The sequence below is a fragment of the Acinetobacter sp. GSS19 genome, assembly GCF_028621895.1.
Classification (GTDB): Bacteria; Pseudomonadota; Gammaproteobacteria; order Pseudomonadales; family Moraxellaceae; genus Acinetobacter.
The window spans coordinates 2,536,604-2,586,360 of the sequence record NZ_CP117520.1; the positions used below are offsets into that span (position 1 = coordinate 2,536,604).

A 49,757-nucleotide genomic window follows, 5' to 3' on the forward strand; every position below is an offset into this window, starting at 1 on the left:
AAAGGTCGCAGTAAATGCCTTTGGTGCTCATTATGAGTTTGTCATCAAAGACTATCTGGCTCGCCACGGCCTCACGCCAGCTGAAATTCGCGAAGTTGAACTGATCGTATTACCTCCGGTCAGTACGGAACAGGCACTACGCAATGGTCAGATTGATATTGCCGTGTTTTCAGGCATTTTGGAAAAACGTGCACTGAAGACTGGAGGGGTACGCCCGATCTTCAAGGATATTGAGCTGTATGGACCGTTTACCGCTGGAAGCTATGCGATGCGTCGTGACTTTATTGAGCAGAATCCAGAGTTAGCCAGAATTTTTGTCAGTGGTATTGCTCGTGCTCAGGACTGGCTACACCACACTCCCAAAGAACAAGTCATCGCTCGGATGGAAAGCATCATTGATAAACGCCAGCGTAATGAAACGAAAGTGCTGATCCCTTTCTATACTGGAACCGGTGTTGCTGAGTTGGGTGGGGTGCAAAAAGATGCAGACTTTCAACCTTGGGTGGATGCTTTGGTCAATGAGCAGAAATTAAAACCAGGGCAAATTCAGGTGAGCACACTATATAGCAATCAATTTAACCCATATGCAAATTTAAAAAATTAAGAATATAAGGATTATTAGCATGACAAGTGCTTTAAATTTAGATCATGTGCGCAAGGTATTTCCCGCACAAAATCATCCCAACAGTAAACATTATAAACCTGAATTTGTCGCTGTTGAAAATATCACTTTGGACATCCAGCAAGGTGAGTTTGTTTCTATTGTCGGACCGAGTGGTTGTGGTAAATCAACTTTACTGGACCTGATTGCAGGTCTGACCAAACCCTCCTCCGGACAGATTTTGCTAAGTGGCAAACAAATCACCCAGCCAGGCCTCGATCGAGGCATCGTGTTCCAACAATACGCCCTTTACCCTTGGTTGACAGCACTGGAAAATATTGAATTTGGGTTGGAAGCCAAAGGAGTCGACAAACAAACTCGACGTGCCAAGGCAGAATATTATTTAAAACTGGTCGGTCTAGCTGGCTTTGAGAAACATTATCCAAATGAACTCTCCGGCGGGATGAAACAGCGCGTGGCAATTGCTCGCAGTCTGGCCTATGAACCTGAAATTTTATTGATGGATGAACCTTTTGCCGCACTGGATGCCCAGACGCGTGAAACCTTACAGGAAGAGCTGATTAAAATCTGGCAATCTTCCAAAAAGACTATTGTGTTTATTACTCACAGTATTGATGAAGCTATTTTCTTGAGTCAGCGTGTCGCGATTATGACCTCTCGCCCGGGGCGAATTAAAGAGGTCATTACAATTCCTGAAAGTCTGAAAAGCAATGCCGAAGATATTCGCTCAACCCCAGCATACGGTCAGTTACGTCATCAAATCTGGTCACTGCTGAGTGAGGAGGTCATTAAGGCGCAGGCACTCGAAAAAGACAAACAGCTTGTGCATTCATAAGCAAATCGAGGGATCAAAAATGAGTATAACGAAACAAACTTTGACCTATGACGAAACTTATAGCGGTATCAAGCCTAGTTTACGGTTTACACTACTGAATATCGTATTTAAACGCAGTATCGCTATATTACTATTCCTGGCGCTCTGGGAGAGTCTGCCACGCTTTGGGGTGGTCAGTTCTGCATTTTTACCGCCATTATCAACTGTTCTAGATAGTGCATGGCAGCTCTATCAAAGTGGACAACTCGGCACGCATTTTCTGGCTAGTATTCGCCGCTCCATCATCGGTTTTGCATTGGCCCTAGTGATCGCCATCCCTTTGGGGTTGGTCATTGGCTGGTATAAGTTGGTGGCTGAAACATTAAATCCCTTGCTGGAATTGTTCCGTAATACTACGGCCTTGGCTTTAATGCCTTTATTTATACTGTTTCTGGGGATAGGTGAAGCCTCTAAAATCAGTTTGCTAGTCTATGCCTGCACTTGGCCGATTCTGCTGAATACCATTACGGGTGTACAGACTGTAGACCCTTTGTTGATCAAATCCGCGCGAACCATGGGTTTAAAACCTCATCAACTGTTTAGAAAAGTGATCTTGCCCGCTTCAGTCCCTACAATTTTTGTCGGCATCCGTCTGGCCGGGGCTATTTCGATCTTGGCCCTTGTTGCCGTGGAGATGTTTGGAGCTAAAGCTGGTCTTGGCTATCTGATTATGTATTCCCAGTTCAGTTTTGAAATTCCACAAATGTTTGTTGGAATATTAGTGATTACTCTAGTTGGATTAAGCTTCAATTATATTTTAATTGGCTTCGAAAAATATTTCACAAAATGGAAGAAAAACCCAGTTGAATAATTTAATAAAAACCCGTTTTAAATAAAACGGGTTTTTAATATTTATTTAAATTTTAAAATAAATCATCTGACGCTATCCAGCATACTTAAATCAGGCCATGTTTTAATAAACGGGTTCGCACAACATTACGTGTTACACCGAGCAACTTGGCTGTATGCACCTGATTATATTGACAGTATGCATATGCACTACGGATAAACTGTTTTTCTATAAGTTCATTAATGTTAAGATCGGTTAAGTGTGTTGATGACTCAAATAACTGTCTAAACGTGTTTTGCAATAATTGTTCAGCATCTTGCAGATGATGAATTGCTGAATTTGAATCTGCAGCAATAGAAGAGCTGTGTGGTAAAAATCCGGAAGATTGACCATTCCCGATGACTAGGTTCGAAAATTGATATCTTCTGGCTCAATTACCCCATTTTGACTGACCAGAATCGCATGCTGAATGGTATTTTCTAGCTCACGGATATTGCCTGGCCAACGATGTTGAATGAGCTTTTCGCAGCTAAAGAGGAAATGCGCAACGGGGTCTGGTGTGGATTGGTCTGATAGCGTTCTACAAAGAATTTGGCCAGCGGCAGGATATCTGCGCGACGGTCTGCCAAGCGTGGAATGCGTAGTAAGGCCACATATAAACGATAGAATAAATCCTCACGGAACTTTCCTTCGATGACCGCTTTTTCTAGATCCACATTGGTCGCAGCAATGATGCGGACATTAATCGGGATCGGCTTTAAAGACCCCACCCGAATAATTTCCCTTTCTTGTAAAATCCTTAATAATTTCACCTGCATCGGTAACGACAGATCGCCAATTTCATCCAGAAATAAGGTGCCATTATGTGCTGCCTCAAACCAGCCGATACGCTGATGGATCGCTCCGGTAAAAGCGCCTTTTCATGTCCGAACAGCTCGCTTTCTGCGAGAGACTCAGTCAAAGCGCCACAATTGACCGCAATAAACGGCCCCTTGGCACGATAACTCAGATCATGAATTTGACGTGCTACCAGTTCTTTACCTGTGCCAGTCTCGCCAATAATCAATGCATTTGCGTCACTCGGGGCAATCTGTTTGATCCTGTCCAGTAAGGCTTTGGACCGAGGATCCTCAAAAACAGTAGCCGTAGCGCGTTCATTTCTCCGTGTCTGGCTTATAATCGGATGAGTAAAAATAGACATATGCTTTCAATTAATTATTAAATATTATCAATCATGGAACATTTAATTTACTTTCATAAATAATAAATCAGTATTTTATTATCCAAATACCCAATAAGTTTTTTTATAAAAAACTAAGCATAAAAAAATATAAAATCAGTATAAATAATCTAATATTAAATCAAGATAAATACTTTATATAAAATATTTTATAGTAGGCTCATCATAAACAAAAGAGTTAAATATAATGGCAATTACCTCAGTCAATGTTCGTAACCAGTTCAAAGGCGTTATTCAAGAAATTGTAACAGGCAGCGTAGTTTCAGAAATTAATGTAGAAACTAAAGCCGGTATCTTTACTTCTATTATCAGCACACGCTCCGTTCAGGATTTAGACTTGAAAATTGGTTCAGAAGTGGTCGTCTTAATTAAATCTACCGAAGTCTCATTGGCCAAGCTTTAGATCCAAGTCTGATTTAGATCAATACAAGGAGTAAACGATGTCGCAGCAAGATCTTGGTTCTTTATCGATTCAACAGTTAAGTAAAAGGTATCCTTCGCAAAATAGTGAAGACCTGGTAGTGCTAGACGGAATTAACCTGGAGATCAAGCCTGGGGAATTCATAAGTATTGTTGGCAGTAGTGGGTGTGGAAAGTCTACTTTGTTACGATTGCTGGTCGGTCTGGAAAACCAGTATCAGGGAACTATCTTGGTTGATGGTAAAAAGCCTTTGGTACCAGCTTAAACCGCGGGATTGTGTTTCAGGATCACCGTCTGTTTCCTTGGTTGAGTGTCCGGGAAAATATCCGCATTGCACTGCATAAAAGCAATTTAAGCCATGCTGAAGAAAATAAAATTATTGATGAGCATCTGGAACTGGTGAATCTCAGTAATTTCAAAAATGCCTATCCTTCACAGTTATCGGGAGGGATGAATCAAAGGGTTGCCATTGCGCGTAGTTTGGTGAATCGTCCAAAAATTCTATTGCTGGATGAGCCTTTTGGTGCCTTGGATGCTTTGACACGCCAGAATTTGCAGGATGAGTTACAGCGAATCTGGCAAACTGAAAAAATCACCATGATCATTGTGACTCACGATGTGGAAGAAGCAGTCTTTTTGGGCGATCGTGTGGTAGTGATGCAGCCACATCCGGGCCGGATCAAACGTATTGTGAATGTTCCTGTTCCACATCCACGTAAGCGTGAAGATGTACGTTTGCATAACATTAAAAATAATATTTTGCAGGACTTTAGCGATCCTAGCAAAGATGTGCTGCTTCAGGCACCGAAGCAGTTTTCAGATTATCAGTTTGCTTGGTAGCAGTTTAAATTTACCCCTAAAAAGCCTGCGTTCGCAGGCTTTTTTGTAGTGTATTATTTTTGATTAGCAGGTCTGTGAGGGATATAAAAAATGCCCCGAAGGGCATTTTATTATTTGCTTATGAGGCGACTTTATTCAGTTTCCGTGCAGCGACATACTGATTTTCTGGACGTTTGAGGCCAAGGTTTTCACGTAAGGTGCTGCCTTCATATTCAGTGCGGAATAGACCCCGACGCTGTAATTCAGGTACGATAAAATCGACGAAGTCATTCAGACCGGCAGGGGTGGTAGGAGGTAAGATGTTAAAGCCATCAGCGCCTTCATTTTCAAACCATTCCTGTAGCTGATCGACGACCTGCTCAGGCGTACCCACCAGAGTCCAGTGTCCCCGTGCTGAAGCAATGTATTGATACAGTTGACGGATGCTAAAGTGATGGCGGCGAGCAATATCAATCATCATCTGCTGGCGACTAGAGAAGTTGAGATCAGCATCTTCCAGTGTTGGGAATGGTGCATCCAGATCATATTTCTCTAGGTTAATCCCACCAGATAAACCTGAAAGTAGTGTCAAACCAACTTTCGGATGGATTAAGTTATTTAAGAACTCATATTTTTCTTTAGCTTCTTCTTCTGTTTTTGCCACAAAAATGGAAACTCCTGGCATGATTTTCAAGTCATCTGGATGGCGGCCGTATTTTAATAAACGGTTTTTCACATCACGATAGAACTCTTGCGCATCTTGCAGGTTTTGCTGAGCAGTAAAGATCACTTCGGCATATTTTCCGGCCAGTTCACGCCCCTCCTCGGACTGGCCTGCTTGAACGATGACAGGATAACCTTGCGGTGGGCGAGAGACATTCAACGGACCTTGAACGTTGAAATATTGACCCGTATGCAGTGGCTCATGCACTTTATCTGCATGGAAAAATTCTCCTGTGCTTTTATCATAAATAAAAGCATCATCTTCCCAAGAATCCCACAGTTTTTGGGTCACTTCAATAAATTCATGCGCACGTTGATAACGGGTTTTAGGTCAGGATGTTTTTCCAGACTGAAATTGCGTGCAGTATCGGGTGAAGCCGTAGTCACTACATTCCAACCAGCACGGCCTTTAGAAATATGATCTAAAGAGGCAAATTTACGTGCCAAGAGATAAGGGTCTTCATATGTGGTCGAGGCTGTTGCAATAAAGCCAAGATTTTGAGTAACTGTAGACAATGCAGCAAACAAGGTAACAGGTTCAAAACCTACCGGTTTATCACCTAACCCTCGTTGCCCTTCTTTGCATTACCCCAGCGGACCGATAAGCCATCTGCCAGAAAATAAGCATCAAATAAGCCACGTTCTGCGGTTTTTGCAAGCTCAATCAGGTAATCAATATTCAGATGATCCTGCGGGCGTGATTCAGGATGCCGCCAGCCGGCAGCATGTTGGGAAGTTGCCGGAATAAAAGCCCCGAGTTTAATTTGACGTTTGGCCATGTCTGTTTCCTTGGTATTTGATATTTTCATCCAACAGATAGGTACAATTACCGTGCCAATAAAATTTTTTAAATTAAAACAAAGGTATAAAACGCTTAATTATTTTATGTGTTTAAATTTCAACAGTATTTTTGCCTAAGTTCTGCAAAAGCTACAGCAAAAAAAATGCGTTACTTAGACGGAAACCAATGGAATAAAAATCAGTAGCAATTCATTTTTCGTTAAACATGAGAGCCGATCAAAAATAGACGAAATTTGTCTAGGAGAGTGGTGGCAGTCCAAAATATTTATTTAGGAGAGAGGTAGCAGACCATTCTCAAAATATGAGCTATACAAAGAATACGATCATAGAAAAATATTACTAACTCTTTATGATAACCCTCTAAATCATCTAATATTTCTTATAAGAGAGAATAAAATGACCCATGAAGCCCAAATCAGTAGAACGTCACCAACAGCATTTTTATTTTTAGTGGATCAGTCTGGCTCTATGATGGACAAAATGTCATCTGGAAAAACTAAAGCTGAATTTGTCTCTGATGTTCTCAACAAAACTTTAATGGAGTTAATTACACGTTGTTCAAAGTCTGAGGGAATTCGCGATTATTTTGATATTGGTGTTTTAGGTTATGGTCACCAAGGGGTTACTAATGGTTTTAGTGGAACCTTAGGTAATCAAGTGATGAATCCTATTTCTTTACTTGAACAAAATCCATTAAGAATTGAAGATCGTAAACGTAAAATGGATGATGGTGCTGGTGGGATTGTAGAAATTTCAGTTAAATTTCCAATGTGGTTTGAACCAACTGCTAATGGTGGAACTCCAATGCGAGCAGCTTTAACTAAAGCTGCTGAAGAATTAGCGAATTGGTGTGATGCTCATCCAGATAGTTATCCCCCAACTATTTTGCACGTTACTGATGGTGAATCAAACGATGGTGATCCAGAAGAAATTGCTCATCATTTAAGTCAAATCGGAACTAATGATGGTTCTGTTCTTATTTATAATTTACATGTTAGTGCTTTAAGCAACTCACCAATTGTTCTGCCATCTAGTGAACATATATTGCCAGATACTTACGCTAAAATGTTATTTAGAATGTCTAGTCAATTACCACCCCATTTGATTGGATATGCACAAGATAAAGGATTTAAGGTGAGTGGTGAATCAAGAGGCTTTATTTTTAATGCCGAAGCTTCAGATATTGTTGACTTCTTCGATATTGGTACTAGAGCATCTCAATTACGATAATGAAAGTAATTTTTCAAGGATCTCATCCAAAAGAAATTGGTGAAGAAAAAGCAAATGAAGATGCATTTGCTTTTTCTGAGGATCATACAAAATTAGTTCTATGTGATGGCGCGACTGAGTCTTACAATTCTAAATTATGGGCAAGACTCATATGTGATTCTTTTATCGAAAATCATAATTTAAATGAAGATTGGTTAAAATTAGCTATAAAAAAATATGTTGTAGAACATGATTTTAATAATATGAGCTGGTCTAAACTATCTTCTTACCAACGGGGAAGCTTTACTACCCTAGTAAGCTTTTGTCTCGATGAAACACGCAAAGAAATAATTGTAAGATTGTTTGGTGATAGTTTTATTTTTTTCTTTGGTGAAAAAAATGGAATTTATGAGTATATACCAACATTCGATATACCAGATTTTCACTCAAATCCGAATCTTTTATCTACAAAAATGGATTTAAATAATGATATTGATTTTAGTGAAGAAAATTCTAATCATTATTTAACTCTGCCATTAGATGGCTGCTATCAATCTATAATCGCTATATGTGCTACTGATGCTCTTGCAGATTGGTTTGATAGAGCTATGACAGTTATTAAACATGATCGTTTAATACGCATTTTTAAAAAAATAAATCACCAAAAGTTTAATAAATTAGTTGGAGTTTGTCGAAAAAGAGGAACTTTGAAAGTTGACGATACTACTTTAATAATTGCTGAGATTAAATAAAAGTTATGAGCTATCCATCATTTGAGAAATATAATGAAGCTTTTCAGCTTCATAATAAATTCCTAACAGATTCAGAACTAGCAGCAGGAACTGTAAGGAAAACAGGTCTTGGAACTCCTTTAGCAATAAGTGGTGGGTTTGCTTTAACTTATACAATCGATTGTAATTCTAAAAAATATGCTGTCAGATGCTTCCATAAAGAGTCAAAATCCCTTGAGTTGCGATATTTAGAAATATCTAAAAAAATTAAGTCCCTTGCATCTCCATTCTTTTTAGATTTTGAGTTTCAGCCAAATGGCATTCGTGTAGATGGAAAAGCATACCCTATCGTAAAATGGCGTGGGCTTCGATCTACCCTTGGTGAATTTCTCGAAGATAATTTTGATAATCAGAATTTTATTAAAAATCTAGGTGATTCTCTAATAAAATTATCAGATTATTTAGAGCAAAATTCTATTGCACACGGGGATATCCAAACAGGAAACTTAATGGTTTCTAATACAGGATCTAGCCTTCAATTGATCGACTATGACGGTATGTATATTGATTCGATAGCTAGTCTTGGTAGTTCAGAATTAGGGCATATAAACTTCCAACACCCTTATCGTGCTAAACAAAATCCTTTCAATAATAGATTAGATAGGTTTTCTTTAATTCTATTATGGCTAGCATGTAAATCATTAGAAATAGATTCGAAAATTTGGGGTAAAACAAAATCAGAATTTGATGCTATCGTATTTCGCTCAACTGACTTTGCTAATCCAAATACATCACAAACTTTTTCCTTATTAAGCTCTTATCCAGCCTTAAAAGATCATGTAAATAATTTTGCAGCTATATGTGGTATAACTGATTTAAATGATATACCTAATCTAAGCAACTTTATTCAAGGTATTGGAATACCTAGCACTAATAATATTCAAATTATTTCTAAGAATGTTAGTAGGGCTGTAGTTTTAAATGAGTATATAAGTCCATATCCTGTATTATCAGCATTGGATTACAACTTATGTCTAAAACATATTGGTAATCAAGTAGAAGTTATAGGAAAGATTGTCGAAGTCAAACAGGGTCTTACACGCAATAATAAGCCTTATATCTTTATCAACTTTGGTGATTGGAAAGGTAATATATTCAAAATTACTATTTGGAGTGAGGGCTTAGATATTATTGCTAACAAACCTAATCATACTTGGATTGGGAAATGGGTTAGCGTAAAAGGTCTAATGGAAGCCCCATTCAAGAGTAAGAAACATAAGTATTCCCATATTTCTATTACTTTAACTAAAAAAGGTCAATTATTCCAAATTGACGAGTTAGAAGCTAAAAAACGCCTTATAAGTAAGTCTCTTCCTCAAAATAATAATAGTGGGTCAATTAAAATATCAAATAGAGATATTCTTACACAAATTGGAGTTGGATCATCCTCAGCTAATAATTCAAGCCCAACAAGTGGTCAATCAATTACCTCTACTAATAGTGTAACGAAGTCTCAAAATCAGGCTATTTTAAGCAAAATTCATGCTACATCTAAGCCTATTAACTCGCAACCTGTTCAAAGTCCTTCAAAAGTAGTACTCCATCTCTTTTAAAATCATCCAATCACAATTCAACTTATTCCAAACCACCACAGACATCGAATACCCCAAAAACAATAACAACTAAACCTTCATCGGGTAGTAAAATAGAGCAGATAATTGGCGGTGTAATTTGGATAGTAATAGTTTTAGTTCTTTTAAAAGCATGTAGCTGATTTAAATGGCTTTTCATCCTCACGCAATTGCTCACCTTGATCAGCTCGTTCTAGTTGAAATCTTACTTCAAACTCGTTAATTGCCTCTAACATAATGTCCCCTGGATTATCGATAGGTAGTAACAAGACACTACGACCAAAACGTTTAATAGCAACTTCGTTGCCATTAAAGCGAAATGCTTTGGGCAATCTAACGGCGATTTAATCAGTTTCAATAAGTTCCTGTTGGTGTAATACAGCCATAGGCTTATGTACGGTAGCAGGTGATATGTCATCTAACTCATTAAGCTGAACAGATAGTGGGCGACCAATACATGCTAGATGTAAGCAAAATTTAAATGCAGCAAGAGCATGACCATCTTTTTCTGAATAGAGTTGTAGACGAGGAAACTCCTCTAGAGTCGATGGATGTTTATCTGTTGATGCTTTTGCTAATTTGAAAAGTTGAGGTTGTTGTTTAGCATCTAACTTTGTTAGTAAATCTTGTCCAAGTACGTGCCAAAATTTGGCAGGAAATAAAGCCTTAACCTGGGAGTAAAAATGTTCGAGTTGATCGATATCCTTCCAGCGATAATGGATACCTGTGTGTGATGCGGTCACTCGATTCAAAAATACATTCAGGACGCATGCAATTTGTGTTGGTTTTTTACGAGCTATTTTCTGTAAATGTTCAAAAAAATAAGTCACCGCATGAAGCTCTTCAGCGGTATCAAGCATCGCTGGCTTTAAATGGGTTGAGCTATCAATACTAAATAAACGTGGATTCCCTTTTTTTGATTTTATGTCTGCTAAATTTAGGGCATTTTCATACCAATAATTGACAAGCTCTTCTGGTAAGCACATACGTTGAGCTGCAATTTTAGGATCGTGGGTAGTCTCTAATACCTTGAGTGTTTTATAAAAGCGTTGAAGTGAAATTTTAGAGTCTTCTGTGCCAGCGAAGAAAGCAAAAAAGTCATGGGGTTGATTTGTTTGTACTGACAGTTCGTTAAGAATGTCAGTAGCATTACTCTGGAGCCAGTTTGTTTGATCATTCAATAATATAGTTGCTAGAATTGCCTGGTTTTTTTCAAAATTAAAGTCTTTTTCATCTTTTGTTATTTTCAAATTTTTAAATGTTGCATTGTAGCCCATAATTTTTTTAGCCAGTTCATTTGGCATGTCTGGATGATGTTTCTGTAGCTTTTGACCAGCAATCAGATAACTTAAGTGAATATAACTTTTGAAAGTTTCAACGGGTTCTATATGCCCTAAAAGATGTGCGATAACAAACCAATGGTTTTGTCCATGTCGATTTTGAAGAAGTTCAGCTCGAATTTTTTCATATTGGTTTTCGTTATAGTCAGTCAGCTCTTGCACAAGTGGTGCATATTCACAGTTCAGTAAAAGCGATAAATGATTCGCTGCAGTGTGACGAAAAGAGTGAAAGGAGTAATGATGCTCTTTAAAGACCTGATTCAATATCAGTTTTAGGGGCACAGTAACAGTGTGTCTATTCAGTTTTTTATTTTCCTTTAAGTTGCTGAATAAATATAAACTTTTCTTATTCTCTAAACGTTTTTCAACAACAAAATCGCTAAAAAATAGGTACTCATCATCTTTAAGCAAAGCGTATGCAGGCACAATCCGTTCCGCACTATCCGTTTTGAGAAGATGTTGATTCCCTTGTTTTTTTGAACCATAGGGTTGAACCCAAATAGAAAATTGATCTAAACCCTCGATATCTTTTACACGTAACCCGAGTATTTCGTTAATACGCATACCAGTACGGTAAGCCAAAATATAAATGATTTTGAATAATTTATAGTGATGGTCTGAGATGTATTGGTCATGTAAGAGCTGATTTAACTTCTTTAATATTACTTGGAAGGCTGTGTGACCAATGATGCGTGCACGAGGTCGACTTTGCGATGCAATAAATTCAAGTTCGAAATCTTCTGCTTGAAAAACAATTTGTTGAAAGGTGTGAAAGCGTTTCAACATGCGGATTGTTTGGTCTTTAGATTTTTTAAACTCAGGTTGATCTGCTTCATCAGCAAGTCGTGTATTGCTAATGATTTGTTGATAGATTTTGTTCAGCAGATCATTCATGTCATCGTCGGCATCGAAGTATTGTAAGGCATGAGTTAAAAACGGTTCTGCGATCCGGGTGTAATATGTATAGATTGAACTATCTGCGAGTTTTTGATTGTCTTGAAATGCCTTCGTGTACTGAGTTGTATCAAAATCAAAGGTGGCTGATAATTTTTTTATTTGCTCTGAACTTGGTCTATAGAGACTGATGAGCCACAAAATAATACGTTTAGAAAACTCATTAAACTGCTCTTGGTGACGCAGGCAAAAATCAATAATGAGTTCAGCAATAGGTTGTTCCGTTGATGATGTGCGAATCAGTTTCAGCAAGTTTTTATGAATAAATATCACATTACCTACCACTTCAGAAGTATTTAGATCAGGTAAGGGCTTGGTTGCAGAAGAGATATTTCGTTCGATTTCATCACTTAATTGAGTTTTAAATTTTGGGAATGCAAAGTTTTCAAACTCATGTTCTGATAAACCACACGTGAGTGTGTTTTCTAACAAACATTGTGAAAGAGCAGGATCAACATCTGCATTCTGCAGTTGTAGCCAATTAAAATTGGCGTAGTCACGTAAAAACTTAAAAGTCTTGTTGGTGTATGGATGTTTTATTTTTTGAAAAATGATGTGCAGATATGCATTCACGTCTAGACTGATGTCACGAATTTGTCTTGTATTGAAGTGAATGAGCCACAGTCGTGTGAGTTGATCTGGAATAAAATTACGCGATTTGCGTATCGTTTTTTCATCAACAAACAGATCGCCATAGCTTGGAGAAAGTGGCTCTAAAAAGATGATATTAAAATCGAAAATTTTTTGGATTTTTTCAGGGTTTTTTAAATGTTCGAGCAAAGCATTTAATGAAGCTGTTTGATTTAATCCACCGTAGAACATTGAGCAAAGCAGAATATTCCCAATAATTTCATTATCAGAAAAAGCGGAACTATCTTGAGCAAGAATCCAGTAGTCCCACAGTTTTTCGAGGATGATGTCAATTTCATGACCCGCCTGGATCCAATCTAGGGTGAAAATTGGTTGATCGCGTTTCATCTCAAAGATGAGATAAGGTAGTGGGAGGTCTAGGTTATTGCTCTTCTTGAGGTCCTTGATATATGTTCGGAAGAATTCATGGGCATATTTTTTCCAAGCAAGATTCGGTGCTTTACGTTTAATAAACTCATAAATCGCAGGATAAGCTTGAATTAATTCGTCATTTGAGAATTTTTGCTCATCAAAGTATTGTCGGAGCGCTTGTTCTGCATCAGCTCGTAGGTTCTTTTCTAATTCATTACGTTGAAATTGACGTCTATCTTCAGCATAGCGTTTTTTTGGTTTTTTTTTATTGATTGATGACATGAACTTCAATCCCGCTAATTTTAAATTGATCTTTCATTTGCTCTAAAACATTCGCAATTTTAGAAAACTGAGAGAGTGATAAACTGGAAAAAGGATGTGCTGCTTCTTGTTGCATGAGCTCATGTCCAAAGAGAGCTAAAATCTCAGGTTCGGTAATTTTATGAGTTAAAAAAGCACGTGCTGTGTGGCGATGCCAGTTTGCATGATCAAGACCTAATTCAGGATGAAAATCTTTGACTATAGAAGGGCTTAGTGGTATCCACTCTCTATTTTGGATAATGCCAAGTAAGGGCAATTTACTTGTTTTGATTTGTTGTAAGAGCTCAGCTAAGTGTGAGTGGCTCATCATGATTTGAATCGAAAATATTCTAAAAAATTAAGGAATTTTTTTATCTCTTCAACTAAAAATGGACAAAGCGGAATGAGGCGTCCGAATCCTTTTCGGCCGCCTACTTCTTTGTCTGAAACCATCAAAATTTGGCGTTTTAAATTAAAGTTTTTAAGAAATCCAGGGAATTCAGCAACGGGGCGTGCTGCTGTAAATAGCAATAAAATATGCCACATCCAGATGTTGTAATGATTAAAAATTGAAATTAGGTCATCTTCAGCTTGTGAAAAATATTAAATTTCAATACAGCAAAAATCTCTGTAATGACCTGTGGTTTTGGAGCTTTACGACTCCCAAAATGAGTTGTTGAATCAGGGAGTGAAAGTACACAGTTTTCATATGTGCTCGCGACATCTGCACAAACTGATTTTAGAATATCAATATATTGTGCATGTAAACGAGGGATAATCTGATGACAATAAGAAATAGATGATGACTGATTGGCATCAATCCCTGTGATTAAATCTGCGAGTTGTTTATTCCCTGTTTTTGCAAGAACTGTATGATGCAGTAGCGAACTCAGCTTTATGACAGAGAGCTTTGGAATCAACAACTCTTGTCTTAATTTGCGTAAATATTGCTGTATCTCATCGAAACTAACCGACGCCATCTCACGTAGATCCGTAATAAATCTATTGGGTATTGGAATGTCTAAATAGATGGTCTGGTTGAGCAGGCTATCTGAGTACTCAAAATCTCGGTTCTCAAATATATTAAATTTACTGCTTAAGAAGAATTGATCATTTTTATTGATCAATTTTTGGCGGTTATTTAAGTTTTTAGCTCGCTTGCTTTGTATATATAGCCACTCATTCACACTATTTCCGGTCAAAAATGCGAGCATCAGGATCAAAGCACTTTTATTTTGTTGTTCAGAATAGTCCGCATGAAGTTTTTTCAGTAGATGATTCACGCTAGATGGATTCGGGAAAAAACTACTCGACGTGAGTAAATGTTCTTTGCGTTGAATATGTTTTGCAACAAACGGTAGAACATAGTTTTGACTCGATTCTGAATGTGCTGCGAGTGGTGTGACGTGAGTTGGATTGACAACAATTTGCCGATTAATCGGCTCATCAATTAACATTTCTATATTCAGGGCTTTAGATTTAGTCCCTTTTTTTATTTCTATACTTTCTTCGATGAGTTGTTCTTCATCAAGAAATTGATGAAGAAGTTGGGTATCAATACTTGCACGTGCAATCTTTGCTTTGTTTTTTAAAACGTAGTTGAACGTAATGCGAATATCGTTAAGTAGATTTCGATCAAAATCAGGTAGGTCCTGTGTGTCTAGAGTTATCAGATGTTGAATAAATTGTTCTAAGCTCTGTGTTGGATCTTGAAGATAGATGCTCCAGAGACGTTGATATTCTTCTGTATTTTGATATTTTTTTTCAGTATCTAAATTTTTATTTGCTGTCCTAAAGCGCTGGAATAAGCGCTTTACGGTATTGAAGTGTTCTGTGTGTGCTTGTTTAAAAAGCTCTGGTTTAAGCTCAGGAAGAGCAATTAAATAAATGGCCGCTTTTAAAACTAAAATATTCCAATGTTGTGCATGAGTTTGTGACTCAGATAATTGCACAATTGAATTGATATATGAAGTGATGGGTAGATTGCTGATCTTAACTTTTTTAGAAAAAGAGATTACTGAAGGTTTGGGCAGATTTGACTGAAATTCTACATCGACGTTAAAGTAATCGAGATTGAGACCATCTAGAAAGTTGTCAGCCTGTTGCAACGACAATAGTTTAATTACAAAGTTGATGTGTTGTGCACGTTCAAATTGCTCATCACCAAATAATTTTTCAAGCATTTTTTGCAGTGAAATAACTGGCAAATCAATATGCTCGTTTAGATCGTTCGACACTATGATCTCCAAATTTTTTCTGCACTCACAGAGCTATTTGAGTGATCTAAGAGTTCTTTTACACATCTGCTGTGTAGTGATAATTCATTAAAAGTATTTGTGCGCTGTTGGTTGGTATTTTTAATTCGCTGATTGAGTTGATTTCGAGAACATGAAAGTAGTTGTGCAAGCAGTTCCAGACTCATTCGATGATGTGGTTTTAAAGATGATTCTTTGTTAAGGGTTAATAGTGTTTGACGTGAAAGATGAGTGTTAATTAAGTGCAATGTTTTTTCAGGATTCAAAGACTTAATATCAAATTTTGCAGCCTTGATGAATTGAATAAATTCACGACTGCATAACTCCATCAGAAATGCTAACTCATCATCTGAAAAAGATAGCTGATGGTGAATAATTAAAGTGACTTCCTTAATATCCTGTTTTAAATAGCTAATATATAAGTGAATATTATTAAAGATGGTGTAGCCATCAAATTCTGAGGTTTTCCACACATGGAGTTCTTTTATACGACTAGAAATATCTAAATCTGCAGCGAGATTTTTAAACATATTTAAGTAGCATAGGTTGAAACCATAAGCACATGGATGAATGATGATTCTGCTTTTTTTGAAATTTTTTACAGTACTTATCTGTGTTTCTGGAAACTTTAAAAGTAGTTCAGATGTCAAATCCATGTGTGCTATTGAATAAAAATAATACAGCAATGTTCACGTATATTTGGAGTTTTTGAATATGGCAGGAGGCATCATTTTTTTTCTTGTTTTTAAAGTTTTTTTATTATTGAAATTTTCAAATTTCCTCCTCGATTGGATACTCGCTATTAGTTAGCTATATTTGTGAATTGGCAAAAAATATCATGTTTCTATTTTGATGTTCACATAGCTGATCAGAATGAATAGGGTCGGGAGAGTACAGCGGTATGACAATAATAATGCTCAAATTTTTTTGATAGTACATACCGAGTTGACATGCAGAGTTTGTACGAACCTTTTTAAGTATTTACCTACACAATTAAAGATTTTGGACTTGGGCTGTGGTCGGATGGTGACACTTTGGATTTCAAAAAAGAGGAGTAGATGATTCGGTTGAGCTTGTAGTTAAGGTGCGAGAGCCCACAGGGATTTAATGTTAAGCAGTTAAGTTTTTCTGCGTCGCAGATTCGGCCTTGATATTAAAAAAGAGCGAGTCGATGAGTTTATGTTTGATGAAACATTTGACCCTTCGACCCTAGATGGTTTGGCCTGAAGTGAGCCTATCATCGTGATAGGTTTTAAGAATTCAAAAACATACTGATTTAAATTCAAGTCAGCAGCATCAGTTTTAATGGCGAGTAAGGAACTCAGGACAAATATTTTTCTTTGCTTCGAGATCACTTACTTCGGAAAAGGCTTGAATACCGCCTGCAGCTTTAATTCCATCTAAAGCGACAGATAGAGCTTCCTGATCTGACGGGAAAGTTTCATCCCATACAGTAGAAGTACCACTTTGGCTTACCACTTCCAGTGTCCAATCACTGTCAGGCAGTCGATAAATGAGAATTTCGACCTGCTGATTATGTTCCTGTAAAACTTGAGATAAGGGAGAGTCGATTAAATCATTTCATCATAATCGGGAGCATTGTGATTTTCAGGCATCAGCGGCAACCTTTATTGTATTTAACATCCGTCAATAGTAATGAATGAATCAAATTTTGCCTAGCGGAATGAATGTTATGGGTACAAAGCGCGGCTAATTCTAAAAAATAATAGCCCCTACAATAAAACAAAATAATCCAAAAATTATCCATAGCCAGACATTTGATTTAGATGTTTCCATACTTCGGCTATTCAATGGTGATGGTTGCTGAGAAGAGTTCTGTAAGGTATTTGGCTTATTTGTATAGGGATGATGCTTGGAATAAGAAAGTCCTGTTCCTGGGATACCAATACTCGTTCGAGTTCCCTTTTTGCCAATATTCAAAGAAGCACCAGCTTTGCCAATACTGGCACTACTTATGCCTTTATGGGTTAGATTAATTTTTAAGCCTGGTAAGATTTTAATGCTCTTGCGAAATCTGAAGCCCATTTATTTTCCTTTGTAGAAACCAGCTCAGTTTTTTATTTCAATAAAGTAGAGACAATAAAATGAGATTTTGGCTCAATCATAGAACTGTTCATTTGACTTATCTATTGAAATATCAGTATGTTCTTTCACATAAGATATTAGCTTTAAGACAATGAATCAAACATCAAATTATTACAATCAGCATGCCCAAGCATTTTTTGAAAATACCTATCAGGTTGAGATGGAAAGTCTTTATGCACCATTTCTGAGGTATTTATCGGAACAAGCGTCAATTCTGGATTTGGGCTGTGGCTCGGGTCGGGATACATTGGCTTTTAAAAATTTTGGTTATCAGGTAGAGGCAATCGACTATTCAGAGGAGCTGGTTGCAAAAGCACGTCAGCTTACTGAGTTACCAGTGCAGTTGGGCAGTTTTTATGAATTGGCTGTACAGGAGAAATATGATGGCATTTGGGCATGTGCCTCTTTGCTGCACTGCGAGCGAGATAAGTTGTCAGATGTCTTGCACAGGATCTTAATAGCATTAAAGCCAAATGGTGTCTGCTATATGTCCTTTAAATATGGCAGTCAAGATCGTGAAAAGATGGGCGTAGCTTTACCGACTTAAATGAACAGCAGGCACATGATTTGCTCAAGCAGCTCGATCAGGCTTTACTATTACAGCAATGGATTAGTGTAGATAAACGTCCAGACCGAGCAGAAGAATGGCTCAACGTGATATGGAAAAAGAAATCAAAAGCTTTTGATTATTACCCTCAGCGGTTATACGGTCGTTCCGAGTTAATGGAACAGTCCTCTTTGATTCCCACAGAGCATGGAATTTATTTCTGGTGGTTTAAAAAATTCCCCAAGGAATCCCAACAGAACACTGTGTAACTTATAAAGAATATACGCTGTTGTATGTGGGCATCTCTCCAGATAAAAAGACCAAACCTAATAGCAAATCAACGTTGAGAACACGACTTAAAACACACTTTGCGGGTAATGCTGAAGGTTCAACTTTAAGACGAACTTTAGGGATACTTCTGGCTGAGATGAGTGGGTATCCCCTTAGAAGGGTTGGTTCAGGTAATCGAATGACTTTCACACATGCAGGTGAACAATGGCTAGATGCGTGGCTCGAGGATAATGCCTATGTATCTTGGGAAATTTGCGAAGAACCGTGGAATATTGAGGAAAAAGTTTTTGAACAAACTGTACTACCACTTAATTTAAAAGGGAATCAGCACCCGTTCAAAGAAACTCTTTCAGTTATGCGTAAACATGCCATTCAGAACGCGAGAATTTTAGACATAGCAACAGAAGCAGGATTACAAAGACAGGTAAAATTTGAAAATGGGGCAGAATGATCGCGTCATAGAGAATAATCAACCCACACCTCAAGAACAGTTGAAATTCTTAAAGCATATCCAGCAAATTTTGCAGTCAGGTACGTTCACTTCAACCTATAAGTTTGCCTTGCTGATGAGCATTACTCGACTTGCGATTGAACAGGGACAAGATACGGGTGCAGCTCTGCGTCTAGATTATTTGGACATTGCTGAGAAGTTTATTGATCTTTATTGGAAACAATCACTTCCGTTTCAGTTCAGCCAATATGAGCCTTTTATCATTCAACAAAGTACCGGTCGGCAAGCAAAGGTCATCAGTGAAATCCAGAAAGCACAGCAGCAATTTAAAACAATCGCTGCTGCAAGAAGAGATTCAGTTTTTTGGTTAAAACTCAGGAAATCTGTAGCGAGTACAGTGAAGCAAATGCCAGTGGTGTATTTGCAGAACTTGAATGGTCAAACCGTAGAGTTTCTCTATAGTCTTGAGGAGTCCAAGCAGTCACTCAAGCTGTTCCCAAAGGTAATGTATTGTTTAAGACAGTTTAGTGAAATTATTGAAGAGCTGTGCCAAAAGCGCTGGATTGATTTTGTTCGGCTGAACAAGCAGAACCTTATAGTACTGGATGGATTACCTGACCTAGATGAATTCATGTTTGCCCCGAGTCGTAATCAATTGGGACAGGTTGCGGACTTTCTAATTGATTTACAGCAATGCCAGTGTTTTTACTGTGGCAAAAGCTTAAAAAATTCAAAATATGCCGTGGATCATTTTATTCCATGGTCTCTATATCCTGCTGATACCGGACATAACTTCGTTCTGGTGGATGAAAAATGTAATTCACAGAAAAGTAATTATTTGGCATCAGAACATTTCCTGCAGCAGTGGCTGGAGCGCAATCATCTGCATGATCAAGCTATTACACGAGAAATTTCCCAACTTGGTTTCTTAACGGATCTGCAGCGTTCACATCGAGTTGCTGATTGGGCGTATAAGCAGGCGATAGAGAATGAATATTTAGTTTGGTTGGGTGGTAAAGATAAAAAGATATTAACCCAAGGATATTAAGACATTAATTTTTTAAAATATTTTTAACTATATTAATTGCATACAAATTATTTAAATAGATTGCGTCAATATATGACGTTAAATTTCGAAAATTTATTTAAATAATTATTGGAAAAGGATATTTTAAGGACAACTCTTATTCATAACTGATGACAAGAATGGAACAAATCAATCCATCTGATTTAAAAGCTATTTTACATTCGAAACGTGCCAATTTGTACTACCTTGAACATTGTCGTGTGATGCAGAAAGATGGTCGAGTTTTGTATTTGACTGAAGCAAAAAATGAAAACCAATACTGGAATATTCCGATTGCCAATACTACGGTCATTTTACTGGGGACAGGGACATCGATTACCCAAGCAGCTATGCGTATGCTCGCAAGTGCAGGTGTTCTGGTTGGTTTTACAGGTGGAGGTAGCACGCCTTTATTTATGGGCTGTGAAATCGAATGGATGACCCCGCAAAGTGAATATCGACCGACAGAGTATATGCAAGGCTGGATGCAGTTTTGGTTTGATGAAGCCAAACGCTTAGATGTTGCCAAACAGTTTCAATTGGCTCGAGTTGAATATATTCAGAAGATTTGGGCAAAAGATCGAGATTTAAAAGAATATACCTTCCATGTGGATGATTTAGATGTTCAACAGGCATTAATGGCTTATACAGAAAAATTCCAAAACAAAGTAAAGTCGGAGACTTACTACTTGCAGAAGCTGCAACCACAAAACAACTTTATAAAATTGCAGCGACTCGTATAGGTTTAAAAGATTTTAACCGTAATCCTGAACAAGGTGATTTAGCCAATGATTTTTAAATCATGGCAATTATTTGGCTTATGGTTTAGCAGCGACAACACTTTGGGTGCTCGGAATTCCACATGGATTTGCCGTAATGCATGGTAAGACACGGCGAGGGGCATTGGTATTTGATGTTGCCGATTTAATTAAAGATGCCATTGTTTTACCTTATGCCTTTATCTGTGCCAAAGAAAAGATGACTGAACAAGAATTTAGGCAACAGATTTTGCAGAAATTTACTGAGCATAAATGTCTGGACTTTATGTTTGATCAAGTCAAAGCACAAGCTTGTTACCATCATGATGATGTAGAGAGCACGTTATGATTGTGACGTTTATTAGCCAATGTGAAAAGAAAGCCATTCCACGAACGCGTCGGGTATTAGATGCCTTTGCAGACCGAATTGGTGATAACACCTGGCAGACAGTGATTACTGAGGAAGGTCTAATTGCGGTTAAAAATTGCTGCGTAAAACCGTGACCAAAAGTACAGCGGTAAGTTGTCACTGGATTCGAGGCAGACGTCGAAGTGAGTTACTGTGGGTCGTGGGTAATCGGAATAAGTTTAATGCTAAGGGTGTGGTGCCGGTGAATAGTACACAAAAAGATGTAGTTATGGATGTAATCACAATGAAAGCAAAACAAGATGAATTTTATGCGAATACACATTTACAGCCGTTGGCTGAACACTCTTTTGCGATTGGTTATGTCGCACAGAAATTATTTAAAACAGTAGTGGATAACGATGAATATGACAACTTATCTAAAGTTGCATTTTTAGCGGGTTGTTTGCATGATTTAGGCAAATTAGATCCTCTATTTCAAGAGTGGGTTAAAAAAGGAAAACAGAAAGATTCTGAAGATGATGGTCAGCATATCGATGTTAAATTTACCTTTGATAAACACCCTCGTCATAATGAGGTGTCATTATTGCTATTTAATTTTTTTGAACAGCAATGTAAAGGATTGAATAATCGTCAAAAAGAAAGTTTACAGCATATTTTGTATTGGCATCATGCGAAGCCATATCGTCAAAATGATGATTTTACAGGGGTGTATAAAGCCTACGAATATTTAATCAAAAACATTCGAGCAGATCAGTTTGAAATCTTGATTCAACGGACATCTGACTTGGTCAAGAGAATTAACAACCTATCAAAAAATTATCATGCCAATGAAAGTATCGAAAAGCATATCGATTGGAATGTGGCTCAAGCACAAGAGCTAAAAGATAATTTTGAATATCAATTCAAAAGTAAACATTTTCCAGAATTTAAACATTATGCTAATACAGATTCTATAGACGTATTACGTGATAAGGTGCGTATTAACTCAGAACATAATTTATTACGTGCCTGTGTGATTAGTGCAGACTGTTTGATTTCAAAACTGTCTGCGCAAGATTTAATGGAATACATTGCTGAGCAACGCTTAGATGAGTTATTGGATTCACAAGAAACGCTTTCTAATCTATCTGAACATTTAAACAATGTTTCGACAAAATTTCCGAACAGTGAGCGTACTAAAAAACAAAATGAAATTGCACAACAACTTACTGATTTAAGGGATATTGCTGTACTTGCAGGTCCAGCAGGTTGTGGTAAAACCAAAATTGCATTGGAGTGGGCAAAGCTTAAAGATGCAAAAAAAATATTTTGGATTTGCCCTCGTGTACAAGTCTGTCAAGGGATTTTCCAAGAACTGACAGAAAGTTATTTACCAGATGCAAAAGTAGAAATTTTTACAGGTGAATTTAAATTTACCAATGCTTGGGACAAAGTAACACCTGAGAAAGAATATCTATCAGGTGATGTGGTGGTCACAACGATTGATCAAATTGTAGGATCGATTGTCACGCATAGCAAAGTTGATAGTTTAATTCCATTTATGGATGCACACGTGGTATTTGATGAATACCATGAATATATAGGCATGGAGATTTTCAATTTATTGTTTGCTGAATTGATTGCCAATAAAAGTATGCGTAAGAAATATGAAAAAAACACCTTATTAGTTTCGGCCACACCACATTATTCGTATTTAAAACAAGTCTTGGGATTGCATCAAGATGATGTCATTGCAATGCCATCATTTAATGATAGTGAATATAAAATTGAATTTATTGATTATGATGAATCAATAATAGCAGGAAATCCATTTTATCAAGTATATGATGGAAAAACCTTTGTCATTTCCAACACTGCTTTAACAGCACAATTGGGTTTTATTTATCAAAAAAACCAAGAAAAAAGCGTGCTCTTTCATTCAAAGTTTAAGCGCAGTGATAAAAATATTGGTTTAATGAAGTTTATGAGGCATTTAAAAAAGAGGGTACACACAAGTTTGATGTATTGCGTAGTGGTCCAATTGTACAAGCGTCTTTGAATATTACAGCCAAACACATGCTGACAGAAATGACCTCACCCGAAAATATGCTTCAGCGTTTAGGTCGTTTAGATCGTTTTGGGGAAAGTGAAAGTATCAATATTCTAAAAGTTGCGATTACTGAAAATGTAAAAAATGGCAGTTGTAAAGGTTCGTTGGCATTTTTCTTAAATCAATTGAATTGCTTACAGACCACTAAGGCGTGGTACGACTTTTTACAAGATCAACTTGTAGACCAAAGCTTTAAGTTATCGAAGCTCTATCAATTATATAAAGCGTTTCATACTCAACAAGATCAAGAAAATTCTGCTGTTTTTCAAGATATGCAAAAAGCGTTAAAGAAAAGTATTGATCGAATCAATAATAAAGTCACAGAACCAACAAAAATATCTAAACCTAAAACGGCAGAGCAGAAATCTAAGATCAGTAAAAACTCATTACGTGGAGATAGCCGTTTTGTACAGTTAGCCAAATTAAATTTAAATGATTATGCAAAACCAGTGTTTGAAAATGAATATGCCTATCAACCACCGTTAGATGATACAACAGAATATGACAATCTGACTGAATCATTAAATATTATCCAAGAGCTTGGTTTAATCAATTTTATTGCCCAAAAACATGGCAATATTGATCCGTCACATCCAGTGAAAGGTATTCCAGAGAAAAAGCAAAAATCACGATGTATGGTCTTAGAAAACTATGCGAGAGATGCAGATTTTCCTTTGTATCTAAGTTACATCGAAGATGACTTAAATAAAGTTGGGGGCACAGGCATTAGACATCCTGAAGCAATTTATTATGCGGTGTGTGATCAGCAACCGATTGGTTCAATTTCGTTAGACAAACTTAATATTTTAACAACAATGCCAGAGGGTAAATAACATGGCTAAAGTAACAGGCGTAAAAAGCGTAGATTTTAAAATTACAGCATATGGTTATGGGGTAGTGAATTGGAATGGTCCAACATCATTAACAGGTAATGATGGTAAGACTGTTGATAACCATACATTACCAAAACTTCGTGGTTTTAGTAATTTATCAGGTAAGGTAAAAGAAGAAACAGGTTATAAGTATCGTAAAGAAGCATCTGATATTGATTTTAAAGAAACACCTTTATATATCAGCCAAAACTGTATTCGACACCACCTATTTCGTGATCAGTCTTTTGATTTACATTACGCAAAAGACAAGAATTTAATCGATGTTTTAGCATCTATTACAGGATTAATCCGTGGTTATGTTGTGCCATCTAGTCAATGTAAACGTACAAGTCCTCTTTTGATTACTGATTTCATTGATCAGCTCGGTAATGGCAACTTTGAACAACTTTCTAATGCAAGTTCGAGTGAAGAAATTACGCAAGATGATGGTTCAAAAACATATAAACGCGGTGAAAACTCAATTTTCTCTAAAACGACATTTGGCGATACTGAATATATCGCTTATGGCTCAATTAGTATTGAACAATTACAATTTATTTCACTTGATAAGAAATTTGATCGTGCATCAATGATTATTAAAGAAGGTGAAGGCGAAAAGATTGCTGAACGAGTACAGGCATTTATCAAAAGTCTAGATCCTTCGAAAGAACCAAAAGCAACTTTCCATAAAAACTATGTACGTAAGGGAACAATTTTCAATGAAGGTGAAGTTGGTATTTTACTCGACAACACTGCTATTGATATTTTAGTAAAAGAAACGCTTTTAATGCTTGAAGAACTCGTGATTAAACAAGCAAAAGGTTATATGTGTGTAGACACAGTAGAGGTGGATTATAACGACAGTCATAAAATGATGCGTATTAAACGCAACCCAGATCAAGCGAATTCTGAGCCACAACAAGATTATGCAGTTTATTTTGAAGCGCAATAATGAGGTGATTTATGCAAATCATTATTGAATATGAATCTTCTTGGCGAAATTCATTTTTAGATGGCTCTAATAATGAACCTTTACCAAAAGGTGGACGTAATTTTATTGCTTCAATGACTACATTAAAGCAAGAAGGGAATTATAAAAAGCGCAATATTTCAAAAGATACTGTTATGGGCGTACTGAATCGTTTGATTGGAGATCAACGCAAACTCTATCAAGCACGACAAGATGACAATTACTATTTTTCTGAGGTTGAAAAAGTACTTCAGGAGAATGACATTGTCGATCAAGCTTTAAATTGTAATGAGATGGTTTATATCCGTAACGTTTCAGGCAGTACAGATCAAAACTCATTTACAGGTGAAATTAAAGCGAATGATCCGTCTTTTAGATCAAGCTTTTCAGCCGAACTTTGGGGTGTTTTGTGGCTTAATTTGTCTGAGATTTACAAATTTATTTTGGATGAATCATATCCTGTAGCGTACTCCGAAACCTTAGATCCAATTACGGTATGTAGTCGTATTGAGATTTTAAGCTCAGAAAAACCAATGGAACTGACGGAAGATATTCAAGCTGTATTTAGCTGTTTATTGGATCATTTCCCAGATACAAGTTATTTGACTGCTAAAAAACAGTTACCTCTAATCAGTATTTACACTTCTGCTTTATATATCCAAATTGCAAGATTATCTCAAAAATATGATCTTTCAAATGTTTTAACAAAAAGTGGCGGACTGAGCGGCATTTCTAAGCGTGGATTTACCAAAAAAGATTTTATGGATCGTTATACAACAGGAAGTAAAAAGCTAATTTGGGGAAATCCATATTTATTAAAAGAAAAGAAAAAAGGCGAAGGTGAAGTCGTATCTGTTTTAACCAAAGCAAGTGGAAAGCTTACGATCAATCTGAATATTTCTAAAGAACAAGCAAGAGATTTAGAAGAGAAGATTGAAAATGCGGGAGTTTCTTCTTTTTACTTAGGTAAAAAAGGCTTGGCTTATGTCACTGATATTAGACCTTAAGGATAGGATATGAACTATTACATTGAAGTGACATTAATGGAAATTGAGAAGTTTTCCCCTTATGAATTATGGTCACAACTTTACCCTCAATTGCATCTTGCTTTGGTTGAAGTAAAAATGCGGAGGATAAAGTAAATATTGGATTTTCATTTCCTCAATATCGTTTCCATCAAGATAAAGGAGTGGGATTTCTGGGTACAAAATTACGTTTATTTGCTGAGTCTGAATCTGATTTAAAAAAATTTGATATCCGAAAATGGTTAGAATTCTTAGAAGACTATGTACATATCACTTCTATCCGTGAAGTGCCTAGCGATATTAAAGGCTATGCAGTTTATAAACGTAAACAAGTGAAAACCAATGCACAGCGTTTGGCACGTCACCGTGTAAAACGTGGGGATATTGGCTTTGATGAAGCACTAGCTCGATATAGTCATGTTGTTACTACAACGAACTTGCCTTATATCGAAATGCAAAGTTTAAGTACTTCAGATGAACAAAGTAAAAAGCGTTTTAAATTGTTTATTGAAAAATTACCTGCTGAAAAATCTGAAACTCAGGTTTTTAGTACATATGGTTTGAGTTCGGTGTCATCTGTACCCGAATTTTAACCCAATATTTTTTGATTCTTTAACAACTCAATAAAATCAATAAGTTATAATAGTCGGTTAATACTTGGGTCTTTTGTGGGATTTTAGGCATAACTTACTGTTATAGCTTTATTTTTTTCGTTAAAATTGTTGTTCACTGCCGTATAGGCAGCTTAGAAAATTAGCTCATCCATCCACTGCGTTTAAGCTGTGTTCACTGCCGTATAGGCAGCTTAGAAATAACAGGATGCGAGCACCATGTCGGATGGATTGTTCACTGCCGTATAGGCAGCTTAGAAAAATAAGAGGAGAAACAAAACTCCACTTCTCGGGTTCACTGCCGTATAGGCAGCTTAGAAAGATTGTTCCGGTTTATGGTGAGGTGACATTCGGTTCACTGCCGTATAGGCAGCTTAGAAATGAATAAATCCATCCGACATGGTGCTCGCATCCGTTCACTGCCGTATAGGCAGCTTAGAAATTTCCTGCTGTTTAAAATAATTAAATGGTCTAGTTCACTGCCGTATAGGCAGCTTAGAAATGTTTCAGTAGTAAGCTTGCCAGTTTTAGCGTGTTCACTGCCGTATAGGCAGCTTAGAAATGAATTTGCAGCACTTGAGCGAGCAAATGGCAGTTCACTGCCGTATAGGCAGCTTAGAAAATAAGCATTTAAATTAAAATTTTCACGTTTACGTTCACTGCCGTATAGGCAGCTTAGAAAATACGAACAACGTGCGTTACGCATTGAACAGCGTTCACTGCCGTATAGGCAGCTTAGAAATCAACAAAATCAATCGTAACAGTGTTGTCACGGTTCACTGCCGTATAGGCAGCTTAGAAAGATCAGCGGCACGTAAAGCTATGAAGATTGTTGTTCACTGCCGTATAGGCAGCTTAGAAATTTTGCTTTGCGCCCTGTGCTCCAACCGTTTCGTTCACTGCCGTATAGGCAGCTTAGAAATGGTGGGTTCAATCCTGGCCGAAATACAGCAAGTTCACTGCCGTATAGGCAGCTTAGAAAAAATAGAATATTATCTTTTAAGGCTTCTCAGCCGGTTCACTGCCGTATAGGCAGCTTAGAAAATCACTACACACTGCCAATACAACGCTATATTGTTCACTGCCGTATAGGCAGCTTAGAAAATAAATATTTTTAGTTCATTTAATAGGTTTATGTTCACTGCCGTATAGGCAGCTTAGAAAGCTAGTCCATGCACTCGTATCGAGATTGATGTGTTCACTGCCGTATAGGCAGCTTAGAAATTAGCTGCAATGTGTAGATAACATTAGCAGGCGTTCACTGCCGTATAGGCAGCTTAGAAATTAAACCCCATACATCACCCCAATCACCACTGGTTCACTGCCGTATAGGCAGCTTAGAAAAATATTCAAAGGGAAATCTGTCATCGTTCCGCGTTCACTGCCGTATAGGCAGCTTAGAAAAGATAAAAAAGAGCTGGTAAATCTTAGGAGATGTTCACTGCCGTATAGGCAGCTTAGAAAAATCCTTGAAACAGCTCTTTCACTAACGCGCCGTTCACTGCCGTATAGGCAGCTTAGAAAATACATGTGCGGGCTTCCAGCAATATCTGAAAGTTCACTGCCGTATAGGCAGCTTAGAAATTCTGCCTGCTTACCCCAGATTGTGCATTTCCGTTCACTGCCGTATAGGCAGCTTAGAAATTAATCAATTTCAATGCTGCAGATAAGCTATCGTTCACTGCCGTATAGGCAGCTTAGAAAATACTTGGAAGCTGTGCAGAATTTCGGCCAGTGTTCACTGCCGTATAGGCAGCTTAGAAAGGAACCGGGTGCAACAGACTGGCGGCGATGTCGTTCACTGCCGTATAGGCAGCTTAGAAAGTGTTCAAGACAACTATCGTGTAAATGCCTCGGTTCACTGCCGTATAGGCAGCTTAGAAATCACTATTCTTCCAGATTGCGAGAATGTCAGGGTTCACTGCCGTATAGGCAGCTTAGAAAAATGGGAAATGCTGTTGATACCATTCATCAGGGTTCACTGCCGTATAGGCAGCTTAGAAAAAAAACACAACATTCATTTATAAAAAAATATAGTTCACTGCCGTATAGGCAGCTTAGAAAATCAACTAAGGCTTGAACAGCAGCTCCACCAAGTTCACTGCCGTATAGGCAGCTTAGAAATTTAAATCTAAGCGTAGTGCCGTTTACATCAAGTTCACTGCCGTATAGGCAGCTTAGAAAAAACACATAGTAAGAATCACGGGCAATCGCCTGTTCACTGCCGTATAGGCAGCTTAGAAAGATTTGTGCCCAAAGCAGACCAGGGCTACACAGTTCACTGCCGTATAGGCAGCTTAGAAAAAGCTCTACTATTGTTCCTCGTGTTGTACCAAGTTCACTGCCGTATAGGCAGCTTAGAAAGTAATATTACGGCAGCAGCATAAAAAAGGGGCGTTCACTGCCGTATAGGCAGCTTAGAAATATCAGAAAACCTACCAGAACTGGGTAGAGCCGTTCACTGCCGTATAGGCAGCTTAGAAATGGTCGTGGTGGTGCGTGTACCAACAGCCGTTTGTTCACTGCCGTATAGGCAGCTTAGAAAACCGGATTCTGGCTTCATACTTGTGGCCAGTGTTCACTGCCGTATAGGCAGCTTAGAAAATTAATCGTGAAACGCATTTCGGCGAATCCAAGTTCACTGCCGTATAGGCAGCTTAGAAAATCAAGCGCACGGCTGAGTGGATCAATATAGAGTTCACTGCCGTATAGGCAGCTTAGAAATGATGTTGCTCGTACCGTTGCTGACAGCCTGTGTTCACTGCCGTATAGGCAGCTTAGAAATGAATGCGTTATGTGCATCAAGGCCATTGGCCGTTCACTGCCGTATAGGCAGCTTAGAAAAATTGACCTTGAACTTTAGAAGTACTTTGAAAGTTCACTGCCGTATAGGCAGCTTAGAAATAAACTTATTTTATTCATCATTAAAGTTACTTGTTCACTGCCGTATAGGCAGCTTAGAAAATAAAACTAAACATATGTACGCCCCTAGTGTTGTTCACTGCCGTATAGGCAGCTTAGAAAATATTCATGCGCAAATTCTGCCGCTGTAATCAGTTCACTGCCGTATAGGCAGCTTAGAAAAAATGCGTCTGAGCCATGCGAAGCCCAGTCATGTTCACTGCCGTATAGGCAGCTTAGAAAGCTTGTTTACTGCATCACGAACGATACCAAGAGTTCACTGCCGTATAGGCAGCTTAGAAAAATCACTGCCCACTCAGAAACGATCAAAGTCCGTTCACTGCCGTATAGGCAGCTTAGAAAAAACGGCGGCCTTAGACTGGCTTGGGCTGGGTTCACTGCCGTATAGGCAGCTTAGAAAATGGACGTTTCCGGTTTGCTGATATTCTTAATGTTCACTGCCGTATAGGCAGCTTAGAAATTTTTCACGTGCTTCTGCCTGCGGTTTGGCATGTTCACTGCCGTATAGGCAGCTTAGAAAATTGGCGCATTGTGCTTTTCATAACGCACGATGTTCACTGCCGTATAGGCAGCTTAGAAAGTTCTTATATTAAATTTGAACGTGTTGATGGAGTTCACTGCCGTATAGGCAGCTTAGAAAATATTCACGTTTGCTCAAAAAGAGCTGTTTCTGTTCACTGCCGTATAGGCAGCTTAGAAATGTTACGCTAGGCCAGTGCTCAAGCATCCGAAGTTCACTGCCGTATAGGCAGCTTAGAAACGAAAGCGGCTAAGAATACGATCGTCGCACAGGTTCACTGCCGTATAGGCAGCTTAGAAAGAAAAAATACAAGAACAAAATCAATAACTCGAGTTCACTGCCGTATAGGCAGCTTAGAAATTTGGATGTAGGTCACAACTACAGTTGATATAGTTCACTGCCGTATAGGCAGCTTAGAAAAGTGGCTTTATTGTCAATGAGCGCGATACCACGTTCACTGCCGTATAGGCAGCTTAGAAACGTAACCGCTGGGCGAGCACGTTCCGACCGCTGTTCACTGCCGTATAGGCAGCTTAGAAAATGGACTGCCCATTCATTAACAAAAAGCCTTCTGTTCACTGCCGTATAGGCAGCTTAGAAAGGTGAAACCTTGCAACATGGCTACACTCCAACGTTCACTGCCGTATAGGCAGCTTAGAAATGAACAAGTCAATCCGACATGGTGCTCGCATCGTTCACTGCCGTATAGGCAGCTTAGAAATTTATGACGTTCATCGTTTGATTGACCACCATGTTCACTGCCGTATAGGCAGCTTAGAAATATTGAAGTTAATGCGCTTCTCGGCCCAACAAGTTCACTGCCGTATAGGCAGCTTAGAAATTTAGACCTACGAAGATCAAAAGAATTGCACCGTTCACTGCCGTATAGGCAGCTTAGAAATTGCCCGACGGTTTGGGCGTCTGCCTGTGGCTGTTCACTGCCGTATAGGCAGCTTAGAAATTCGAAACAGTCACCAGCTACGAGGCGACCGACGTTCACTGCCGTATAGGCAGCTTAGAAATTATCAACCCCGCCTGTTGTTAGGTCGTTAATGTTCACTGCCGTATAGGCAGCTTAGAAAACGGTATCAACTGCGTCGATCCGTCTTGTGATGTTCACTGCCGTATAGGCAGCTTAGAAATTGCTATATATGCTATGGAACTTCATAGATGAGTTCACTGCCGTATAGGCAGCTTAGAAATTTATCTTCAACAATGGCCGGCTCATCTTCCAGTTCACTGCCGTATAGGCAGCTTAGAAAAAAACACTACAGGAAATGCAGCAACAGCAACAGTTCACTGCCGTATAGGCAGCTTAGAAATTCGGTTTAGGCCCAGGCTTGATCGGCGGTAGGTTCACTGCCGTATAGGCAGCTTAGAAAATGAACAAGAAATTAACCAAGGCAATCAATAAGTTCACTGCCGTATAGGCAGCTTAGAAAAATGTCTAAAATTTCATCTTTTTTCTGTTTTAGTTCACTGCCGTATAGGCAGCTTAGAAAAAAACAGCGTTGGATTACCTGGAATAACAATGTTCACTGCCGTATAGGCAGCTTAGAAAACAATGGCGTAAAAACCGTTCTGCATCGCGTTGTTCACTGCCGTATAGGCAGCTTAGAAAAGGATCAGCACGGTTGTCAGTGTATCCACCCTGTTCACTGCCGTATAGGCAGCTTAGAAAATTATCCATAAGAGCAGGCAAAAGCTTGGTTAGTTCACTGCCGTATAGGCAGCTTAGAAACGGTGGTCCCGAGCGCTAACTGTGACGTCGGGTTCACTGCCGTATAGGCAGCTTAGAAATAAAAATTAACTTATTGTATCTTAAAAACTGCGTTCACTGCCGTATAGGCAGCTTAGAAATTTTTATAAATGGCTTGGTGAAAACTGTGATAGTTCACTGCCGTATAGGCAGCTTAGAAAGATAAGTGACGCGACGGCCTCGGCCTGTTCAGGTTCACTGCCGTATAGGCAGCTTAGAAATTCGCTTACTCCTGTAGCTGTTACGCCTGTTAGTTCACTGCCGTATAGGCAGCTTAGAAAATTAGAACGGATCTTTACAAAATCTGCGTTAAGTTCACTGCCGTATAGGCAGCTTAGAAAAACATCGGTTTTTTTTCGTCTATAGAATTATGGTTCACTGCCGTATAGGCAGCTTAGAAATTGATTCTACACTACCGTATTATGATACGTTCGTTCACTGCCGTATAGGCAGCTTAGAAAATATTATCCACAACCCACTTTAGGCCGTCGGCGTTCACTGCCGTATAGGCAGCTTAGAAATTAATAATTTCTTTAAGTATAGTGCTGATGATGTTCACTGCCGTATAGGCAGCTTAGAAAATTTTAAGCCAAGTAAAACACTGTATTCACCTGTTCACTGCCGCATACTCGCCTAATGAAGGAATTAAATATTTGATGCTTAATTGGTTTATAAAAAGGCGGTTCAAATGAACCACCTTTGATATTTAATAAATATTATTAAAGCGGTTATCCTCCCAATAACACGGTACTACACTCAAATTGTTCTCATGTAACCGTGACCATAATCGGACACCTAAATCCCGCTGCATATTCTGTAATGTGAAATTGGAAATCAGCAGTGTGGATTTCATGTTGTCATAACGGCTATATAAGACCTTATGCACCATCTCTAGACGTTTTTCATGTCGGTCATGCAGGCCATATTCATCTATCACCAATAAATCAAAACTGGAGAAATGGTCGATGACTTCCTTTTCAGAGCGTGAAGCATCTGACCAAGTGTCCATCATTTTTTGAGCAATTTCTGCACTGGTATAGTAGCGTGCAGATTTCGTACTGTTATATAGAATGTTGCGAATGATTGATGTACCTAGATGGGTTTTTCCTGTACCTGGTGTGCCGATGAGCAGCAGGTTCGGATGATGGTCAGAAATAATCTGTTGTGCAAAGGTCTGACATTGTTTGATAGCATTCTCTTGTGCAGAACATGCGACCACATAATTCTTAAAACCACGATCTAGGTAGCGTTTATTGAGCCCTGAATTTTTGATTCTCTGCTGCAGTAAGCGCTGTTGTAGTTCATCTTCATAAGCTGCATGTGAGCGGTGGACAGTTTCTTTAGCACACAATTTACAAAGTCTGTGACCAGCAATTTCCATCAGGGGTATGTGATGGGTAGGGCATAGCATTTCAGTTGCTTCTGCGTGAATCTGGAGCGTTTTAAGCATGGTATTCATGGTCGTTCTCCTAAATCCATTTTGAATTTTCTAAAAAATTCTCATTTTTTTCTTCAAAATTTGAAGATGAAGATGAAGATGAAGATGAAGATGAAGATGAAGATGAAGATGAAGATGAAGATGAAGATGAAGATGAAGATGAAGATGAAGGGCATTGCTTGAGCTTGGTTGGAGCAATGCTTAGGGTATCCTCGGAGAATGCTTGAGCATTTTTTTGCACTTGCTTATTAGATGCTTGAGCATTACTTGCGGATTTATTCCAGCGTGCTTGTGCTGCATTTTTAGCTTTATCAGATTTTATCTGCTGATTTTGTAAAGCCTGGCTTTTTAAACTGGTTAAAAAATTTGAATGAATCTGTTCAGATTCGATTTCAAACAATTCCAATGCGATTAGTGTATTCAACAAAGTTTTAACCTTTGTCTGTTGTGGTAATTTCGTGATGCTGCATATCGTTGCTAGATCATGAGGAATAGCACCATTTTTCCAAAAATCCATCATTAACAGCAGTGCTGCACCGATTTGTTCTGTGGTCATTCGTGCGAATTTTGCCTGTAAGTCACCAATATAGAGTGGCATCCAAATTGAAATATCTTTATGCATGGGTTTACCTTTTTATGGGTATAGAGGGGCTAAGGTCATCGATTAGATGACCTTGTATGTTTGTCTTATTGGTGAGTTAGGCTCATTAACCGGAGGCGGGCTTGTTGGGCTAGATCATCGTAATGGGCTTGTCCCTCATCCAGTAGTCGTTGTAGCCATAGTCTTAATGCTTGGTGATCATCGAAACATTTATTGATCTCCAGCAAAAAGGCCAGATTGTGAAGTTTGGGAATGTGTAACTCATAGATAAGTTCACGAGCGACCATATCTGCTTCCGGACTAACTACTACGCCGCCAAAGAAAGCTTTATTGTTCATGGGCAACCTCCTCTATATTTAGTCTCTCTAGCATGGCTTCAAAAGCACTGCCATCGCGTCGCGTAACATTCGGAATGTAGCGGCTATAGACTCGGAACAGCATTTCAGTCGTTGAGTGCCCCAGTTGGCGTGCAATCCATTCTGGATTCTCACCTGCCGACAACCAGAGTGTTGCAGCTGTATGGCGTGTTTGATAAGCACGACGACTGGGTAGACGCAGTAGGCGTAAGAGAGGATGCCAAACCCGTTTATTGACTAAACGATAATCTAAAGGGCCACCTTCTCGATTACAGAAGACAAATTCTGAACGTCCATTGTTCAGACTTTTTGTTGTATGAGTGCATCATAAACACATTCACTCATTTGAATCGTACGATCGGAGCCATAAGTTTTGGTACCCCAAGTTCCCCATTAACTAAAGCTTCTCGAATGTGAATTTCATGACGTTGGAAATCGATATTTTTCCAGCGCAGTCCATCAATCTCACTGGTGCGCATTCCTGTGAAGAAGCGCACTGTATAGTACGGTTTAAAGTCCTCCCTGACATGCTGCAAAATGAGCGAGACTTCTTGTAGCGTAAAAGGCATAACTTCAGTTTTTTGTGTTTTTAGATTTTTGATATTTTTATAAGGACTATCAAAATCATATCGTTCAGCTGCGCTATCGAGTATCATACGTAACACTGTCATAATCTGGTTGATTCGTGATGGTGATAGACATTCTTGGGCAACTCCGTAAGTCACTTTGGCGAGGGATGTGCGGAATCCTAGAATGTCTGACTTTTTGACGTTAATAATTGGTAAGCTACCAAAATAAGGGATCAAATATTTCCTTAGAACTATTTGGATTTTTCCACGATAACTTGTTCGCCATTCAATTTCTTTTTCTATAAACCAAGTCTTACAATATTCTGAAAACATGGGTGTTTTTGAACTAATTGCATTGACTCTATTTTCAGCTTCTTTGATTTCCTTTAAGCGAGCACTTTTGGGAAAATATTTGGCATAGTCAAAAATGCCCAGCAGAATTTCTGCTTCCATGCGTTCAATTACTTTTTCAAGTTTTTTTCTGTTTTGACTATTGTCTTCTAAAGCTGTGGTTTCGCGACAACGCATGTTGAGATATCGAAAGTCGACCCCCAACTTGCCATATCGTGATCGAATTGCTGCCATAAAATTATCTCCTTATTGCAATTGAAGGGTATGTAAATTACCTAACGTTGTTTTCGTCATGTCTTCTTCAATACGCTCCCACACATACAGAATTTTTCGCCCACCAAAAGGGCGAATGTAATGAATGCCCTCGATAAGAACGCTGTCTTTTAACTGGTTGCGAATAGTTCTCTCGTTATAATGGATTCGTTGGGATAACTCTTTTGTAGTAAGATAGGTCAAGTTCATAAGCATTTCCTTTTAAAAAGTACCACAATGGTGTTATTAAATGACTCAATGCAATAATATATGCATAAGTAACACCATGCAAGTACTTTATTACACAATGGTGATAATTAATGATAGTTTGCAATTTGCCAGTACTTTTGGCAGAACGCCGGATGAAGGTTGCAGATGTTGCTAGAGCAACTGGGATGAGCAAGACCACTCTGCATAAACTTTATAATGGCCAGTCAACAAGGATTGATTTTGAAACACTTGAAAACTTTGCATGCTGTTACAAGTGCAAGTCGGAGATTTATTGCAATTTAAGCAAAATGATTCCGGAGAGCAGGGCATTAGCTGAAAATGTCTACGAATCTTTAAGTGAAGAAAAAATTGAAAAGCTATAACAGCTATAATTACTAAAGATTTTTGTGCTTAAAATTGGTGACCAAATTTGGTCACCGTATCACAATCATGGTAAAAAATATTAGTTAAATTTTTCTCGGCGTAATCTGGGATATTGTTAAAAAGCCAATCCTAGAATTAGGGAATTCTTAAAGATTTATGATTTAAAGTACTGTGAGATCATAATAAAAACATTGCTGAAGGCGTGAAAAGTCACTTTTGGTCACCAAATGGCATTAGATCCCTTGGTTTATCAGAATGAATCCTGGAAATGTTGGATATAGATTGCCGAGGTTCTTTTAAAATATTCTTTTTGAATCAACAATAAAAAAGCCCCAGTCTTCCGACTAGGGCCTTTAAAATTTGGAGCGGGAAACGAGACTCGAACTCGCGACCCCAACCTTGGCAAGGTTGTGCTCTACCAACTGAGCTATTCCCGCAGATTGAGCAGTTTTACTATAAAAACTTACACTTAAAAGATTTTGGAGCGGGAAACGAGACTCGAACTCGCGACCCCAACCTTGGCAAGGTTGTGCTCTACCAACTGAGCTATTCCCGCGTGCCAGCTATAATACCTGATGTAAAAAACTGGTCAACAACTTTATGCAGAATATTGTATCAATTGCATAAAATAAAATCAGTCACTTATCCCTGTGGATCATTATTTCACCCTGGAGGGATGAAAATTCTCTGTGTTGGCCAAAATCTGATTTTGTAATTGTCTCTAGGACGGATTCGGCTGCCTCAGTATGTGCAGATCATGGTATAACAAGGTGATTTTCTCGAAATAATCGACGGATGGAGAAGTAAAAATGAGCCTGGAACAACAATTGATTGAGCGCTTACAGGATTTACAGCCGAGTCACTTGCAGGTGGTAAATGAATCTTCAGGTCATGGTGGCTATTTCCCAGGCAAAGAATCGCACTTTAAGGTGGAGATCGTCTCTGAAGCATTTGAGGATTACGTTTAGTGCAACGCCATCAGAAAGTTTATGCTGCGGCCGGAGATTTGTTGGCACCAAGCCGAATTCATGCACTCGCCATCCATGCCTATTTACCACAGGAATGGCAGGGGCAGGCACCTGACAGTCCAGAATGTGCTCATGCACCGAAGTCAGAATAAGCCAGGTTGTAAGTATGGATAGTCATTTATTGATTAAAATCGTGCATATGAGTGCTGCAACTCTGGCTTTATTGGTGTTTGTAGTACGATGCAATGACCCTGTTTGTTGGGGTGCAGGAACAGCAGCCGAATCCGGTTGCACGCAAATTGTTGGTCGGTAGTCAGCATCTGGCCTTTAGCCTGATTGCACTGACGGGCATCATTTTGCTGGTGATGAACCAGTTTCAGGTACAGCCGTGGTTCTATGCCAAAATTATTCTGTTTTTGGTGTTGTTGTCTTCCTTCATTAAAGCCTTTAAACGCGATGATTCAATTTTGCTGGTGCAACGCCGTGCAGGACTCATTCTGGGGGCAGTGGCTTTTGTGGCCATTATTATCTTGATTCTGCTCAAACCGACTTTCAGTTAATTCTTCACATTTTCCCTCAGTGCTTCTGTACACTAGGTTAAACTAGCGTACAGAAAGCCAGCAAGAACAAGATGAGGGAACGGAATGCGGACACGTGTGATCTTTAACCAGAAAGGTGGTGTTGGAAAATCCAGTATTGCCGTCAATTTGGCGGCCATCAGTGCGGCTCAGCAACTCAAAACCCTGGTCATTGATCTCGACCCACAGGCCAATGCCAGTCAGTATCTGTTAGGGGACGCTGCCAGTCATACGGCGGATCAACCCATATTAGCACCGAATATTGAGCAGTTTTTTCAGGAAGTGCTGGATACCACCCAGACCCGCAGCCTGTTGGGGAATGCATTGGGATCAATTTTGGGCAGCCGTAGTCATGGCTTACACAGTTATGTGCATCACACCCCCTTTGAACATCTGCACGTCATTCCTGCAAGTCCTACCTTAGGTGCTTTACAACATGCACTAGAGGCCAAACACAAAATTTATAAATTGCGCGACGCGCTCCGTGCTCTAGAAACCCAATATGACCGAATCTATATTGATACCCCTCCGGCATTTAACTTTTTTACCCTTTCTGCCCTGATTGCAGCGGATCGGGTGCTGATTCCGTTTGATTGCGATGTATTTTCCAAACGTGCCTTGCACAGTCTGATTGCTAATGTGATTGAAACTCAGGACGATCATAATAACCGTCTGGAAATTGAAGGGATTGTGGTAAATCAGTTTCAGGCACAGGCCAAACTGCCTCATGAAGTGGTACAAGAGTTACAGGATGAAGGTTGCCGGTATTACAGAGTAAACTGCCACCTTCTGTGTTGATGAAGGAATCTCATCATCGCAATCTGCCACTGATCCATCTGGCAGCTGATCATAAATTGACGCAGGCCTATCAGACATTGTTCAATGAAATTGAACAAAAATAAGCAAAGTCCGGTATGGAACAAATTTTCTTTCGCAATGACTACGATCACAGCGGTTCTTCTCAGTGCTTGCGCCACAACAGTCAAGCCACTCTATGTGTCGCCGACGCACTATCAGGCCTTTAACTGTCAGCAGCTGCAAATTGAATATAACCGGATACAGGCTTATATTGATGCCGGGTGTCGAGCCTGGCAAAAGGTGCGGGTATCGGCGTCGGTATTGGCATTGGCGGCGGCTGGGGGAGTGGAGGGTGAGCTGGGGTGTTGGTCCGAGTATTTCGGTCAATATGGGTCAATCCTCTGCTACCAAACGGACGGAGCTGGCGCGTGTACTTGGGGAACAAGAAGCAATTGTACAGGCCGCTAAATTTAAAAACTGTCCGCTTCTGATCCGTAGCAAAGACAACGCAATCTTCGAACTAAACGGCTCACCCTTCGCAAACAAGAGGTTATCGCCTTGGCACTTGTTTTATAAGTGTTTGCAGGGCTTGCATTGGCTGCGTGTACTTGGCGTTTTAGAGGTCGAATCGTCTACAGCTGCGCTGGATTGCAACACTTTTTCAATCATGGCACTGAATGCTTCAAAAATAAAAGCCGATCCTGACGATTCAGGATCGGCTGATCTTCAACCTCGAATGATCCAACTTAATGTTGGCTACCGAGCTGTTTATTTGGAGTTGTTTTAAGGCATTGCGCGTTCTTGCCAGCGTTGACGGATAAAACCGATAACCCCTGGTAGAATGCTCAGAATAATAATGCCGAAAATCAGGTGGGTGAAAATTGTCTTTCACAATCGGCATATTAGCAAAACAGATAGCCCAAAGTCACAAAGACGCGATCCAGCAGAATGCACCAATCACGTTATAGGTGAGGAAATGTTTGTAATTCATGCTGCCACTTTGTACCTGCAACGAATGGTGCAAAGGTACGGGCAAAAGGGTAAAACAGGCAAAAATAATGGTTTTACCGCCATGGCGGGCGAGAAGAACTGCTGGGTTTTCAATAAATGCTGTTTATTATGATCAAGCGGAGTATTCAACTCAAACACACGAGGTCCGATCCAGCGGCCAATATGATAATTCAATGTATCGCCCAATACCGCAGCCGTGTAAACAGCTTAATACACCGAGTAACCCAGGGATTGAGTGCACCGGTAGAGGCAGCCAAGAGCACCTGCAGCAAACAGTAAACTGTCACACCAGGCAGGAAGGGCATCACTACCAGTCCGTTTCAACAAAAATAATTAAAAATAAAATGCCGTAAATCCACACCCCCATAGTTGGTAATAAACTCAAGCAGGTGTTGGTCAACATAGCAAAGATAAAATCGATGGGGTTCATGGGGCCCAAAGATAAAGGAAGATGTGAGGAAATCCTAGCAGTGATAGGTGGTAAAGTCAGTATCCAAAAAACTTAAATTCTGTCTCTGAATCCTGTTCTATTATTGCAACGGTCAGTCCGATATATGGTTATTCTGTTTGTATAATTTAGGGCGTAACGCTGTAATCGAATTGATTAAATAATACTTGCAAACAGGTGGTTCCTATGTTCCGTCCCAATGTTACAGTTAAAAATATGAAGTGCGTGGAAGCACTCCGACAGCCCATGCACTGAAAGATTGCCCTGTTAGCCAGTATTTATGGCATATATCTTTCTGATTGCAGGCTGGGGAAAAATAAATGCGTATGCTGGCACAGCGGAGTTATATGGAAATGATGGGAATCTCCGGGAGCCTGTTGCCTTTGGTGATTCTGATTGAGATCGGTGGTGGTTTGGCTTTGCTGGTGGGCTTTCAAACACGGATCGTCGCACTTGGGGTTGGCAGAGGTTTACACCTAGTGGCAGGCATGATTTTTTCATGTTGGTGGTGCCTGCACTCGGAACAAATCACCAATAATTCTATTCACCTTATGAAAAACATCGCGCTATCACGGGACGGATTCTTGTTCGTAATGTTGCAGGAACGCTGGCAAGTTCAGTATTGACAACATGCCATTAGAAAAATCGCTTAAACAGTAGAGCGATGTTTTAAAAACCGGGTCGATCAGACCCGGTTTTTATAATTTGTACAGACTAAAACGACAAATATCCGGCTTGGCTGCGAAGAAAGTGTGCGTAATGCCAGGAAAAATGGGTAGAATCACGGGCTTACTTCGTTTGCCTTACGCATAGTTGTTTGTCATGACTACCAATACCCAAATTACTGAAGACCGCATCCTGATTCTGGATTTCGGTTCTCCAATATAGTCAGCTGATTGCAGCACGTCGTGTACGTGAAGCTGGCGTATATTCTGAAATGTATGCCTATGACATGTCTGAAGAAGACATTCGTGCGCTAATCCAAACGGGATTATCTTGTCAGGTGGCCCTGAAAGTGTTCACGTTGAAGGCAGCCCACGTGCACCACAAGTGGTGTTCGAGTTAGGCATACCAGTATTGAGGATCTGCTATGGTTTGCAAACCATGTCAGAACAATTGGGCGGCAAGGTTGAGCCGGGTACGGTACACGAATTCGGTTATGCCGAAGTGGATATCTTGGTTCGTGACCAGCTGATTGGCAATTTGCAAGACCGTGAAAACCAGCTGCATGTTTGGATGAGTCACGGTGACAAAGTGAGTGCGATTCCAGAAGGTTTCAGGTCACTGCCAGCACAGCAAGTTGTCCGTTTGCAGCCGTGAGTGATGAAAAACGCCGTTTCTATGGCGTACAGTTCCATCCGGAAGTAACGCACACCTCTAAGTGCCGAATTGCTTTCTAACTTCGTGCATAAAATTTGTGGTTGCCGTGGTCTTTGGACGCAGAGCACATTATCGATTTGCGCGTAGAACAGTGCGTAAACAAATTGGTGATGAAAAAAGTACTGCTAGGTCTTTCCGGTGGAGTGGATTCATCTGTGGTTGCTGCTTTGTTGCATAAAGCGATTGGCGACCAGCTCACTTGCGTGTTGTAGACAATGGTTTGCTTCGTTTGAACAGAAGGCGATCAAAATGATGCAAATGTTTGCAGATAACATGGGTATCTGTGTGATTCGTGCCGATGCAGAAGCACGTTTCTTGGAGTGCGCTTGCAGGCAGAAACTGATCCTGAGAAAAAACGTGAGATCATTGGCCGTGAATTTATTGAAGTGTTTGCGGAAGAAGCACGTAAACTCGATGGCGTGAAATTCCTTGCGCAGGGTACGATTTATCCAGACGTGATTGGAATCAGCTGCCAGCAAACAAGGCAAAGCGCATGTAATCAAATCACACCATAACGTGGGTGGTTTGCCGGAAGATTTAGCCTTTGAATTGGTTGAGCCATTACGTGACCTGTTTAAAGATGAGGTGCGTAAATTGGGTACAACGCTCGGTTTGCCACACAGCATGATTTACCGTCATCCATTCCCAGGTCCAGGTTTGGGCGTGCGTATCTTGGGTGAAGTGAAAAAAGAATATGCGGATATCCTTCGTCTTGCGGATGACATCTTCATGCAAGAGTTGCGTGACAGCGGTTGGTATGACAAAACTGCACAGGCTTTTGCGGTGTTCCAGCCTGTGAAATCTGTCGGTGTGGTGGGTGATGGCCGCCGTTATGCTTGGGTAATCGCGCTACGTGCAGTAGAAACCGTTGACTTTATGACCGCACGTTTTGCGCACTTGCCATACGAGTTGGTGGATAAAATCTCGACCCGTATCATGAACGAAATTGCTGATGTGTCACGTGTGGTGTATGACGTGTCATCTAAGCCCACCAGCAACGATTGGTGGGAGTAAAAGTGAGCTTTCAAGCAGCATTGCTGCTTGCCAGTTTTACGGCAAAGGCTATGCCTGCGCCAGAGTGAAATGATTTTTAGAAAGGGCGCTTAGGCGTCCTTTTTTGTATATTTTATTTTAATCGGAGGAGGTATGGATTTTTATACTTGGTTGGTGAATGAAAAAGGATTATCGACCGCAACAGCTTCTAAATATAATCTCGTGATAAAAAATAGAATTAGTGAATGGTTGCCAAGTTATGAATTGCCTCAGAATAGTATTGATTTTGAAGCTGTGAAGCGAATTATAGAATCGTTGAATATTTATAAAGAAAGAAATAGTGTTGGCAATAATATGTATTCATCAGCACTTAGGCATTATGGGAATTACCTAAAAGAACATGATATTCAGGACAGGGATATTTTTTCGGAAGATCAGAAATTTACGTCCGAAGCTGAAAAGCTTATCAAAGTGAGATTGGTACAAAATAAATTTAGAAAAGGATTGTTTGATCTGAATCAATTTTGCGTCGTTACTGGCTTTAGAATACTCAATTTTTAATTGCATCCCATATAAAACCCTGGTCAGTTAGCAGTGATGAGGAAAGATTAGATCCATATAATGGATTACTGTTAACGCCAAATTTTGATCGATTATTTGATAAGGGGCTTATATCTTTTAGGCAGGATGGTGAGATTTTAATTTCTAAGCAGCTTACTCATGCAGAACAAGCATTTTTAATATTCCTCGTTATGCAGTTATTCAATTTGACTCAGATATCAAAAAATATTTTGAGTTCCATCAGGATGAAATTTTTAAACCATAGGATTAGATACAGACCGTATTCATTACAACTTCATCTTTTTAGTAAAGAGGCAATTGAGTCTGCGAAAAAATCCGGGTGTACTGATTGATGGCGATAAGCTGACGTCATTAATGATCGAATTTGGTTTGGGTGTCCAAATTGAACGCAGTTTTCATATTTATAAAATTGACCAAGACCGCTTTGATGAGGAAAGTTTTTAAGGACGCAGAAGCGTCCTTTTTTATTTCTGATAAAAACAAAATTCTTATTGTCCTATGCCTGACATTCAGCGTATTAACTAAGGCATAGGTCAAGAAAAAGTAAATAGCTAACATCATGTTTACAATCAATTTGAATCAGATGCATGAATAAAAATGGCAGGAGAATGACATGAGTAATAATAAAACGGAAATCTCCAAATCAGCAGCAGAAACAGATCACTCTCAATCGATACAGACATTTCCTGTACGCTCGGCTCTGCTAGGAAAAGGCACGGTCATTAAACGTGCACTGCCGAGTCGGCATAAACGCATGATTGGGGCTTGGTGCTTTCTGGATCATGCGGGCCCGGTCACCTTCCCGGCAGGTCAGGGTATGGATGTCGGCCCTCATCCACATATAGGATTGCAAACCTTTACCTGGATGATCGATGGGACGGTTATGCATAGCGACAGTCTGGGATCAAAACAGCTGATTCGTCCCCAACAGGTCAATTTGATGACGGCCGGTTTTGGGATCTCGCATACTGAGGTCTCTCCTGCGACAGAAACGCAATTACATGCTGCCCAACTGTGGATTGCTCTACCGGACGATCGGCGTAATATGCCTGCCAAATTTGAGCATTATCCGGAACTGCCTGTCGTGGAGCATGATCAAAGGTAACCTGTACCATACTGGTCGGTGAATTCTTGTCTACCCGCTCTCCGGTAGAAGTGTATAGCCCGTTACTCGCTGTGGATCTCAACGCTCAAGCAGATACTAAGATCTGTCTTCCGCTCAATCCATCATTTGAATATGGACTGCTGGCCTTGGAAGGCACAGCACAAGTAGAAGGACATGAACTGAATCTGGATAATCTGCTGGTGTGGTCGATACTGGTTTAACTCAACTGGAGCTTGAGCTGAAAGCCGGACAACAGAGTATTACTGATAGGAGGGAACCCTTTGCAACTCCGATTTTATTGTGGTGGAATTTTGTTGCACGGAACCGTGCCGAATTAGAACAAGCACCTGAACAGTGGATTCAGCATGATCCCCGTTTTGGCGAAATACCAGATTATGTCGGTGACCGTTTAGAAGCCCCAGTTTGCCAGATCAGATGAGAGCATCAAAATGAATAAAATAGCCAGCAGTGTGGTCAAACCTTTAGCCGGACAATGGAAATGCCAGGTGGTTAGTAGTGGGCAGCATCATTATTTAACCGATGAACCCCGCGGCTTGACGGGCAGGATCAGGGGCCATCCCCTTATGATGTGCTGACAGGAAGTTTGTCCGCCTGTACTATGATTACCCTACGGATGTATGCCAAGCATAAAGGAATCGATTTTGGTGATTTTTGCGGTAGAAGCCGACATTCACTGTGATCGGGATAATCAGGAATGGATTGAGCGTCGGATTGTGTTTGCCAACTTGCCCGATGCTGCCCTGCAGGAACGTATCTTGAACGTTTGCGGAAAAACGCCCGTGACCAAAACTTTATTGCGTAGCCTGTCGATTACGACCCACATCGTGTCGAAATAATCGCTTCAGTGAAAAGTGGGGAGGGCAAATCATACCGGATCTAAAGGTGCAGTTTGTGTTGCTAATCTGATGCAATTACGGCCGTTCTCTTTGGCCAGATAAAGAGCTTGGTCAGCTGATTTTAGTAAGCTATGCAAAGCCTGCACCTTGGGCTCGACCAGGCAAATGCCAATGGAAATGGTATATTCGATTACATCACCAGCGCTGGTAATCACTCTGGACTCCGAAATATGTTGGCGTAAGCGTTCGGCTGCGATTTTGGCTTCATCCAGATTGGTATTTGGCAGTAAGGCTACAAACTCTTCACCCCCAAAACGACCCAGCAAATCCTGTGTGCGCATTTTCTTCCTGGGCGGTTTGGCTAATAATAATTTCAGTACTTCATCGCCCACATCATGTCCATAATGATCATTAATGTCTTTGAAATGATCCCACATCGAACATTAATAGACACATCGGTTCATAATGTCGCTGCAAGCGTGCTAAATTCGCTGCGTGCTAGCCGTTCGAACGCTGGCGTCGGTTATTCAGATTGGTCAGCATGTCGGTAATGTGCTAGCTGATCCAGCGGCTTGGTGATTCCACTCCTCCAAGCATGCTGGCGCAGAAGAAAAATTTGTCGGTTTTTAGTGTGGCACTCCAGCGGCTGATATACAGGCTAAACAGCAACACCGGAACATACACCAGCGCAAAGCCTAAAATGGCATGTGGATGTCCTAGGCACCAGGTACGGATCCCGCCGAAAAAGACCACGGCTGAAATCCAGCTGGGAAAGGATGAGCACAGGGAGTGAAACGGACCTGTACACTCAAATTGGCCAGCATAATAAAGATTACCGCCGCATATTGAAAAGTCATCACATCTCTGGACTGGTGGAACGAACCAACAACTCAAACCAAATGATTGCAGCCCCAATAATTGAACTGGGTAATAACAAATCCAGCAACTGAATGTTGCGGCGAGTAGCGATAAAGATAAACCAGCAAACCAGCAACGGCTGTCACATAAAGTGAACGTGTAACCCGATCGACAGCATTCCTACATCATGCAACGCATGATCCAGTCTGCAATGCCATAGCACCAGTAAGCTGCTTGCGCCCCAGAATATTAACCTGCAACAAAAAACGACGGCTATGTTCATGGGTGGAAATCCAGAAAAGCCGGGTAAGAGCATTTGCGGAATACGAGCCAACGGATCCTTGCAGCGCTTGGATAATGGTGTCTCTGTGCTCATCTGTAATGGCATAACAAAATGCGCAGCGCTTGTGGTTCTGCTGAGTCTTGTTCCCTGACCGTCACCGATGAATTGAAACTGACAGGGGTTTTCTTGTCCTGGAGCATCAGGTCTTCCCCGTTTTATTAGAAATATTTGTTCTGTGTTTATGTAAATTATCAGATTAATAATTGAGCAACATGCCAAGATCTTGCTATAAATCAAAGTACTAATAAAAAGGAGTAAGATTATGCGATTAGGGTTGGTTTATGTGGAAGGTATCTGCTGGATCAAGTCAAAAGAGGAAAATAAGATAAGACGATTGTTTATTCGCAAACGATGCAATCTGTCAAAACTGGAATATTCACTCGAGAATTGAAACAAATGAGTGGAGTCTGTTGTGCAGGGATTTTTGGCAGGTAAAGATGTAGTAGCAAAAATTAAGAGACGCCGTGGCGTCCTTAACACAGATGCAGTGACTTAGCGTTTAATCACAATCGAGTCGATACCGCTATGTTGCAGGGTTTGCTGTTGCAATCAGGGCAGCTTCTTGTGACTCGTAAGGTCAGAGATTACCCGATACCAGGTTTTGCCGCCTTCTACTGTTTTGACGATATCCGCTGAGAGACCATTCAAAATAATTTCGGCACGACGTGCATCTGCACTGTCCGGATCCGCATAGCTGCGCACTTGCAGAATATGAGTGGCTGCAACGGGTGCTGGTGCGGTTTCAGTTATGGCTGCACTGGCTTCAGGCTGAGGTTTGTTCAGCTCTGGTGCTTCTACAATCACACACAGTACCTTGCTCTTTGTTTTCTGGAATGGCCTGTTCCGGAATCGAGTCACTTGTTGTTGTGGCAACAGGTCATAGAAACAGGAAGTCCTTATTGGTTTCTTCCTGGTAGTGTCCAGATGGGATCTGGTTTTAAGGTTGCACAGGTTTGCCACGGTTTCCAGAGAAGCAAGGCAACCGCTAAGCATAAAACTGCCAAAATCGCCACCAGTGTACCTAACCATTTGGGCACCAGCACAGATTTAGAGTTTATTTGGCCGTTCAGATACGCCGCGTTTGCGTTTTGGCTGCACGTGACATCCCTCTTTTAATTACATCGGTGTAGGTGCAGAAACGCCCAGTAATTGCAAACCGTTCTGCGAGACTTGCTGTACATTCACTGAAAGTAACAACCGTGCTTGCGTCAGGTCAGCATCATCATTCAGAACTTTATGTTCATTGTACCAACCGTGGAACAGGGCAGCCAATTCCTTCAGGTAGTTACCCACTTGATGGGGTTCATAAACATTGGCAGCGCGGAAGACAATATCCGGATAAGCAGCGAGCTTAGCCAGAATTTCGCTTTCAGCTTCTAATTCCAAACGTGTTGCATGGGTACGGGCAGCTGCAATATCAAACTGCACACCAGTTGCTGCAGCTTTTTCTAGCATACGACAAGATCCATTGCATGTGCATACTGGATGTAATACACGGCATTGTGCTTTACTTTGTGAGCACCGGCCAAATCAAGGTCGAAGTCGATATGCTGTTCCAGATTTACGCATCACATAGTATTAAAGCAGGCGGCATCATTGCCAGCTTCTTTACGCAAGTCACGCAAAGTTACAAACTGGCCTGAACGTGAAGACATTTTGAACCATTTCGCCACCACGCCACAAGCTAACGAACTGGCCAGCAGAACAAATCGTTTGATGAGTCATAACCCATCGCATCAATTGCTGCTTTGACACGTGCAATATAACCATGGTGGTGGGAGCCACAGATATCCTGACCAGATGGCTGCTTAACCACGTTACCAATTTGTTCAGGTGAGGTAGGCAATGTCAGAGGCAAAGTACGTGGTCTGGCCATTGCGACGTTTCACCACACGGTCTTTCTCATCACCGGTTCGGTGGACTTAAACCAAATATTGCCCATCCAGTTGTACAGGAAGCCGCGTTGATCCAGAGTCACCTGCAACGCTTCTTCGATTTTTCAGTCAGTGACGCTTCGCCAGACCACTAGTTAAGGAGTGACATAAACTCACCGAGGTCATCTTTGATGTCATCCAGGATCGCTTTCAATGAAGCCTGGTGGAATACGCAGTAACCTGCGCCGATCAATTGTTGTGAATTGGCAATTAGGCCATCAATGTGTTTTTTCTTTGTCCCCTGAAAGCACGACTTTATTGCCATCAGCATCCGGTTCAGCAGCATATTGCGTCTTCAGGGACATCTACACGGGCATCACGCCACCGGACGTACATAGGCATCGCCATCTTTTGTCGATAATGCTTTGTGCAATTTCTTTGACATAGTCGCCCTGGTAGGCGATTTTCAGGAACACCAGTGCCTGGCCAGTGGGCCTAAATAACGTAAATAAGTTGAAGTCGCCAAAATGTCCATCTGGCGGCCAGCATCGTTGACATAATATTCTGAATCTACTGTGCTGGCACCGGTTGCTTCGAGCGAGTTTGCTACGGTGGCGGTCATGCCATATACGCAGCACTGCGGCCATGTCCACATGCAGGCTGGAGGTCGGATTGGCTGACTTCTAAATTCAACCTGAATCTTTTACCTGCATTGGCTTGAGTGCGACCGAACTGGTCTTTTTGGCTTGAGATCTGGTGAAATGCCACTGCAAAAACACTGATCGAAGCGTTCAAGAAGAGGCTGATGTCACTTCCAGGAAACTTCTTGCTGCATTTGCTGCAGTCTGTCTTCTGTTAATGCTACAACATACACCGATTTTCTACGAGATCTACGCGGTTTCATCCCGGCACTTTGGCCACCGTCCTTGCTTAATATTTGACGCGAAATCACCGTGGCTGCGATCTTTGGTGCGTATTGTTGCTGGTGTTGTTCCAGTCAGATGGGAGTAGCCCTTCAACTTGAAGGGATTGGACTTCGCGATCGAAAGCTGCTTGGACTGGCTGTGATTCATAATGTCAATCGAAAAATTAATGTCGCAGAAAAACCGCAAATATAGCAAATTTCGCGCGGTTTAAGGGGAGTGCATTTTCCACGGCAATACAGGAGAAGCAGATGATTTGCGGGCGACATGGTACGGAGCTGATCCCGATTGGCTTGAATCTGACCTAAAAAAGCATGTTAAAATGAACCTCTTCTGACCACAGGTGATCCGGAGCAAGGCAAAACCACGCGCTATGATCTTTGGCCATATTCCTAAACTACCGCCTAGAGAGCTGCCTTGTGAACGGGTCATGCCGCTTTTTCTTTCACACACTGTGGTGGTATCGTATCGCTGATCTGAATATGTTTAAGAATAATGTCGGTTGGAGTGGAAAATTTCATTCACATGTGGTTTTCGGCCTGGATGTTGTCTTAGGCAGTGGCGTTTTCCCGTGGTCTTGCTGGTCTTACCCATGGTCCGAAGATTGACCGCATTACTGGTCGATGTTCATCCTACCATAATCCTAAAAAAGCTGAGCTGGTCGGCTGGGCAATTGATTGTATTGATTTATTTTTTCACTAAAATTAACTGTAAGGGGATAATCACGTATCTAAATACTACTTTGTGGCGAAATTCGGCTTAAGCTAGAGAAAAATTCCGTAGCCATCGTGATGATGCGCTGCGATTGA

Annotated in this window: 25 protein-coding genes, 2 tRNA genes, 23 pseudogenes and 1 CRISPR repeat array (1 of these 51 cut by a window edge); of the genes and pseudogenes, 31 read left to right on the plus strand and 19 right to left on the minus strand. The window is 40.1% G+C overall.

The annotated features are described in order from the left end of the window. The 3 genes in view from PGW99_RS12090 to PGW99_RS12100 are tightly spaced (at most 19 nt apart) and all read left to right on the plus strand, a layout consistent with a single transcriptional unit that may run on beyond the window. Positions 1-604, plus strand: the 3' portion of a protein-coding gene (locus PGW99_RS12090; protein ID WP_273777974.1) for an ABC transporter substrate-binding protein. 425 nt of this gene lie to the left of the window's left edge; the window shows 604 of its 1,029 coding nt (coding positions 426-1,029); its start codon lies beyond the left edge, outside the window; it ends in the stop codon at positions 602-604. A gap of 19 nt (positions 605-623) precedes the next feature. Beyond that, positions 624-1,457 carry an ABC transporter ATP-binding protein gene (locus tag PGW99_RS12095; protein WP_273777976.1) on the plus strand — a complete coding sequence of 278 codons (834 nt, stop codon included), beginning with the start codon at positions 624-626 and terminating at the stop codon, positions 1,455-1,457. Positions 1,458-1,476: 19 nt separating this feature from the next. Then, the gene (locus PGW99_RS12100; protein WP_273777978.1) at positions 1,477-2,307 is read left to right on the plus strand and encodes an ABC transporter permease; all 831 of its coding nucleotides are present in this window, start codon (positions 1,477-1,479) and stop codon (positions 2,305-2,307) included. An 85-nt stretch (positions 2,308-2,392) separates the two neighbouring features. Here the strand turns inward: PGW99_RS12100 and PGW99_RS12105 are convergent. Further along, positions 2,393-3,487 (minus strand): annotated as a pseudogene (locus tag PGW99_RS12105) (sigma-54 interaction domain-containing protein). A gap of 226 nt (positions 3,488-3,713) precedes the next feature. Between PGW99_RS12105 and PGW99_RS12110 the strand changes: the two are divergent. Beyond that, positions 3,714-3,929 (plus strand): TOBE domain-containing protein, encoded by a 216-nt coding sequence (locus PGW99_RS12110; protein ID WP_273777979.1) that lies wholly within the window; start codon positions 3,714-3,716, stop codon positions 3,927-3,929. 37 nt (positions 3,930-3,966) lie between these two features. Next, positions 3,967-4,787, plus strand: a pseudogene (locus PGW99_RS12115) (ABC transporter ATP-binding protein). 118 nt (positions 4,788-4,905) lie between these two features. Here the strand turns inward: PGW99_RS12115 and PGW99_RS12380 are convergent. Continuing rightward, positions 4,906-6,268: pseudogene (locus tag PGW99_RS12380) on the minus strand (LLM class flavin-dependent oxidoreductase). 418 nt (positions 6,269-6,686) lie between these two features. On the opposite strand from PGW99_RS12380, the gene PGW99_RS12135 reads away from it, so the two are divergent. Genes PGW99_RS12135 through PGW99_RS12145 form a run of 3 tightly spaced genes read left to right on the plus strand, consistent with a single transcriptional unit; the run spans position 6,687 to position 9,843 of the window. After that, the gene (locus PGW99_RS12135; protein ID WP_273777986.1) at positions 6,687-7,520 is read left to right on the plus strand and encodes a vWA domain-containing protein; all 834 of its coding nucleotides are present in this window, start codon (positions 6,687-6,689) and stop codon (positions 7,518-7,520) included. Beyond that, on the plus strand, positions 7,520-8,251 hold the full coding sequence (locus PGW99_RS12140; RefSeq protein ID WP_273777989.1) for a hypothetical protein: 732 nt from the start codon (positions 7,520-7,522) through the stop codon (positions 8,249-8,251). Before PGW99_RS12135 ends, PGW99_RS12140 begins: the two co-directional genes overlap by 1 nt. Positions 8,252-8,256: 5 nt before the next feature. Continuing rightward, positions 8,257-9,843, plus strand: a complete 1,587-nt coding sequence (locus PGW99_RS12145) for a protein kinase family protein (RefSeq protein WP_273777991.1) — start codon at positions 8,257-8,259, stop codon at positions 9,841-9,843. Between the two features lie 362 nt (positions 9,844-10,205). On the opposite strand, the gene PGW99_RS12155 is transcribed toward PGW99_RS12145, so the two are convergent. The 5 genes and pseudogenes from PGW99_RS12155 to PGW99_RS12175 all read right to left on the minus strand — a co-directional run bounded on the left by PGW99_RS12155 (position 10,206) and on the right by PGW99_RS12175 (position 17,758). Then, entirely contained in the window at positions 10,206-13,439 is a 3,234-nt protein-coding gene (locus PGW99_RS12155) for a site-specific integrase (RefSeq protein ID WP_273777993.1), read from the minus strand. Next, positions 13,423-15,694, minus strand: a pseudogene (locus PGW99_RS12160) (hypothetical protein). Before PGW99_RS12160 ends, PGW99_RS12155 begins: the two are co-directional and overlap by 17 nt. Next, a complete protein-coding gene (locus PGW99_RS12165; protein WP_273777994.1) occupies positions 15,694-16,368 on the minus strand; it encodes a hypothetical protein in 675 nt (224 codons plus the stop codon). Before PGW99_RS12165 ends, PGW99_RS12160 begins: the two are co-directional and overlap by 1 nt. A gap of 646 nt (positions 16,369-17,014) precedes the next feature. Beyond that, a pseudogene (locus PGW99_RS12170) lies at positions 17,015-17,328 on the minus strand (hypothetical protein). 100 nt (positions 17,329-17,428) lie between these two features. Next, positions 17,429-17,758: a DUF4236 domain-containing protein gene (locus PGW99_RS12175; protein ID WP_273777996.1), complete on the minus strand. Its 330-nt coding sequence runs from the start codon at positions 17,756-17,758 to the stop codon at positions 17,429-17,431. Between the two features lie 151 nt (positions 17,759-17,909). Between PGW99_RS12175 and PGW99_RS12180 the strand changes: the two are divergent. The 11 genes and pseudogenes from PGW99_RS12180 to cas6f form a co-directional block, all read left to right on the plus strand. Continuing rightward, a pseudogene (locus tag PGW99_RS12180) lies at positions 17,910-18,487 on the plus strand (class I SAM-dependent methyltransferase); the annotation flags it as partial. A 173-nt stretch (positions 18,488-18,660) separates the two neighbouring features. Next, a complete protein-coding gene (locus tag PGW99_RS12185) occupies positions 18,661-19,107 on the plus strand; it encodes a GIY-YIG nuclease family protein (RefSeq protein WP_273777998.1) in 447 nt (148 codons plus the stop codon). Next, entirely contained in the window at positions 19,094-20,155 is a 1,062-nt protein-coding gene (locus tag PGW99_RS12190) for an HNH endonuclease (protein WP_273777999.1), read from the plus strand. The genes PGW99_RS12185 and PGW99_RS12190 overlap by 14 nt, the downstream gene beginning before the upstream one ends. Before the next feature lie 158 nt (positions 20,156-20,313). Continuing rightward, a pseudogene (cas1f, locus tag PGW99_RS12195) lies at positions 20,314-21,280 on the plus strand (type I-F CRISPR-associated endonuclease Cas1f). Further along, a pseudogene (locus PGW99_RS12430) lies at positions 21,277-21,452 on the plus strand (hypothetical protein); the annotation flags it as partial. The pseudogenes cas1f and PGW99_RS12430, both read left to right, overlap by 4 nt. Positions 21,453-21,542: 90 nt before the next feature. Beyond that, complete coding sequence (locus tag PGW99_RS12200; protein ID WP_443098224.1) at positions 21,543-23,339, plus strand: CRISPR-associated endonuclease Cas3''; 1,797 nt, start codon at positions 21,543-21,545, stop codon at positions 23,337-23,339. Between the two features lie 17 nt (positions 23,340-23,356). Next, positions 23,357-24,223, plus strand: coding sequence for a hypothetical protein (locus PGW99_RS12205; RefSeq protein WP_273778001.1), 867 nt, complete (start codon positions 23,357-23,359; stop codon positions 24,221-24,223). Position 24,224: 1 nt separating this feature from the next. Further along, positions 24,225-25,214 (plus strand): type I-Fv CRISPR-associated protein Cas7fv, encoded by a 990-nt coding sequence (cas7fv, locus tag PGW99_RS12210; RefSeq protein WP_273778003.1) that lies wholly within the window; start codon positions 24,225-24,227, stop codon positions 25,212-25,214. An 11-nt stretch (positions 25,215-25,225) separates the two neighbouring features. Then, entirely contained in the window at positions 25,226-26,239 is a 1,014-nt protein-coding gene (gene cas5fv / locus PGW99_RS12215; protein ID WP_273778005.1) for a type I-Fv CRISPR-associated protein Cas5fv, read from the plus strand. Positions 26,240-26,275: 36 nt separating this feature from the next. Next, positions 26,276-26,374 (plus strand): hypothetical protein, encoded by a 99-nt coding sequence (locus tag PGW99_RS12220; protein WP_273779507.1) that lies wholly within the window; start codon positions 26,276-26,278, stop codon positions 26,372-26,374. Between the two features lie 47 nt (positions 26,375-26,421). Further along, positions 26,422-26,850 carry a type I-F CRISPR-associated endoribonuclease Cas6/Csy4 gene (cas6f, locus tag PGW99_RS12225; RefSeq protein WP_273778007.1) on the plus strand — a complete coding sequence of 143 codons (429 nt, stop codon included), beginning with the start codon at positions 26,422-26,424 and terminating at the stop codon, positions 26,848-26,850. A gap of 131 nt (positions 26,851-26,981) precedes the next feature. Next, positions 26,982-32,650: a CRISPR direct-repeat array (repeat unit 28 nt; unit sequence GTTCACTGCCGTATAGGCAGCTTAGAAA). 125 nt (positions 32,651-32,775) lie between these two features. On the opposite strand, the gene PGW99_RS12230 is transcribed toward cas6f, so the two are convergent. From PGW99_RS12230 to PGW99_RS12250, 5 genes and pseudogenes are all read right to left on the minus strand, one after another. Beyond that, complete coding sequence (locus PGW99_RS12230; RefSeq protein WP_273778011.1) at positions 32,776-33,528, minus strand: ATP-binding protein; 753 nt, start codon at positions 33,526-33,528, stop codon at positions 32,776-32,778. Between the two features lie 10 nt (positions 33,529-33,538). Beyond that, complete coding sequence (locus PGW99_RS12235) at positions 33,539-34,129, minus strand: DUF1376 domain-containing protein (RefSeq protein ID WP_273778013.1); 591 nt, start codon at positions 34,127-34,129, stop codon at positions 33,539-33,541. Positions 34,130-34,194: 65 nt separating this feature from the next. Further along, complete coding sequence (locus tag PGW99_RS12240) at positions 34,195-34,446, minus strand: hypothetical protein (protein WP_273778014.1); 252 nt, start codon at positions 34,444-34,446, stop codon at positions 34,195-34,197. Continuing rightward, positions 34,436-35,618 (minus strand): annotated as a pseudogene (locus tag PGW99_RS12245) (Arm DNA-binding domain-containing protein). The gene PGW99_RS12240 and the pseudogene PGW99_RS12245 overlap by 11 nt, the downstream one beginning before the upstream one ends. 12 nt (positions 35,619-35,630) lie before the next feature. Beyond that, the gene (locus PGW99_RS12250; RefSeq protein WP_273778018.1) at positions 35,631-35,846 is read right to left on the minus strand and encodes a hypothetical protein; all 216 of its coding nucleotides are present in this window, start codon (positions 35,844-35,846) and stop codon (positions 35,631-35,633) included. A gap of 110 nt (positions 35,847-35,956) precedes the next feature. On the opposite strand from PGW99_RS12250, the pseudogene PGW99_RS12255 reads away from it, so the two are divergent. Beyond that, a pseudogene (locus tag PGW99_RS12255) lies at positions 35,957-36,183 on the plus strand (helix-turn-helix domain-containing protein). A 408-nt stretch (positions 36,184-36,591) separates the two neighbouring features. Here PGW99_RS12255 and PGW99_RS12260 read toward each other — a convergent pair. Both PGW99_RS12260 and PGW99_RS12265 read right to left on the minus strand, forming a co-directional pair. Continuing rightward, positions 36,592-36,667 (minus strand) — tRNA-Gly (locus PGW99_RS12260). A gap of 43 nt (positions 36,668-36,710) precedes the next feature. Next, positions 36,711-36,786, minus strand: a tRNA-Gly gene (locus PGW99_RS12265). Positions 36,787-37,039: 253 nt separating this feature from the next. Here PGW99_RS12265 and PGW99_RS12270 point away from each other — a divergent pair. From PGW99_RS12270 to PGW99_RS12285, 4 pseudogenes are all read left to right on the plus strand, one after another. Then, positions 37,040-37,350 (plus strand): annotated as a pseudogene (locus PGW99_RS12270) (BolA family protein). 14 nt (positions 37,351-37,364) lie between these two features. Further along, positions 37,365-37,758: pseudogene (locus tag PGW99_RS12275) on the plus strand (SirB2 family protein). A gap of 84 nt (positions 37,759-37,842) precedes the next feature. Next, positions 37,843-38,678 (plus strand): annotated as a pseudogene (locus tag PGW99_RS12280) (ParA family protein). Positions 38,679-38,712: 34 nt separating this feature from the next. Beyond that, positions 38,713-39,082, plus strand: a pseudogene (locus PGW99_RS12285) (hypothetical protein); the annotation flags it as partial. A 275-nt stretch (positions 39,083-39,357) separates the two neighbouring features. Here the strand turns inward: PGW99_RS12285 and PGW99_RS12290 are convergent. Continuing rightward, positions 39,358-40,028, minus strand: a pseudogene (locus PGW99_RS12290) (VTT domain-containing protein). Between the two features lie 221 nt (positions 40,029-40,249). Here PGW99_RS12290 and PGW99_RS12295 point away from each other — a divergent pair. The 7 genes and pseudogenes from PGW99_RS12295 (at position 40,250) to PGW99_RS12325 (ending at position 44,950) form a co-directional block, all read left to right on the plus strand. After that, positions 40,250-40,693 (plus strand): annotated as a pseudogene (locus tag PGW99_RS12295) (DoxX family protein). Between the two features lie 162 nt (positions 40,694-40,855). Next, a pseudogene (gene guaA, locus PGW99_RS12300) lies at positions 40,856-42,427 on the plus strand (glutamine-hydrolyzing GMP synthase). Between the two features lie 132 nt (positions 42,428-42,559). Next, a complete protein-coding gene (locus PGW99_RS12305) occupies positions 42,560-42,967 on the plus strand; it encodes a hypothetical protein (RefSeq protein WP_273778020.1) in 408 nt (135 codons plus the stop codon). An 11-nt stretch (positions 42,968-42,978) separates the two neighbouring features. Next, a pseudogene (locus tag PGW99_RS12310) lies at positions 42,979-43,026 on the plus strand (hypothetical protein); the annotation flags it as partial. A 221-nt stretch (positions 43,027-43,247) separates the two neighbouring features. Next, a pseudogene (locus PGW99_RS12315) lies at positions 43,248-43,432 on the plus strand (restriction endonuclease); the annotation flags it as partial. A 169-nt stretch (positions 43,433-43,601) separates the two neighbouring features. Then, positions 43,602-44,546 (plus strand): annotated as a pseudogene (locus PGW99_RS12320) (pirin family protein). Further along, positions 44,543-44,950 (plus strand): annotated as a pseudogene (locus PGW99_RS12325) (OsmC family protein). The pseudogenes PGW99_RS12320 and PGW99_RS12325 overlap by 4 nt, the downstream one beginning before the upstream one ends. A 29-nt stretch (positions 44,951-44,979) precedes the next feature. On the opposite strand, the gene PGW99_RS12330 reads toward PGW99_RS12325, so the two are convergent. The 4 genes and pseudogenes from PGW99_RS12330 to argS all read right to left on the minus strand — a co-directional run. Continuing rightward, positions 44,980-45,387 (minus strand): GGDEF domain-containing protein, encoded by a 408-nt coding sequence (locus tag PGW99_RS12330; protein WP_273778022.1) that lies wholly within the window; start codon positions 45,385-45,387, stop codon positions 44,980-44,982. 118 nt (positions 45,388-45,505) lie between these two features. Then, the gene (locus tag PGW99_RS12335; RefSeq protein WP_273778024.1) at positions 45,506-45,703 is read right to left on the minus strand and encodes a hypothetical protein; all 198 of its coding nucleotides are present in this window, start codon (positions 45,701-45,703) and stop codon (positions 45,506-45,508) included. A 940-nt stretch (positions 45,704-46,643) separates the two neighbouring features. After that, positions 46,644-47,249: pseudogene (locus PGW99_RS12340) on the minus strand (SPOR domain-containing protein). Positions 47,250-47,267: 18 nt separating this feature from the next. Beyond that, a pseudogene (gene argS / locus PGW99_RS12345) lies at positions 47,268-49,084 on the minus strand (arginine--tRNA ligase); the annotation flags it as partial. Positions 49,085-49,757 lie beyond the last annotated feature (673 nt).

Bases quoted from the DNA above. Each gene is read 5' to 3' on its own strand.
- PGW99_RS12235 (WP_273778013.1), bottom strand. From the start codon at position 34,129: ATGCATAAAGATATTTCAATTTGGATGCCACTCTATATTGGTGACTTA.
- PGW99_RS12190 (WP_273777999.1), top strand. From the start codon at position 19,094: ATGGGGCAGAATGATCGCGTCATAGAGAATAATCAACCCACACCTCAA.
- PGW99_RS12100 (WP_273777978.1), top strand. From the start codon at position 1,477: ATGAGTATAACGAAACAAACTTTGACCTATGACGAAACTTATAGCGGT.
- PGW99_RS12220 (WP_273779507.1), top strand. From the start codon at position 26,276: ATGGAAATTGAGAAGTTTTCCCCTTATGAATTATGGTCACAACTTTAC.
- PGW99_RS12250 (WP_273778018.1), bottom strand. From the start codon at position 35,846: ATGAACTTGACCTATCTTACTACAAAAGAGTTATCCCAACGAATCCAT.
- PGW99_RS12165 (WP_273777994.1), bottom strand. From the start codon at position 16,368: ATGGATTTGACATCTGAACTACTTTTAAAGTTTCCAGAAACACAGATA.
- PGW99_RS12095 (WP_273777976.1), top strand. From the start codon at position 624: ATGACAAGTGCTTTAAATTTAGATCATGTGCGCAAGGTATTTCCCGCA.
- PGW99_RS12205 (WP_273778001.1), top strand. From the start codon at position 23,357: ATGCTGACAGAAATGACCTCACCCGAAAATATGCTTCAGCGTTTAGGT.
- cas7fv (WP_273778003.1), top strand. From the start codon at position 24,225: ATGGCTAAAGTAACAGGCGTAAAAAGCGTAGATTTTAAAATTACAGCA.
- cas5fv (WP_273778005.1), top strand. From the start codon at position 25,226: ATGCAAATCATTATTGAATATGAATCTTCTTGGCGAAATTCATTTTTA.
- PGW99_RS12140 (WP_273777989.1), top strand. From the start codon at position 7,520: ATGAAAGTAATTTTTCAAGGATCTCATCCAAAAGAAATTGGTGAAGAA.
- PGW99_RS12135 (WP_273777986.1), top strand. From the start codon at position 6,687: ATGACCCATGAAGCCCAAATCAGTAGAACGTCACCAACAGCATTTTTA.
- PGW99_RS12240 (WP_273778014.1), bottom strand. From the start codon at position 34,446: ATGAACAATAAAGCTTTCTTTGGCGGCGTAGTAGTTAGTCCGGAAGCA.
- PGW99_RS12110 (WP_273777979.1), top strand. From the start codon at position 3,714: ATGGCAATTACCTCAGTCAATGTTCGTAACCAGTTCAAAGGCGTTATT.
- PGW99_RS12145 (WP_273777991.1), top strand. From the start codon at position 8,257: ATGAGCTATCCATCATTTGAGAAATATAATGAAGCTTTTCAGCTTCAT.
- PGW99_RS12175 (WP_273777996.1), bottom strand. From the start codon at position 17,758: ATGGGCTTCAGATTTCGCAAGAGCATTAAAATCTTACCAGGCTTAAAA.
- PGW99_RS12330 (WP_273778022.1), bottom strand. From the start codon at position 45,387: ATGTGGGATCATTTCAAAGACATTAATGATCATTATGGACATGATGTG.
- PGW99_RS12230 (WP_273778011.1), bottom strand. From the start codon at position 33,528: ATGAATACCATGCTTAAAACGCTCCAGATTCACGCAGAAGCAACTGAA.
- PGW99_RS12305 (WP_273778020.1), top strand. From the start codon at position 42,560: ATGGATTTTTATACTTGGTTGGTGAATGAAAAAGGATTATCGACCGCA.
- PGW99_RS12155 (WP_273777993.1), bottom strand. From the start codon at position 13,439: ATGTCATCAATCAATAAAAAAAAACCAAAAAAACGCTATGCTGAAGAT.